This window comes from Palleronia abyssalis, assembly GCF_900302445.1.
GTDB classification, from domain to species: domain Bacteria; phylum Pseudomonadota; class Alphaproteobacteria; order Rhodobacterales; family Rhodobacteraceae; genus Palleronia; species Palleronia abyssalis.
In genome coordinates this window covers 554,765-608,022 of record NZ_ONZF01000002.1, presented here as the reverse complement: position 1 = coordinate 608,022, position 53,258 = coordinate 554,765, and the positions used below count along the sequence as shown (strand labels likewise).

Here is a 53,258-nt window from a genome sequence, read left to right as displayed (position 1 = left end):
GTCCACTCATCGTTATAGTCTGACGCCGACGACAGAAAGCAGTTTACCGGGGCCCCTCGACCATGCGCGGCTTTTTTCTCGCAACACTGGTCTATGCCGTCGCCGCGATCCTGTTTGCCGTCGCGTCCGGCCAAAGCGCGGTCGAGACAGTGTCGAACCTGGCATTCCGCCTGACCGTCTTCCTGCCGCCCCTTGCGGGCATCGCCGCCCTTGCCGTCGCGGTTTGCGCATTGACCACGCGGGGCCGTGCGTTTCTGTCCCAAGGCGGTCGCGTGGGGCAAATCTGCCTTGCCGTTGTCGCAGCCGCATTGTTTCAGGCGGCCTTCGTCGCGGTCAAGACCGCAATGCCGGGGATTGTGCCTTTCTATGCCGACCCCGGGCTGGCGCAGCTGGATCTGCTCTTTCACGCGGGACACGCCCCCTGGATCGCCGTGCACGCGGCGATTCCGGCAGTTCCCGTGTTGGCGATCGACGTCATATACGTTCTTGTCTGGGGCATCGTCGCGACGGGCTTCCCCGTCTTGCTGGCCTTCGATCCCGATGCCACGCGACAGCGGCGTTTCGTGGTCCTGTTCTTCGTCGTGTGGGTCGGGTGCGGCAATGTTCTGGCGCTGGCGGTGATGTCGGCCGGCCCGGTCTATTTCGACGCCCTGACCGGAACACAACGCTTCGCGGGCCTGATCGACGCGTTGCAGACTTCAGGCATGGCGCAAAGCCAGATCGGCGCCCTGCAGGACATGCTTTGGGAGGCCTACGCCTCGGGGCGGAACCAGGTGGCCAGCGGGATATCCGCGTTTCCGTCGGTTCACGTGGCCGCAGCGACGCTGTTGGCATTGTATACCCGGGATCGCCGGCCGGGACTGACTGTGATGGCGATTGCCTTCCTGGGCGCGATCCTGATCCTGTCGGTCTATACCGGGTACCATTACGCCATCGACGGCTATGCCTCGATCGCCCTCGTACTGTTGGCCGCCCGCGCCTGGAAACGGGTGGATTACGGCGTCGAACGACAGGTGGCGCGGATGGCGTAACGCCGTGTCGCAATTGACCCCGGGCCAATCGGACAGATATTGACACCGAAATCCGCGATCTTGCCCAAGGGGAACGAAATGTCCGAAACGACCCGCGAAGCGATGGAATACGACGTGGTCATCGTCGGAGCCGGTCCGGCCGGCTTGTCGGCGGCCATTCGGCTCAAGCAACTCTCCCCCGAGCGGGAGGTCGTCGTGCTCGAAAAAGGCTCCGAGGTCGGCGCGCATATCCTGTCGGGTGCCGTTCTGGACCCCATCGGACTGAATGCTTTGATCCCGGACTGGAAGGAAAAGGGCGCGCCCCTGAACGTCCCCGTGAAGGAAGACAAGTTCTTCTACCTGGGCGAATCCGGCAAGGTGGGCATCCCGACCAAGCTGATGCCGCCCCTGATGAACAACCACGGCAACTATATCGTCTCGATGGGGAATGTCTGCCGCTGGCTGGCCGAACAGGCCGAGGAGCTGGGCGTCGAGATCTTCCCCGGCATGGCCTGCTCCGAACTGATCTATGACGAGCATGGCGCTGTGAAGGGCGTCGTCGCCGGCGAATTCGGCCGCAATCCCGATGGCACCGAGGGCCCCGGATACGAGCCGGGGATGGAGCTTCACGGCAAATACGTCTTCCTGGGCGAGGGCGTGCGCGGATCGCTGTCCAAGCAGGTCACCGCGAAATACGAGCTCGACGCGAAATCCGACGTCCAGAAATACGGCCTCGGCATGAAAGAGATCTGGGAGGTCTCGCCCGAGAAGCATCAGGAAGGCCGCGTCGTCCACACGATGGGCTGGCCGCTGGGCAACAACGCGGGCGGCGGATCGTTCGTCTATCACCTTGAGAACAATCAGGTCTATGTCGGCTTCGTCGTGCACCTGGGCTACGAGAACCCGCATGTGAACCCCTATCTGTCGTTCCAGCAGTTCAAGCATCACCCCTACATGAAGGACCTGCTGGAAGGCGGGAAGCGCGTGGCCTATGGCGCGCGCGCAATCACCGAAGGCGGCTGGCAGTCGCTGCCCAAGACCGCCTTCCCGGGCGGCGCGCTTCTGGGCTGTGCCGCGGGGATGGTCAACGTCCCCCGGATCAAGGGCAACCACAACGCCATGCTGTCGGGCAAGGCCGCGGCCGAGGCGGCCCATTCCGCGATCGAGGCCGGGCGCCGGTCCGACGTGCTGGAGGAATACGACCGCGACGTGCGCAACGGCCCCATCGGCAAGGACCTCAAGCCCGTTCGCAACGTCAAGCCGATCTGGTCCAAGTACGGCCTTCAGGCCTCGCTCGCCATGGGCGGGTTCGACATGTGGACCAACACCCTGGGTTTCTCGCTTCTGGGCACTCTTAAGCATGGCAAGACCGATGCCGAGGCCACGCAAGAGGCGTCGAAGCACAAGAAGATCGACTATCCCAAGCCGGACGGGAAGCTGTCCTTCGACCGGCTGACCAATGTCAGCTTCTCGAACACCAACCACGCGGAAAACCAGCCGGCGCACCTGAAGCTCAAGGACCCTGAACTACCGGTGAAGGTGAACCTGCCGAAATACGCGGGCCTGTCGCAACGCTACTGCCCGGCGGGCGTCTACGAGTTCGTCAAGGACGAGGATTCGGGCGAGGATCGGTTCGTCATCAACTTTCAGAACTGCGTCCACTGCAAGACCTGCGACATCAAGGATCCGATGCAGAACATCGTCTGGACCACGCCGCAGGGTGGTGACGGGCCAAATTACCCGAACATGTGAGGTCTGGCGTCACCTTCGCACGGGGTGGCGCGATTGCCCTTCGGGTGCATCACGACTAGCTTCGGTGCGACTGCCGGTCTGACCCCATGCAAAGGACCCAATGATGTTCCGCCCGCTGATCCTTGCCGCAGGTCTGGCCTGCGCTGCCATGCCGGTCACAGCCCAGCCCATCGCCGGGTCGTACCTGGCCGGGCGTGCGGCGCAGATGAACGACGATTTCGGCGCCATGGCCCGTTATCTGTCCGAGGCACTGACAACCGACCCGCAGAACCTTGCCATCATGGAGGCGCTGACCGGTGCCTACATGTCCCTTCTGGAGTTCGACCGCGCCGATACGGTGGCCAGCGAACTGGTCGAAGCGGGCGGGAACAGTCAGATCGCCGCGCTCGCGTTGCTCAGCGCGGATGCCGGGGCCGGGGCGTGGTCCGATCTTCTGAACGACCTCGACAGCGGTGTGACCGTTGGCCCTCTCTATGACGGGTTGATGCGGGGGTGGGCGCTTCTGGGCCTCGACCGTCCCGAAGACGCGCTGGCCGCGTTCGACGGCGTGGCCGAGGATCAGGGCGTCGAAGCGTTCGGCGTGTACCACAAGGCCCTCGCCCAAGCCGCGCTTGGCCGGTTCGAGGATGCCGCGGCGACGCTGGACGCCCATGACGAGCTGCGCCTGACGCGCCGCGGCATGAAGGCCCAGGCCGAGATCCTGTCGCAAGTCGGCCGTTTCGACGAGGCACGGACCCTGCTGCAAGAAGAAACCGGCTCGAACCTCGACGCCACGCTCGAAGCGACCTTTGATGCGCTGGCCGACGGAACGCCGCTACCGTTCAGCGTGGCCCCCGACGCCCGCGCCGGCGCGGCCGAGGTTGCCTTCGACATCGCCAACACCGTGGTGGGCGAAACCGCGGCCAGCTATGCGCTGCTCTATTCGCGTATCGCAGAATACCTACGCCCCGCCCATGTCGAGGCGCGGCTACTGTCGGCGATCCTGCTCGAGGATATCGGGCAATACGACCTGGCCATCGATGCCTACGATTCGATCCCGACCGACGCCCCGGCTTATATCAGCGCCGAGCTTGGCCGGGCCGAAGTCATGCGCGAAGCTGGCCGGACCGACGCGGGCATCGAGGCGGTCGAATCCTTGGCCAAGGCGTTCCCCGAAGAGCAGATCGTCCACATCGCGCTGGGCGATGCCTTGCGCGAGGAAGCCCGCTTCGCCGAGGCGCGCGCCGCCTACGACACCGCCATCGAACTGACCCAGACCGGGGGCGCCGTGCCGTGGGTCGTCTATTTCGCCCGTGCCATCACGGCCGAGCGGCTGGGCGACTGGGACGCGGCGGAATCGGATTTCCGCCAGGCGCTGGAGCTGAGCCCCGACCAGCCGCAGGTTCTGAACTACCTTGGATATTCCCTGGTCGAGCGTCAGGAACGACTCGACGAAGCCCTGAGCATGATCGAACGCGCGGTGGACGCTGCGCCCAACTCCGGCGCGATCACCGACAGTCTGGGATGGGCCCTGTACCGCCTGGGTCGTTATTCAGAAGCTGTGGCCCCGATGGAACGGGCTGTCGAACTGATGCCGGTCGACCCGGTCGTGAACGACCATCTGGGCGACGTGCTCTGGGCCGTCGGGCGCGAGCTCGAGGCCCGGTTCCAGTGGCAGCGCGCCCTCAGCTTCGTCGACAACGACACGGCAGACGAGGTCGACCCCGACCGCATCCGTCGCAAGCTCGAGGTTGGGCTGGATGCGGTTCTGGAAGAGGAAGGCGCCCCCCCGTTGAGGATGGCCGATGGCGGCTGAGGCATTCGCCCCCGCGAAGATCAACCTGGCCCTGCACGTCACTGGCAAGCGATCCGATGGATACCATCTGATCGATTCGCTGGTGGTGTTCGCGGCCGTTGGCGACAAGGTGACGGCCGAACCGTCCCGCGACGGCAACTGGCACCTGGCGATCAACGGGCCTTTCGCCTTGGGACTGAACCCCGACCCCAGTAATCTGGTCATCAAGGCCGGAAAGCTCAGTGGTGATCCACCCGCCCTGTTCACCCTGACCAAGCGCCTGCCCATCGCCGCCGGGATCGGCGGTGGCTCGTCCGACGCCGCGGCGGCCTTGCGTGCCCTGTCGGACATGGACGGCCGCCCAATTCCACAAGATGTGGTCTCCCTCGGGGCGGATGTACCGGTTTGCCTGCGCGCCGAACCCGCCAGAATGCGTGGGATCGGCGAGGATCTGTCGCCCGTCCCGCCCATGCCGAAGGTCTATCTGGTCCTGGTCAACGCAACGCGGCACATGTCGACCAGGGCCGTGTTCCAGACACTGGAAACCGCTGACAACGACCCGATGCCCGACCCTGTCCCGTGGGACGACGCGGCGGCGCTGGCCGACTGGCTGAAGACCACCCGCAACGATCTGGAACCGCCAGCGCGGCGCCTGGACGGGACAGTCGCCAGAACGATTGACCGGATCGAAGACACCGAGGGGTGCCTTTTCGCGCGCATGTCGGGATCGGGCGCGACCTGCTTCGGCCTCTATGCGTCCGAGGACAACGCGCGGCGGGCCGCAAAAGCGATCCGCGGCTTTGAACCCGAATGGTGGGTCACCACCACGACCCCGCTCTAGCGCAGACGCTCCACCACGAAATCGGCCAGATCGGACAGCATCCCGCGCAACGGGTGATCGGGAAGCTGCTGCAATGCATCCTTTGCCTTGTCGGACCAGCCCAGCGCGGTGGCCCGGGTGGATTCGAGGGCGCCTGTTTGGGTCAGCAAGGCCTGCGCGCGCTCCAAATCGCCGTCTTCCTGCCGCCCCTTGCCGATGGTGCGGGCCCAGAAGGTCCAATCCTCGCCCTGCGCATTCGCGATGGCGCGGATCAGGGGCAGGGTCATCTTGCGCTCGCGGAAATCGTCGCCCACGCCCTTGCCGGTCTCGTCCAGCCAGTCGATCACGTCATCGGCCATCTGGAAAGCAATTCCAAGCGCGTCGCCATAGGTGTGCAGCGCGCGCACCTGATCCTCGGTTCCGCCCGCGATCACGCCGCCCACCTCGGTCGCGGCCGAAAACAGCGCGGCCGTTTTGCCCCGCACGATCCGCAGATACGTCTCCTCGCCGGTCGACAGATCGCTCATCGCGGTCAGCTGCAGGACCTCGCCCTCGGCGATCGTCGCGGCGGCGTTGGCCAGGATATCGAGGACGCGCAGCGATCCGGTCTCGACCATCAACTGAAAGGACCGGGCGAACAGGTAGTCCCCGACCAGCACACTCGACTTGTTATCCCACAGCAGGTTTGCCGTGGGTCGCCCGCGCCGCTTGGACGATTCGTCGACGACGTCGTCATGCAGAAGGGTGGCCGTGTGAATGAACTCGACCGTGGCCGCAAGATGCACGTCGTAGGGGCCGGGATACCCCAGCAGGCGTGCGCTGGCCAAGGTCAGCATGGGCCGGATCCGCTTGCCTCCGGCGCCGACCAGATGCTGCGTCACCTCGGGGATTCGCGGCGCGTTTTCGGACGCCATGCGGTCGCGGATCAGCGCGTCCACCTCGCCCAGCGGAGCGGCCAGCGCGTCGGCCAGCCTTTCATGCGGTTTCACCTGCGCATCCATCGCGCCCCCTTTCCCCTGCCGGCCCCTCAAGCTACCTGTGGACCATGAAGGAACTCATGCGTTCGAACGAACCGACCAGCCTGGCCTTCGCCAAGGCGCTTCTGTCCGGCGAGGGGATAGAGGTGTTCGAGCTCGACGTCCATACGAGCGTGTTGGAAGGGTCCATAGGTATTCTGCCCCGCCGCCTCATGGTGGCAGATCGCGACCATTTCCGCGCTGTGGCAATCCTGCGCGATAACGATGTCGACCGCGGATACTGAGACCGCGGACGCCTTCCTCGGCGGCCGTCTGATCCTGCATCAACCCCGGACAGGCTATCGCGCGGGCGCGGACCCCGTGCTTCTGGCTGCGGCGGTCACGGCGCGACCTGGCCAAAGCGTGCTGGATCTGGGCTGTGGTGCGGGTGCGGCGATGTTCTGTCTTGCGGCACGGGTACCGGGGCTGGAAATGCATGGGCTGGAAGTCCAGCACCTCTATGCCGCCCTCGCCGAACGAAACGCGGCGCGGAACGGAATTGCCGCGACCATCCATCGCGGCGACCTTTCGGCAATGCCAGCGACGCTGCGCGCCATGCGCTTCGATCACGTCATCAGCAATCCGCCCTATCACGACCGCGGAACCGGTACGCCCTCGACCCATCCCCCGCGAGAGACCGCGTTCGGAGAAAGCCTGCCCCTGGCCGACTGGGTCGCCCTCGGCGCCCGCCGGTTACAGCCGCGCGGCACGATGAGCGTGATCCAGAAGGCGGACCGCCTGCCCGACCTGATAACGGCGATGGCGACCGCCTTGGGCAGCATCCGCATCCGCCCCATCCAACCGCGCGAGGGTCGCCCCGCCTCTCTCGTCATCGTTCAGGCGATCAAGGGCGGGCGCAGCCCGGCACGCCTCGACCCGCCCCTTGTGCTGCACACAGCGCCCCTGCACCAGACAGACAACGGCGACCTAAGCGGCGCGGCGCGGTCCATTCTGCGCGATGGCGCGCCGCTTTTGTAACTTCCGGCAAATTTTTGCCATGCCCAAGGACATTTTAGGTAACGGGAAGATGACAACCCGAGGTCGAGTTCCTATCTTCATAAGTGCATAACAACGGAGGTGATGCATGTCTGTCCATTCGCACGTTCAGGAACTGCGGAAGAAGCACCAGACTCTCTCGGCACAGGTTGAGGCAGCGCAAAGAAGTCCGGCCGCCAATGACCTTGAGATCACCAATATGAAACGACAAAAACTGCGACTGAAGGAACAGATCGAACGTCTGTCCCACTGATCGTACCCGCACTATTGTGAAAGGCCGGTCCCGCGGGACCGGCCTTTCTTGTATTTGCCGGGCGTTGGCCGCGGCTCAGGACAGGTATTGCCCCCCATTGGCGCTGAGCGTTGCGCCGGTGATGAACCCCGCATCGTCCGACACCAGAAACGCCACGCAGCGCGCAATCTCGTCCGGCTCGCCCAAGCGGCCCACGGGGATCTGGGCGACGATCTGTTCGCGCACCTTCTCAGGCACCGCCATCACCATATCGGTTGCGATATAGCCCGGGCTGACCACGTTGACCGTTATACCCTTCTTCGCCCCTTCCTGGGCCAGGGCCTTGGTGAACCCTATGTCGCCGGCCTTGGCAGCCGAGTAGTTGGCCTGCCCGAACTGCCCCTTCTGCCCGTTGATCGAGCTGATGGTGACGATCCGCCCGAAGGACCGATCTCGCATCCCGGTCCAGACGTTGTGGGTCATGTTGAAGACGCCGGTCAGGTTGGTGTCGATCACCGCCTTCCACTGGTCCGGCGTCATCTTGTGGAAGGGCGCATCGCGGGTGATGCCCGCATTGTTGATCAAGATTTCTACCGGGCCCATGGCCTCCTCGACCTCGGCAATACCGGATTTGCAGGCGTCGTAATCGCCTACGTCGAACTTGAACGTGCGGATGCCCGTCTCGTCCGTGAAGGCCTTTGCGGCCTCGTCGTTGCCGCCGTAGGTCGCCGCGACCTCGTGCCCCGCAGCCTTCAGCGCCTTCGAGATCGAAGCGCCGATGCCCCGGCTCCCCCCCGTCACGATCGCTACGCGTCCCATGATGTCTCCTCCTCCTCGGTTTCTGATTCTATCGTGTTGTGATCTCGTGGATGTTCTTAAGGAACTCCCGCCCGTCCGCCTCGCCCAGATCCCAAGTGTCACGCAGCTTCTGGGGATCGGTGAAGTCGATCTTGTCGGCGGGCACCGGCTCGGACGGCTGGACGTAGACGCGGCCCGGCGCCTGAGGCAGGTCGCGAAAGCGCTTGGTCAGAAGGATCAGGGTCGATCCTTCGTCCGGGACCGGCAACGGCGCCTGGTCCACCATGCCTGCATCGATGGCGGGTGCCCCATCCCACAGCGGCGGATCGAAGGCCGGCGGAATTGTCGCCGCAGCGCAGACCAAGTTCACGATCCGGCCGTTCAGGGCTGCCTCGCGGCCGTCGATCAGCTCGCCCACCAGACCCGCAGCCTCGGCCCAGCGCAGGTGCGGGTTCGACCGGACGATGGTGTCTGCCTCGTAGACCAGCGTCATCGCGGCGCCGGTCAGCTTGGCCCAGTCATGGTCCGGTGGCCGCGCGATCAGGATCTGAAGCTGCGGGCCCGTGGACAACAGGCGCTCGGCCTCGGGGTCACCGAAGCACCGATCGATCACCTCGCGATAGATCAACTGGTGAGGGCTGTTGCCGCGCTTGCCATCGAAGGGCTCGTGCAAGGGAATGTTGCGGTCGTGCCGTTCGAAGGCCTCGATGAAGATGTCGCGCACGCGAGTCCCGCGATGGGTGACGAACCCGCAGGCCGAGCATGCCCCACCCGAGACGCCGGTGATCCGCGCCGGGTCGAGGGGGATCTCCTGGCGCAGGACCTCCATGAAGCCGCCCTGCCACATGCACCGCGTGCCGCCGCCCGAAAAGACGATCTGATCGAAGAATGTGTCACTCATCGGTGCGCAGGCCGCGCCTCGGGCACGGCCCGTTCCCAGTCACGGACGCTCGACGCACAGCGCGACGCCCATGCCGCCGCCGATGCACAGGGTTGCCAGACCTTTCTTCGCGTCGCGCCGCTTCATCTCGAACAGAAGGGTGTTCAGGATCCGGGCCCCCGACGCGCCGATCGGGTGGCCGATGGCGATGGCGCCGCCGTTCACGTTCACGATCTCCGGATCCCAACCCATCTCCTTGTTCACCGCGCAGGCCTGCGCGGCGAAGGCTTCGTTTGCCTCGACCAGGTCCAGATCGCCCGGCGTCCATCCGGCCTTTTCCAGCGCCTTGCGGCTGGCGCCGATGGGACCGGTGCCCATGATCGACGGGTCGAGGCCCACGGTCGCGTAGCTGACGATCCGGGCCAACGGCTCGATCCCCTTGGCCTCAGCCGCGTCGGCAGACATCAGAAGGACCGCGGCGGCCCCGTCGTTGATCCCGCTGGCGTTGCCCGCGGTGACCGATCCGTCCTTGGTGAAGGCCGCGCGCAGCTTTCCCATGCCTTCGACGCTGGCGCCTTCGCGGATGTGCTCGTCGCGGTCGACCACGGTGTCGCCCTTGCGACCCTGGATCGTGAAGGGCACGATCTCGTCCTGGAACTTGCCGTCGGCGCGCGCCTTTTCGGCCTTGTTCTGCGATTTCGCGGCGAATGCGTCCTGGTCCTCACGGCTGATCTGCCATTGCTCGGCCACGTTCTCGGCCGTCTGGCCCATGTGATAGCCGTTGAAGGCGTCCCAAAGTCCATCGCGGATCATCGAGTCGATGAACTTCACGTCGCCCATCTTGTGACCCTGTCGCAGGTTCGCCACGTGCGGCGCCATTGACATGTTTTCCTGCCCGCCGGCGGCGACGATCTCGGCATCACCCAGTTGGATGTGCTGCGCGGCGAGCGCGACCGCCCGCAGCCCCGAGCCGCAGACCTGGTTGATGCTCCACGCGGCGGATTCGATGGGAAGGCCCGCGTTGATATGGGCCTGCCGGGCGGGGTTCTGCCCTTGGCCGGCGGTCAGGACCTGGCCCAGGATCGTCTCGCTGACTTCTGAAGGGTCGATCCCGGCCCGCTCAACCACGGCCTTCAGGACATGTGTCCCGAGGTCGTGCGCTGGCGTGTTGGCGAACGAGCCGTTGAAAGTGCCCACGGCTGTGCGTGCGGCGGATGCGATGACGACGTTGGTCATGAAGGTCCCCGGTTGATCCTGTAACGTGACGGCAAGGCTGCGGCTTGCCGCTTCGCCGTCACGTTACAGGTTTTCCGGGGTATTTCCACCGTGGCGGCGCTGTCTCGCGCTAAACGACGATATCACGGGCGCAGCTTTGCCATGCTGGACGGACGGTCGGCGCACCCAGATAGTATCCCTGAAGGCAATCCACCCCCATTTCCATCAGCGCACGGGCATCCTGCGCCGCCTCGACCCCTTCGGCCACCGTCACCATGTCGAAATGCTGCGCGATCGAGACGATGGCCCGCACCAGCGCCTGGTTGTCTGGTTTGTCGGCGACCCCGTGGCAGAACTCCCCGTCGATCTTGAGGATGTCGAAGCAGAAATCCTTGAGATACCGCATCGAGGTATAGCCCGACCCGAAATCGTCGATGGCAAAGCAGATGCCCATGGCTTGCAGGCGGTCAATGAAGCGGCTGACCAGCCGCGGTACCGTGATCGCCGAGCTTTCGGTAATCTCGAGGATCAACCTCTCGGCCAATGTCGGGTCGGAGGCCAAGCCTTGCTCCAGCGCGGCAAGCCACAGGGGATATTCGACCGATCGGGCCGACAGGTTGACCGCCAGACGCAGGGATGGGCGCTCGCGCAGCGCTTGCAGCCCCAGTTCCAGAGAGATCGCATCGATGCGGCGCCCAAGCTCGGTCTCTTCCACGTCCAGAATGAATTCGCGCGCGGGAATGATCCGTCCCGTCGTGTCCATGATCCGCGCCAGTCCTTCATAGAAGACCGGCTCATCTCGTCCGGCCATGACGACGGGCTGAAACGCCAACATGACCCGCCCGGCATCGACTGCGGACTCGACCATGTCGAGCACCTTCGAATCGCGCTCGGCCACCGCGTATTCCAGCGGGTCTGCGGTTGCGCTTTCCGTTCGCCTGTCCATGAGCTTTCCCCTTTTGCCCCGCATTCGTTCTAGTGCTAAGGGACTAAGAAGCCGTAAAGGCGTTCCGCCCGGAGGATTTGCCCGTGTCAGACCGCTGCCCTTGGTGCGGAACCGATCCGATTTACGTCGCCTACCACGACACGGAATGGGGTATTCCCGAATACGACGCCCGCGCCCTGTGGGAGAAACTGATCCTCGACGGGTTCCAGGCCGGGCTGTCCTGGCTGACCATTCTGAAGAAACGACCCGCGTTCCGCGAGGCGTTCGAGGGGTTCGAGCCCGAGCGCATCGCCGGGTGGGCTCCCGGCGACGTGGACCGCCTGCTGGGCAATGCCGGAATTGTCCGCCACCGCGGCAAGATCGAGGCGACGATCATGAACGCCCGTGCCTTCCTGGAAATGAACGAAGCCTTCGACACGTTCGTCTGGTCCCATGTCGACGGCGCGCCGCAGGTGAACCGCTTTGCAACCATGGCTGACGTTCCGACCCAGACCACCACGTCCGACGCGCTGTCGAAGGCCCTCAAGGCCCGGGGGTTCCGGTTCTGCGGGCCGACGATCGTCTATGCCTGGATGGAGGCCTGCGGGATGGTCAACGACCATCTGACGACCTGCTTCCGGCATCCCGACCGCCCCTGAGACGGAACGAGGCCCCGCCGCGGACGTTGCACCCTATTGAACGAAGGGAATTTCGTATGGCCGGCAGCACGAACAACACCAAGTCGAATGGCAAGACCGGCGGCACCGGCAAGGAACAGTCCAGCACGACCCGCAAGGAAACGGTGACGAAGGCCGCGCCCGTGATCAAGTCCGAAGGCCGGGTCGGTTCGTTCCGCACGCTGGCCGAAAGAATCGCGTCCGGCGAACAGATCGTGCCGCCGCGGCAACTCAGCGGACTCGACCGGCGCAACCACGTCCGCTCGACCCTGCGCGAGGACCATCAGACCCGGATCGAGGAACGCTCGGCCGGCGCACGCGACAAGTTCAAGAAGCTTGCCGGGTCCCGCTTCAGTTTCTTTCGCGGCACCGCACTGCTGTTCTATCGCGACATGGTCGGTTCGGACGCGCATATGCCGACCGTTCTGGCCCTGGGTGATGTCCACCCCGAGAATTTCGGTGTCATGCCCAACAAGGAAGGTGTGCCGATCTTTTCGGTCAACGATTTCGACGAGGCCGTCTACGCCCCCTTCACGTGGGACATCAAGCGCGGCGCGGTCGGCTTCTGGGTCGGCGCGCAAGAGGAAGGCGACCTCAGCCGCAAGCAGCGGCGCAAGATCATCCGCCACTTCGTCAACGGCTATCTCGATGCGATGACCGATTTCGCCGAGAACGAGACCGAGAAGAAGGACGCGTTCCAGCGCAACAACTCGCCCAAGGTGATCAAGCGCCTGTTCGACGAAGCCTGGGAAGAGCGTAAGGACTGGCTGTGGTCGGACTACCTCGAACCCACGGGCCGCGGCTTCCGCGCGGATGACGAGCTGGAGCCTGTGTCGTCGCAGAAGGAAAAGTTCCAGAAGGCGATCGATAAGCTGGCCAAGGATAACGGGATCGACGTCACCCACAGGGTGGGCGAGCTGAAGGTCAAGGACGTGTGCATCCGCCACGGCCAAGGCACCGCGTCCCTGGGCCTGCCGCGCTATTACGTTCTGCTGGAAGGCCCGTCGAAGAACGCAACCGACGACATCATCATCGAGTTCAAGCGCGCCCGCACCTCGGCCCTGGAAGGGCTGACGCCGCCGACTGAATTCAACGCGGGCACCGAAGCCGACCGAATCGCGCATGGCCAGGCGGTGCAACTGGCCCATGGCGACGTGTTCTACGGCGCGATCGAGATCGAGGGCACCAGCTTCATGACCCGCGAGCGTGCGCCCTTCCGCGACGACATCGACCTCGATGAGCTGTCGAAGAAGACCTGGCGCAAATACGCGTATGTCTGCGGACAGGCGCTGGCACAGGCGCATGCACTGTCGGACGACCTTGGGCGCGTCGACTACGACGTCGAGCCGTCCATCGTCTCGGCCTGCCAACCGCGCGAGCTGTTCATCGAGGACATTCTGAGGTTCACGGTGGAAACCGCAGACCGGCTGAAGACCGACCACATCGACTTCATAGAGGATTTCAAGACAGGCGCCTTCGACAGCATCGACTTCGTCTACCGTTAGGGCAGCATGTCGGACGGGTGCCCTATTGCGAGGGCACCATGTCCGCGAGGTGCGCCCCCAGCGCCCGACGCGTCTTGAGGTACCCCTCGTTCGACGCGTCGGCGAGGGTGAGATACAGGACCGCGGCTTCTTTCGACGTCAGGTCGGCGGGGTCCACGTCGAAGCCATAGAATGCCACCTCCTGCGCCACGGTGACGTTCAGGGGCGTGGCTGGCGGAAGGCACCCCGCCAGCACGGCCATGGCCGACAGGCCGATCACCAGACGCATTCTCATATCTCCCGATCCGCGCGCAAATCCCTGCGGTAATACAGCAAGATCCCCCCGGCCGTTCCGGCGACAACCAGCGCCTTTAACGCGACCTCGCCCGACAGGCCGCCCATCAGCACCAGCGCGATGACACTGACCAACGTGAACAGTACCACCAGCGCCGCGAAGAACAGCGCGGCGTAGGCCAGGACCTTGCGCACCGGGCTGTCGCGATCCGCGCGCCAGTCGATCACGCCGAAGATCGGCGCGAAGACGACAATGGCCGCGACCTGCCATGCAAGTTGCCGCCCGCCCAGCGGATCGCCGGCGACCAGCGACTCGATCACCTCGAACATCAACGAGACGAAGTTCACCACCACGACGCACAGCGCGAAGAAGCCCAGCCCATAGACCGCCGCATCCCGCGCCGAGACGAAGGGCCGCGGACGGGGCACGGGCGGCACGAAGGGCACGTCCGCAAAGGCCGCCAGGGCCCGGTCCGCGTCACGCTCGCGCCAGCCCGCGACCAGCATGGTGCGCCGGATGTCGTCGCGCGCATGACCGGCGCCCAAGGCGTCCCGGACGAACTGCTCCAACTCGGCGCGGGCCGCCATTCAGTGGCCTTTCGACGCGGTGTCGAAGGTGGCCTTCTGCGCGTCGCTGGCCTCAGTCTGGTGCATGTCGCGCCATTCCGCATAAGGCATGCCGTAAAACGCCTCGCGCGCATCCTCCTTGCCCATCTCGATCCCGCGCTCGGCGGCGGCTTCCTGGTACCACCGGCTCAGGCAGTTGCGGCAGAATCCGGCCAAGTTCATCATGTCGATATTCTGCACGTCGGTCCGGGTTTGCAGGTGATCGCGCAGGCGGCGGAAGGCGGCGGCTTCAAGCTCGGTACGGGTCGCGTCGTCCATGATCGAAAATTCCCTCTCTGGTGTGCCTGTTAGCTGGGCAGATGCCGCCCGAAGATCAAGCGCGCTGCGCCGTTGTCAGTGGCCGAGCTTTGACGCATAAGCGTGACCGACGCTAACGGGAGTCCTTCATGCGACGCATGCGCAAGATCAAGATCGTGGCAACCCTCGGTCCGGCATCTTCCGACTACGACATGATCCGCAAACTGTTCGAAGCCGGGGCCGACGTGTTCCGCCTGAACATGAGCCACGGCAGCCATGACGAGATCGGCGAACGCCACCGGATCATCCGCCAGATCGAGGAGGATCTGGGTCGCCCCATCGCGATCCTCGCCGACCTTCAGGGCCCCAAGCTGCGCGTGGGCGTCTTCGCCAACGGCGAAGAGGAACTGGCGGCGGGGCAGGACTTCCGCCTCGACCTCGACACCGCCGAAGGCGACGCCACGCGGGTCCAGCTGCCCCACAAGGAGATCTTCGAAGCGCTCGAACCCGGTGCCTCGCTTCTGGTCAACGACGGTAAGATCCGCCTGAAGGTGAAGGACTGCGGCGCCGATTTCGCCGATTGCGAAGTCCTCGTCGGCGGCACGATCAGCAACCGCAAGGGCGTCAACGTGCCCGACGTGGAACTGCCGCTGGCCGCGCTTTCGGACAAGGACCGCAAGGACCTTGAATTCGTGTGCAGCCTCGGTGTGGACTGGCTGGCCCTGTCCTTTGTCCAACGCCCCCGCGACGTGGAAGAGGCGCGCGAGCTCTGCCAGGGCCGCGCCGCAATCCTGTCGAAGATCGAAAAGCCGCTGGCCGTCCGCAATTTCGAGGCGATCCTGCAGGCCAGCGACGGCATCATGGTCGCCCGCGGCGATCTGGGGGTCGAGCTTCCGGTCCAGAACGTGCCGCCGATCCAGAAGCGCCTGGTGCGCAAGTGCCGCGCCGCCGCCAAGCCGGTGATCGTCGCGACCCAGATGCTCGAATCGATGATCGAAAGCCCGATGCCGACCCGGGCCGAGGTGTCGGATGTCGCGACCGCGATCTACGAAGGTGCCGATGCGGTCATGCTCTCGGCCGAATCGGCCGCCGGGCAATATCCGCTCGAGGCCGTGGCGACGATGAACAACGTCGCCATGGAGGTCGAGGCCGACCCGACCTATCGCGATGTCATCAACGCCAGCCGCGGCGGCAAGAAGGAAACCGTGGCCGACGCCATCGTCTCGGCCGCGCGCGAGATTGCCGAAACGACGAACATCAAGGCGATCTGCTGCTACAGCCAAAGCGGCGTGACCGCCCTTCTGGTCGGACGCGAACGCCCACAGGTCCCGATCATCGCGATGACCTCGATGATGGGTACGGCGCGCCGCCTGTGCCTGTCATGGGGGATGCACTGCGTCCGCACCGGCGAGGTCACCCGCTTCAAGGAGGCGGTGCTGAACGCCGCCCGCGCCGCCCGGACCGAAGGCATGGCCGAAGCCACGGATCAGATCGTCGTCACCGCGGGCGTGCCCTTCGGCGTCTCGGGGTCCACCAACATCCTGCGCGTCGCCCCCTGCGAGGAACGGCTGATCTACGCCACGGACCCGGGCTGACCCGGTGGAGGGGGTCTGGCAGGCGATCACCGACCTCTGGGACGCTCTGGTCGCGCGCACCGCCCCCCTTCGCGCCGTGCTGGCCGACGAGGCGTCGCAACTGGGCGACCGCCTCGCCACCCTCGACATCGGGCTGTCGCGCGACGCGGCGGTGGTCGCGACGCTGCTTCTGTTCTGCCTCTCGCTGCCCGCCCTTGCCGCGGCCTTCGCGGAACGGCGGGCGCCCCGCGTCGGCGCCATGCTCCTGATTCTCGCCATGGCCCTCGGCTGGTGGACGGTCGAGACCTACCAAGGCCCCTGGACCGTCGACACGGTCATGCGCTCGGCCATCCAGGTGATCGCGGATCTGACGCGCTGACCCTTGCAAACGCCGCCGCGCTCGTCTACTGGGGCCGCTCATTCGCGCGCGGTCCGGCCGGTGTGGCATTGCCGAGTCCGCGTAACTTGTCCTCTCAAGCAGGAGACGGAAATGCCCAAGATGAAGACGAAGTCGAGCGCCAAGAAGCGCTTCAAGGTTACGGCGTCCGGAAAGGTCGTCGGTGGCCAGGCCGGCAAACGACACGGCATGATCAAGCGGTCCAACGATTTCATTCGTGACGCCCGCGGAACCCGAGTGCTCAGCAAGCCCGACCAAAAGCTTGCCAAGCAATTCATGCCCTACGACCGGTAAGGAGCACCACCAATGTCCCGAGTCAAAGGTGGAACGACCACCCACGCCCGTCACAAGAAGGTCACGAAGGCCGCGAAAGGCTATTATGGCCGCCGCAAGAACGCCTTCCGCACAGCGACGCAGGCCGTCGACAAGGCGAACCAGTACGCCACGCGCGACCGCAAGAACCGCAAGCGTAACTTCCGCGCCCTGTGGATCCAGCGGATCAATGCCGCCGTCCGCGCCCATGACGAGACGCTGACCTACTCGCGCTTCATCAACGGCCTGGCGCTCGCAGGGATCGAAGTTGACCGCAAGGTCCTCGCCGATCTGGCCGTACACGAGCCCGATGCGTTCAACGCCATCGTGGAACAGGCGAAAGGCGCGCTGGCCGCCTGAACCGGCGTCACGCAGACCCATTCGAAGGCCGTCCCACCGGGGCGGCCTTTTTCGTGTCCGGACCGCTGAATCCGGGCCACCGAACGCAGCGATCACCCCGCCTTCACCTTTCGCCCCGATACCCGCGCCCCGAGAGCTCTTGCGCGTCGGCCTTACACCCCGGCGCGGACCGATCCAGGGGGCCGCCTTATCGGGCGGTCCATGTCCACGATCACGCGGCCGGTCTGGCACCCGGTCTGCGCGGGCAGTCCATTCACGCGATCGAACCGGGACCGGCGCCGTCCCCTTCTATCACACCCGCAGGACCCGGCCCGCCAGAACGGCGGTCGCCGGGCCGCGGCGCATGCCCCCGCGGGAACGCCCCGCCCCAGGCGGCGTTCACCCTGCATGTCCTATTCCTTCGCCCCCGACGACGACAGCCTGACGACCGCCCTGCGCCGCGTCGCGCTGGACCAGATCGACAGCGCCCAGGCCGAGGCCGCCGACGACGCCATCTCGGAAGCCGAGCGCATCCACCAGCTGCGCAAACGCTGTAAGAAGCTGCGTGGGTTGATCCGCATCGTGCGGCCCGGGTTCGACGCTTACGGGTCCGAAAACGCGGCCTTCCGCGACACCGCCCAGAAGCTGGCCGACGTGCGCGATGCCCGCGCTCTGGTCGAGACCTGCGACGCCCTGCGCGACCACTTCGGCGACCAGCTCTACAAGAACGCCTTTTCAAGCATCCGCGACCATTTCGAGGCTCGTGCAAGGGCCGTAGAATCCGCCCCCGATCTGGCCGACCGCTTAGCCGACGCCATGGAAGCGATGCGCGCGGCCCGTGATCGGGCCTGCCACTGGACCGTGGATCCCGACGGAGCCGAGGCCATCGCGGGCGGGGTCAAGAAGACCTATAAGCGCGCGGTGAAGGCCATGCGGACGGCGCGGGCCGATCCGACGGGTGAAACCCTGCACGAATGGCGCAAGCGGGCGAAATACCACTGGTATCATCTGCGGCTTTTGAAAAAGGCGTCGCCCGTCGTCAACGCACAGGTCGATCCCGCGGATCGGTTGTCGGACCTGTTGGGCGATCATCACGACATCCACGTCATGGGCGAAGCCTTGTCCGAGGCCGAGGACGAATTCGACACCGACGCGCTCGCCGCGTTCCGGGGCCTGATGCGCGCCCGTCAGGACCTGCTCGAGGTCGAGGCATTCAAGCTGGGCCCGGCCGTCTTCGCCGAATCCCCCAAATCGGCGGCGCGCAGGCTGGCAACCTACTGGTCCACCTCGCGCGACGACGCCTGATCCCCGCCCAACGCCATCGCGGCGTTGTAGTATGACGGATCGTCCGTCACCTCACGCCCCAGCCAGTCGGGTCGGTCGAAGGGGGTGTCCTCGAACGGCAGCTCGATCTCGGCCAGAGTCAGACCATCCTCGAAGGCGTCGACCTCCCAGGTCAGATCGCCCGCCCGGACCAGGTGCCGGGTCTTGACCAGAACGCGCCCCGCTGCCAGCGCCTCCATCTCGCGCGCCTCGTCCACGGGGATGTCCCACTCGTATTCCGGGCGGGACATGCCGGCGCGGCGCCCCTTCACGGTCAGCCGCGCGGACGTTCCGTCGCTGATCCGTACCCGGACGGTCGCGCTGTCACTCTGGGCCAAATAGAACTGACGGATCGCGCGCCGCTGCGACACGCGATCCCTCCATCCCTCGCCGGTGACGAGAAACTTGCGCTCGATCTCCTCAGCCAAGACGCTCGGCCAGGAAATCGGTGAAGGCTTCCCAGCTTTCCTGCTCCGCCCGCTCCTGATAGCGGTCCGAGCCTTCGACCGAGAAGGCATGCGGCGCGCCCGAGTAGATCTCGACCGTGAAGGTGTTGCCCGCCTCTTCCAGCGCGCCGGTCAGGTCGAACAGGTCCTCCAGCGTCTGCGACTCGTCGGCGGCGCCGTGCAGGATCTGGATCGGCGGCTCGTCGCCGTCATAGCTTTGGCCTTCGGGCGTGGTCAGCGTGCCGTGGAAGGCGGTGTAGCCCGATGCCTGGTCCGAGTATTCGGACCGCGCCATCTCCAGCGCGACGCCACCGCCGAAGCAGTAGCCCATGACGACGAAATTGGGCGCGTCGCTCTGCTCGTTCGCAGCCTCGATCCCGGCAAGGATCAGCTGGCTCATCTTGCCGCGATCTTCGGACAGTTCGGACGTGGCCGCGCGGTTCTCCTCGACCGAGCCGGACGGGGTATCTTCGCCATACATGTCGATGACGAAGGCGTCATAGCCCATCGCGGCCAGCTCGTCGGCGCGGCCGGTCTCGTACGCGTCGATCCCGTCCCAGTCGTGGACGATCAGGACCATGCCGCCCGTCTCGCCCTCGGCGGCGGCGTAATAGCCGGTGTGCTGGACCCCGTCCACATCGTAGGTGACCTCCTGCGCGAGGAGGGGCGTGGATAGCAGGGTCGTGGCAAGGATTGTGCGAAGCATCGGATCTCTCCCAAGATTGAACTTGCCCTTAAGGTGGCGCGGGGGCGGGCGGCGGCAAGCGCGGCGGCTTGTCATGCGGCAGGCCACGGGGTAGCACGGCGCGCGTCAGCGAGAGGAGCGGCCCCATGCAAGACCTGCGCGAGAAATACCTGACCCGCGTGAACGAAGCCGGGGACGAAGCCACGCTGGAAGAGGTGCGGCTGGCCGCCATCGGCAAGAAGGGCGAGGTCGCGCTGGAGATGCGCAAGCTGGGTCAGATGACGCCCGAGGAACGGCAGGTCGAAGGCCCCCGCCTGAACGCCCTGAAGGACGAGATCACCAGCGCCATCGCCGCCAAGAAGGCGGCGCTGGAAGATGCCGCGCTGGAGGAACGGCTGAGCCAGGAATGGCTGGACGTCACCCTGCCCGCCCGCCGCGGCCCGCGCGGCGTGGCCGATGGCAGCATCCATCCGGTCAGCCAGGTCTGGGAGGAATGCACCGCGATCTTCGCCGACATGGGATTCGCCGTCGCCGAAGGCCCCCAGGTCGAGACCGACTGGTACAACTTCGACGCGCTGAACATCCCCGACCATCACCCCGCGCGGGGCGAAATGGACACGTTCTACATGCACCGCGCGGACGATGATGACCGTCCGCCCCACGTGCTGCGCACGCACACCTCGCCCGTGCAGATCCGATCCATGCAGGCGCAGGGCGCACCGTTGCGCATCATCTGCCCCGGCCGCGTCTATCGCGCGGATTACGACCAGACCCATACCCCGATGTTCCACCAGATCGAAGGCCTGGCCATCGACAAGGACATCAGCATGGCGAACCTGAAATGGGTGCTGGAGGAGTTCTTCTCGGCCTATTTCGGACGCAGCGTGAAGACCCGCTTCCGCGCCTCGCATTTCCCGTTCACCGAACCCTCGGCCGAGGTCGACATCCAGTGCAGCTTCGAGGGCGGCACCGTGAAGGTCGGCGAAGGCGACGGCTGGCTAGAGGTTCTGGGATCGGGCATGGTTCATCCCAAGGTGCTGAAGGCCGGCGGCATCGACCCCGACCAGTGGCAGGGCTTTGCCTTCGGCATGGGGATCGACCGGATCGCGATGCTTAAATACGGCATTCCCGACCTGCGCGCCTTCTTCGAGTCGGACCTGCGCTGGCTGCGGCATTATGGCTTCTCGGCTCTGAAGGTGCCGACCCTGCGCGCCGGGGTGTGAACGATCGACGGCCTTCGTCGTTTGCGTCATGTCATGCTGCAACGACGGGGGACCGCGATGAAACTCTTTCGACACGAGAACCGGCAGAATTCGGAACGGTCGAAGCGACTCTATGCCGCAACCGAACTGGCCTACACGATCGTCGATTTCACGGCGGCGTTCTCGTTCCTGATCGGTTCGATCCTGTTCTTCTGGCAGGAGACTGAAACGGCGGCGATCTGGCTTTTCGTCATCGGCTCGGCCTGTTTTGCGCTGAAGCCCACGATCCGGTTCGGGCGCGAGCTGAAGCTGGCGGCCATGGGCGACGAGTCGGACCTGGCCAAGCGCGAGTGACCGGCCGGGACGAGGGGCGCTGCCCCTCGCGCTCCCCGGGGTATTTGATCAAGGATGAAGGGGCGCGACGTTCGGCGCAGGTCATTAACGCGGGTTTTGGGTATATCCACTGTGCATGCGTATCGCCAAGATCCTGTTCATCCTGTTCACCGCCTGCCTCGTGATCGCGGGGCATGTCGGGCTGTGGCGCTCGGACGCGCCGGACGAGCTGAAAATGAAACTGACCGTTCTGAACGCTCTGGGCTGGGCCATCGTCATCCTGCCGGCCTTCGCGGTCGCCCGTTGGGCCGCCATGAAGCGACCGTCTGCCGATCAGAGCAGCCAGAGCCCGAAGTAGAGCGTTCCGGCCCCCGCCAGGATCGCGGCCAGAAGGTTGCGCGTGACCACCGCGACGCCGATCGTTGCCGCGGCGGCCAGGACGCGCGGCGGATCGAACGTGCCCCCCGTCGCCGCGGGCCAGACCACCAGCGGGGCGACGAGGCCCGGAAAAACCGCCACAGGCGTGTAGCGCAGCAGCTTCTGCGCCCAGCCCGGCAAGGGACGGTCGCCCAGAAGCCCCAGGAACGAGAACCGCAGTGCGAAGGTGCCGATCCCCAAAAGCACGATGATCAGCCAGATCTCGGTCGGGCCGGCGGTCATCCGCGCGCCTCCATCCATGTTTCGACAGCCGCACCGGTGACGCAGGCCGCGGCTGCCGCGATCAGCAGGCCGACGCCCGCGGGCATCCACGCAAAGGCCAGCGCAAGCGACGCCGACACGATGGCCGCGGCCACATGGGGCAAGGTGCGCAGAAGCGGGCCGACCATGGCGAGGAAGGTGATCGGCAGTGCGAAGTCCAGCGCGAACGCGGGCGGCACCGTGGCCCCCAGCGTCGCGCCCCCGAAGGTGCTGCCATACCACAGGGGCAAGATGGGTGTGGCCACGCCGAAGAAGAAGGCGAGCTTGTCGCGCAAGGGCTCGTCCGGGGTCTGCTCGTACCGGGCCGAGGACGCGGCGAACAGCTGGTCGACATTCATGTAGGCGACCAGCGCCCGCTGCCACAGCGTCGCGCGGCCCAGATGCGGGACCAGCGAGGCCGAATACATCGCCATGCGCAGGTTCACGGTCAGGCTGGCGGCGAGGATCAGAACGATGGGGGCGTTGTCGGTCATCAGCTGCACGGCGGTGAATTGCGCCGCCCCCGCAATGACGAGGACCGAGAATCCCATGACCTCGGCCAGGTTCAGCCCCGCCTCGGTCCCGACGACCCCGAACAGCAGGCCGAAGGGCACGATGACCAGTACGAAGGGTAACCCTTGCGCGATGCCCTGCCCGTAAGCCGATTTCGTGGTGGAGACCGCCATGCGCCCGCCCTATCGTGTTGCGGTGCCTACCTGCCCCAGCGATCCGAAAGCCGCAAATGCAATCTGGTGATACGACCTATCTGATCGCGCCCGACCCCGCGCGGCCCCGCCTGACGCGCCGCGTCACCGGCACCGACCAGACCGGCGCCGCGCAGGAGATCTCCGTCGTCGAGGAGCGGCCGCTGACGATCTACCTCAACGGACAGGAGATCGTCACCGCCATGACCATCGGGGATTACCCCGAATACCTTGCACTTGGATTCCTGAAGAACCAAGGCATGCTCCGGGACGGCGAGACTGTGACCGGCGTGGACTACGACGAGGAGCTGGAGGTCGTCGTCGTGCGCACCGACAGCCCCACGACCCACGAGGCCAAGCTGGCCAAGAAGACCCGCACCAGCGGCTGCGCGGTCGGCACCGTGTTCGGCGACATGATGGAGGGGCTGGAAGATCTGCGCCTGCCCGGCTCGGAGGTTCGGGTCAGCTGGCTTTATGGGCTGGCGAAAGCGATCAACACCACGCCGTCGCTGTACCTGGAAGCCGGCGCGATCCATGGCACGGTGCTGTGCCAGGAGGACCGCCCGCTGGTCTATATGGAGGATGTCGGGCGGCACAATGCGGTGGACAAGATCGCGGGCTGGATGCTGTCCGAAGGGGCCGATCCCGCGGACAAAATCCTCTATACAACGGGGCGGCTGACGTCCGAAATGGTGATCAAATGCGCCCATATGGGGATCCCCGCGTTGGTCTCACGCTCCGGCTTCACCGCCTGGGGGGTCGAGATCGCCGAGCAGGTGGACCTGACCCTGATCGGTCGGATGCGGGGCGAACGGTTCACCTGCCTTGCGGGCGAGCATCGCCTGATCCGCGATGCGTCGCCCGAGGCCGCAGGCACAGACCGGCGGCGGAGGTCGGCGGATGTCTGAGTCGAAGGGGCCGGGTCGATGATCGCGCCGGTGGGCGTCATTCTGGCGGGTGGGCGCGCCACGCGCATGGGCGGGGGCGACAAGGGTCGTTTGGAGCTTCTGGGCGAATCCATCCTGCAACGCGCCATCGACCGGCTGTCACCGCAAGTGGCCGATCTGGCGCTTAGCGCGAATGGCGATCCCACGCGCTTCTCGGACCTGTGCCTGACCGTGCTGCCCGACAGTATTGAAGGGCATCCGGGGCCACTTGCGGGGGTGCTCGCCGGGCTCGACTGGGCGGCGCATCTGCGGGCCACGCATGTCGTCACCGCCGCCGCCGACACGCCCTTCTTCCCCGGCGACCTGGTCCCGCAGCTTCTGCTGGCGGCCGAGGCGCAGGGCAAGCCCATCGCGCTTGCCGCGACCCCCGACCCCGAACGCGGCATTGCGCGGCACCCGACCTTCGGCCTATGGCCCGTGGCGCTGCGCGAGGATCTGCGCGCGGCGCTGAAGGACGGGGTGCGCAAGGTCGTGCAATGGACCGACCGGCACGGCACCGCGCTGGCCAGCTTCCCCATCGACCGGGGCGATCCGTTCTTCAACGTGAACACGCCCGAGGATCTGGACGTGGCGCGGGGCATGCTGTGAAATTGTATGGCGTGACCGGCTGGAAGAACGCCGGGAAGACGGGCCTGATGGTGCGCCTGGTGTCCGAGTTTCGCGGGCGGGGGGTGCGTGTGTCGACCTTGAAGCACGCGCATCACAGCTTCGACGTGGACCACGAGGGCAAGGATTCGCGACGGCACCGCGACGCGGGCGCGCATCAGGTGCTGCTGTCCTCGGGCAAGCGTTGGGCGCTGATGACCGAACTCGACGGGCCCGAGCCACCGCTTGAGGCGTTGCTGGACCAGATGGCCCCCGTGGACCTGATCCTGGTTGAAGGCTGGAAGCGCGACCGCCATCCAAAGGTCGAGGCGTGGCGGGCCGAAACCGGCCGCCCCCTGATCGCCCCCGACGACCCCACAATCCGCGCGGTCGCGGCGAAGGGCCAGCCGGGGATCGACGACCGCCCCGTGCTGGACCTGGACGACACCGCCGCCATCGCCGACTTCATCGCGGGCGAGGTCGGGTTGTGAGGGGGTTCGACACGATCCTCGTGGTGGATTGGTCCGCGGCTGAAGGCGTGGCCCGGGCCGCCAAGAACTCGATCTGGATCGGGATCGCCCGCGACGGCGTGCCCGAGAATCCGCGCCACATGCCCACCCGGGCCGAGGCCGAGGCGTGGCTGGCCGAGACCCTGCGGGCCGAGATCGCGGCCGGCCGCCGGGTGATGGCGGCGTTCGACTTTCCGTTCGGCTATCCGGCGGGCTTCGCGAAGGTGGTGACGGGCAAGCCCGACCCACTTGCCGTCTGGGACTGGCTGGCCGCGCGGATCGAGGACGATGCAAAAGGGCGCAACAACCGGCTCAAAGTGGCCGAGGCGCTGAATGCCCTGTTCCCCGGAACCGGGCCGTTCTGGGGTAAACCGCGCGAGGACGCATTCCCCGGCATCCCCTATCGCGGCAGCACGCGCGACGGCCACGGAATGACCGAAAAGCGCGCCTGCGACGTAGCCGCAAGGGCCGCGTCCAGCGTCTGGCAACTGGCCTTCCCGCCCACCGTCGGCAGCCAGGCCTTGATGGGTCTGCCCATGCTGTCGCGTCTGCGCCGGATCGAGGGCGTCGCCGCGTGGCCGTTCGAGGCGTGGCAGGACGCCCCCGCCGTCCTGACCGAGATTTGGCCGGGGCTGATCGAACCCGCGGTGAAGGACGTCGAGGGGGGCATCCGTGACCGGCATCAGGTACGCCTGCTGGCCCATGCTTTGGCGGCCCTGCCCCCGGAGGAGCTGGCGTCGATGATGCGCGACCTGCCGCCCGAAGCGGCCGAGGAGGGCTGGATCCTGGGCGCCGAGGCGCGTAATCGCTTGACCTCGTTGGCATTCTCGGCCCCATCGGAGAACGCGGAACCTTCCGCCCCCCTCTCTCCCCCGCCCCTGTCGAACGATTGTTTCGCCCTGCCGCCGGGGGTGGAGTGGACGCCGGTCGATACGGCGCTCGACCTTCTGCGGGCACGGTTGCGCCCCGTGATGGGGGCCGAGGACGTCCAAGTCGGGCACGCCGACGGGCGGATCCTGTCGCAGGCCGTGATGGCCCGGCGCGCGAACCCGCCCGGCGCGAACGCCGCGGTCGACGGCTTCGGCTTCGCGGGATCGGCCGTGGGCGACGGGCCGCAGGTCCTGCCCTTGCTCGCCGGACGTGCCGCAGCCGGTGCGCCATACCCCCACGCTGTTCCCCTTGGGCACGCCATCCGCATCCTGACGGGCGCACTTCTGCCCGAAGGCGTGGACACCGTGGTGTTGGAGGAGGACACGCGCAGCGACGGCGCGTCGGTCGCGTTCAACGGGCCGGTGAAGGCCCGCGCCAACACGCGCCGCGCGGGCGAGGATATCGACGCGGGCGCCGAGGTTCTGCCCGGGGGCCACGTCATGCGCCCGCCCGACCTTGCGCTGCTGGCGGCCACGGGGTCCGACCGCCTGCCCGTCTTCCGCCGCCTGCGTGTGGGCGTCCTGTCAACGGGCGACGAGATTGCGGCCCCCGGTTCGACCGACGACCCGGCCACGACCTATGATGCCAACCGCCCCATGCTTCTGGCGCTGGCCCGCCGCTGGGGGCATGCGGCCGTCGATCTTGGCCACGTACCGGACGACCGGGATCAACTGCGCGCGACATTGAACGCGGCCGAAGCGGACGTGATCCTGACCTCTGGCGGTGCGTCGGCAGGGGACGAGGACCACGTCTCGGCCCTGCTGCGCGAGGAAGGGACGCTGGTCTCTTGGCGGATCGCGCTGAAGCCGGGGCGGCCGCTGGCGCTGGGGATCCGGGACGGCGTTCCGGTCTTCGGACTGCCGGGCAACCCGGTGGCAAGCTTCGTCTGCGCGCTGATCTTCGCGCGCCCCGCCCTGTCGCTGATGGCGGGGGGGCCGTGGCAGGCGCCGCTGGCAGTGACGCTTCCGGCCGCGTTCTCGAAACGCAAGAAGGCAGGGCGGCGGGAATACCTGCGCGCGCGGATGGGCCCCGAGGGGGTCGAGGTCTTCGCCTCCGAAGGATCGGGGCGGATCACGGGGCTCAGCTGGGCCGACGGGCTGGTCGAGCTGCCCGACCACGCCCATGACATCGCGCCCGGCGATCCGGTACGGTTCCTGCCCTATGCAGGCTTCGGCCTGTAGGTGATCAGCACCGGCGCCGATCCTGCGCCGCAGGGCAAGCCCCCTACGCGCCGGTAAGCCCCTGCACCCAAAGGGCCGCCGATTGCAGCGTTTCCTCGACGCCCGCACGGAAGGCGTTCACGGCGCCCACGTAGCTGGCCAGCTCCGGCTCGATCGCGGGAAGGGCCTGCGACAGGTTCGGGGCCAGGACGTAGAGCAGAATCAGCACCGCCCCGACCAGCAGCATTGACAGGAACCCCCGCCGGAAAGAGCTCGCACCGCCCTGCCCCGCTGTGGTGTCCTTGGGGGCCGCGTTTGCAGGCGTTTGCCCCGGGCCCAGGGTCGAATTGATCTCTTCGATGTCGGGAAAGCTGTCCCCGCGCGACGCGGCAGCATGGTCGGCTGGCTTGCGCGCCTCTTGCGACGGCACGGACCCAAGGGCCGCGGCCGCGTCCTCTCCGTCGGGCACTGCGCTCTGCGGCGTCGACGCCGAGGTCCGGTCGGGGGTCTGGGCGTGGGTGCTGTCCAGGCCCATTTCGGTCTGAGTCTCGATCTTGGCTTCGCGACGTTCGCGGCGCCGGGCAGCCTCGCGCGCGGCCTCCTCGCGCAGGATACGGCGCGTCTCCTCGTCCAGCTCGCGGCGGCGCGGGCGATCGGCATAGTCGAACCCGCTGGTATCGGCTGCCGGGGCCGGGTCGACCTCCGGGTCCTGCTCAGGCTCCTTCGCGGGGGCGGGGGTCGAAACAGGGGCGGGGGTCGATGCGGGCTCGGGGGGCGATGCGGGCTCGGGGCTTGGGTCGCTGTGGGCCGCTCCGACCTCCTGAGTCCGGCCGTCGCGGAACTGCATCCAGGTATGTCCGCAGGCCGAGCATTGCACATCGCGCCCGTCCTCGGGGACAAGCGTGGCATCGACCTCGTATTCGGCCGCGCAGTTGGGGCAAGTGATCCGCATGAACGTCTGACCGAAAACCTGTGTTCTATCGCTTTGCTCTTTGGTAGCAATCCCGAGGAGTTAAGCAAACCATTTGCGGTCGGCGGCGATTGAATCGCCCGATCTTGTGCGGCAAAACGGCCGCGAGGGACGAGGCATCGCGTGATCGAACTGAGCGATATCACCTACGGATACGACGGAAGCCCCTTGCTGAACGGGATCTCGCTGGACCTGTCGCCCGGCAGCTTCCACTTCCTGACCGGACCGTCGGGAGCCGGGAAAACCACGCTTCTGAAGTTGTGCTATCTTGATCTGAAGCCCGCGAAGGGCACGATCACGGTCTTCGGCGCCCCGTCCGAGAAGCTGGGCCGGGACGCAATCGCCAAGCTGCGCCGTCGGGTCGGCGTGGTGCACCAGGATTGCGGCTTCCTGGAACATTTGAGCTTGCGCGAGAACGTGGCCATGCCGCTGGCCGCCGCTGGCCAGGACCCCACGCAGCACGATGCCGAGATCGACGAGCTTCTGGCCTGGGTCGGGCTGGCGCGCCGCGCCGATGCGCTGCCGGCCGAGCTTTCGGGCGGAGAGAAGCAGCGCGCCGCATTGGCCCGCGCCCTGATCCTGTCGCCGGACGTCGTGTTGGCGGACGAGCCCACGGGCAACGTCGATTGGGAGATGTCGCTGCGGCTTCTGACCCTGTTGGTCGAGCTGAACCGCATGGGCAAGGCGATCCTGATCGCGACGCATGACCTGAACCTGATCCGGGCGGCCAAGGCGCAGGTCACCGCGCGGGTTTTGCGGCTGCGGCGCGGGCAGCTGGACGTGGCGGGGGTCGACCTGTGAACCTGTCGCAGTCGGTCCTGGAATTTCTGTCGGGCGACGTGAATGCCAAGCGGATCGTTCCGCCCTCGGGGTTCACGGCGCGGCTGACGGCCTTCACTGCGGCCGCAATGGCGTTCCTGGCCGTCTTCGCGCTGGCCCTGTCGCTGGCGACGCACCGTTTGGCCGAGCGCTGGTCGGGCGAGCTTGCGCAAAGCTCGACCATCCGCATCTCGGCCCCGCTGGAGCAGCGCGAGGCGCAGACCCGCGCGGTGCTGCGCATCCTGGAAACCACGCCCGGCGTCGCCACGGCGCGCGCGCTGCCCCCCGACGAGCAGCGCGCACTGCTGGCGCCGTGGTTCGGGGCGGACCTGCCGGTCGAGACGTTGCCGATCCCGCAACTGGTCGAGGTGGTCGAGACGGCGCAGGGGCTGGATTCCGAAGGCCTGCGCCTGCGCCTGTCGGCCGAGGCGCCGGGCGCGGTGCTGGACGATCACACCCGTTGGCGCCGTCCGCTGGTGCGCGCGGCCGAGCGGCTGAACCTGCTGGGGCTGGGCGCGCTGGGGCTGATCACGCTGACCATGGCGGCGATGATCACGCTGGCCGCAGGCTCGGCGCTGGCCGCCAATCGCGAGGTCATGCGCGTGCTGCGCCTGATCGGGGCCCGTGACACCTTCATCGCCCGCGCCTTCGTTCGGCGGTTCACCCTGCGCGCGCTGGCCGGGTCGGCCGCCGGGACCGTCATCGCCATGGCCTGCATCTGGGCGCTGCCCTCGGTCGAACAGGCGGGTGGATTCCTGACCGGGCTGGGCTTTGCGGGCGCGGGATGGCTGGCCCCGCTTCTGGTGCCCCCGGTGGCCGCCTTCGTCGCATTCTGGGCCACCCGCTTTGCCGCCCTCCGAGCCCTGAAGGACATCCCGTGATCCAGTATCTGCGTTCCCTGATCTTCACCGTCCAGATGTATGCCGCCATGGCGCTGATGGGTCTTTGGTGGCTGCCCATCGCGATGCGCCAGGACGACGGGGCGCATCGGGCGGTCCGCAGCTATTGCCGGTACGTGCGCTGGTCGGCCGCGTGGATGATCGGCCTGAAGTCCGAAGTGCGCGGCACCGTGGCCGAAGGCGAAGTGATGATCGCCGCCAAGCACCAGTCCTTCTTCGACATCATCATGCTGTGCTCGGTCCTGCCGGCGCCGAAATTCATCATGAAGAAGGAGCTGACGCGCGCCCCGGTTCTCGGGTGGTTCGCGCTGAAGATGGGCTGCGTGCCCGTGGATCGCGGCAAGAAGGGGCAGGCGATCGCCAAGATGATGGCCGATGTGCAGAAGGGACGCACCCGGGCGGGGCAGCTGATCATCTATCCCCAGGGTACGCGCGTGGCGCCGGGGGTGAAGCTGCCCTACAAGACGGGAACGGCGGTTTTGTATGGCCAGCTGGACCAGACCTGCGTGCCCGTTGCCGTGAATGTCGGCGTGTTCTGGCCCAGGATGGGGATCGCGAAAAAGCCCGGCCTGGCGGTGATTGAATTCCTGAAACCGATTCCGCCGGGGCTGACGAAACATGAGTTTGTCGAGCAGCTTTCGACCGCCGTCGAGGGGCGGTCCAACGAGCTGATGACAGAGGCGGGATGGACGAGGATCGAGGTATGAGGCCTGTCGACAGTATCGAGGCGCTGCGCGCCCATTACGGCACGCCCGTGGGGGCGGCCTTGACCAAGGTCGCGCCGAAACTGACGCTCGCCTATTCGAACTGGATCGCGCGGTCGCGCTTTTGCCTGGTCGCGACGGTGGGGCCGGGCGGGACCGATGTCAGCCCCCGCGGCGACGATGGCCCGGTGGTACGGATCGCCGCGCCCGACCGTTTGGAGATGCCCGATTGGCACGGCAACAATCGCATCGACTCGCTGGAGAACATCGTGGCCGACGGGCGGGTGTCGCTTCTGTTCATGGTTCCGGGATCGGACAACGTCGTGCGGGTGAACGGGCGGGCCTTCGTGACCGTGGACGACGACGCGCGGGACAGCTTCGCGCGGGATGGCAAGGCGCCGCGCAGCGTCGTCGTGGTCGAGATTGCCGAGGTCTATGTCCAGTGCGCCCGCGCGTTGATGCGCGCGGGGCTGTGGTCGCGCGACGATGCGGACGGATTGCCGAGCGTGGGGCAGATGGCCCGCTCCGCCGCGGACGCGGAGTTCGACGCCGAGACCTACGACGCCGAATGGACTGCCCGCGCCCGCACGACCATGTGGTAAAAGGTCAGCCGCGCAGGGCGCCGCCAGTGGCGCTTTGCACCTTCTGGACGACCTTCTGCGCGATATCCTCGATCTGCTTGTCGGTCAGCGTCTCGCCCTTGGGCTGAATGCGCACGGTGATCGCCAGCGACTTCTTCCCCTCGCCCAGGCTGCCGCCCTCGAACTGGTCGAAGACGCGGACCTCTTGCACCAGCGCCTTGTCGGCACCCTGCGCCGCGGCGACGACCTGCTGTGCCTCGATCCGGGCGTCGAGGACGAAGGCGAAGTCCCGCTCGACCGCCTGAAGGTCGCTGATCTCAAGCGCGGGGCGCGCGGCGTCGGTGTTGCGCGGCGCGGGCACCTGATCGGGCCACAGGGTGAAGGCCATCGCGGGGCCCTTCACGCCCATCAGGCGCAGTATTTTGGGATGGATTTCGCCGAAGACACCCAGCGTCTTCTTCGGGCCAAGGCAGATGCGCCCGTGCCGGCCGGGGTGCCACCAGCTGGCCCCTTCGCGGAAGATCTGGACCTTGGCGGGGGCACCAAGGGCGGCCAGCACGGCCTCGGCATCGGCCTTGACGTCGAACACGTCGACGGCGCGGGTGCTGCCATGCACGTCCTTCGGGCCGGTGCGTCCCGTCAGAAGGCCCGCGACCTGGACCTGCGACTCCTCCGGCTCGCCGCCCGAGAAGACGGTGCCGACCTCGAACAGGGCCAGGTCGCCCTGCCCGCGCTTCTGGTTGCGGCCCGCGGCTTGCAGAAGCCCCGGCAGAAGGTCGGGGCGCAGTTGGCTGAGCTCGGTCGAGATGGGGTTTTCCAGCATCGTCGCGTCCGATCCACCCTCGAACAGCGCGGCGGAGGTGCTGTCGATGAAGGAATAGGTGACGGCCTCGTTATACCCCAACGCTGCGCAGGTGCGCCGCGCGATCTGCTCGCGGCGCTGGCCCTCGGTCAGGATGGGCTTCGGGACGCCGGGCTGGGGGCGGGCCATGGGCTGCGGGGCCAGCTTCGTCAGCGAGGCGACGCGGGCGACTTCCTCGACCAGGTCGGCCTGCCCCAGAACGTCGGGCCGCCAGCTTGGCACGTGGGCCAGATCGCCCTCCAGCCTGAAGCCCAGCGATTCCAGCGTCTCGCGCTGCTGGGTGGCGGGGATATCCATACCCACCAACGACGAACACCGCGCGGTGTCCAGCGTGTAGCTGCGGGCGTGGTCGGGGGCGGCGCCGGCCTCGACCACCTCGGACGGCTCGCCACCGCAGAGGTCGAGGATCATCTGCGTCGCCGCCTCGAGCCCCGGGCGAGTCCAGGCGGGATCCACGCCGCGTTCGAACCGGTAGCGGGCGTCGGAATTGATCTTCAGCGCACGGCCCGTGCGGGCGATGGTCACCGGGTTCCAGAAGGCGGATTCGAGGAACACGTCCACCGTGTCGTCCTCGACCCCCGTGGGGGCGCCGCCCATGATGCCCGCGATGCTTTCGGGCCCTTGGTCGTCGCTGATGACGACCATGCCGAGCTGGAACGTGTAGCTACGCTCGTCCAGCGCCTCCAGCGTCTCGCCACCCGTCGCCAGATGAACGCGCAGGTCGCCTTTCACCCGCGCGGCGTCGAAGACGTGCAGCGGGCGGTTCATGTCGAAGGTGAAGAAGTTGGTGATGTCCACCAGGGCCGAGATCGGGCGCAACCCGATGGCGGTCAGGCGGGCCTGAAGCCAGGCCGGGCTGGGGCCGTTCTTCACGCCGCGGATCAGGCGGCCGGTGAAATGGGGGGCGTGCGGCAGTCCATCCTCGGCGATGGTCACGCCGATGGGGCACGGGAAGGTGCCGGGGACCGTCACCGGGTCCTGCGGCTTCAGCGTGCCAAGACCGCGGGCGGCCAGGTCGCGGGCGATGCCGCGCACGGCCAGCGCGTCGGGGCGGTTGGGGGTGATCGCGATCTCGATCATCGGATCGACGGCATCGGGGCGGTTCGCCGCCAGCCAGTCGGCGAAGCTTTCACCGACCTCGCCCGAGGGCAGTTCGATGATGCCGTCGTGTTCGTCCGAGAGTTCCAGCTCGCGTTCCGAGGCCATCATGCCGTGGCTTTCGACGCCGCGGATCTTGCCGACCTGAATCGTGGTGTCGAGGCCGGGGACATAGGTGCCGGGGCTGGCGATGACGACGGTGATCCCGGCGCGCGCGTTGGGGGCACCGCAGATGATCTGCTGAAGGCCTGCGGCGGTTTCGACCTTGCACACGCGCAGACGGTCGGCGTCGGGGTGCTGGTCGGCCTCGCGGACCTTGCCGATCAGGAACGGGCGCAGCTTCTCGGTGGGATCGACGACCTCCTCGACCTCGAGGCCCAGGTCGGTCAGCGCCTCGGCGATCTCTGCCGCCGAGGCCGTCGTGTCGAGGTGATCCTTCAACCAGGACAACGTGAATTTCATGGGTCCGCGCCTTCTTTTCCTGTGCCGCGCCGGGGTTAGCGCAGCGGGCGCGGAATGGGAAGCGTCAGGCCCAGCGTCCGATGGCCAGAAGGCGCCCGTTCACCGTCACCCCCCCGCTGACCCCGGACCAGAGGCGCAGATCGGCCTGAGTGGACGTAGCATCGACGCCCTGAACGAGCGCCTGCGTGCCCGCCGACAAAGTGGCCGAAACCGACGGCGCCCCGACGAAGGGGGCCGGAAAAGCGATGGCGGGCACCGTGCCCGCGAACCCGCCCGCCAGCGCGGTCGTCAACGACACCCCCGCGACGGAAAAGCTGCCGGTGCAGATTTGCGTGCCGTCGGCAAAGCGGGTGAATCGGCCGTCGGCATTGGCCCCGGTCTGGATCACCGCACCGGTGGGGGTGCCGCCAGACAGTGACACGTCGCCCAGAAGGTTGCCGGGGCCATAGCCGTAATCGGCACGCATCAGGCGGCCTTCGGTGGTGTCGTCGGGCGCCGACTGGATGGCCGCGCCGGAAAGTGTGCCGGTCGCGGGATCGACGCGCAGGGCGGTGATCCAGGTCGATCCGTCGGCCGAGACCTTGATCGACCACGCATCCTCGCCCGCCAACCCCATCTCGGCACGCCCGGACCAGTCGGATTGGAACACCAGCGACCCGGTGGCTGCAGTGGCCGCCTTGTTGATGGTCAGGCGATGGTCGCCCCCCTCATGCGTGAACAGCGTGCTTTCGCCCGAGACCACAAGCCGGTTCTGCGAATCCGCCCCGGCGCCGACACTCAACGTGGGGGTTGCCGGGCCGGTCCAGCCCGCATCGGTGAAGACGCGCAGCTCGCCGGTCGTGCTGACCGCGATCCATCCGGGGCGCGGGGCCAGGAACACCCAGCCCCCGCCGATGCAGGCGGCGATCTCGCCCTCGTGGCCGGCGAAGGCGCCGGTCGCACCGCCTGCCACGACATGGGCTTCGCTCTCGGATGGGGTCTGGGGCGGGGTGACGGTTGCGAAGGAGCGCACCGTAAGCTGGACGAGCACGTCGAGGCGGGCCAGCGCCTCGTTATGGGTGACGTGCTTCTGGGCCTGCGACGGCATGATAAACGGAAGGGACAGGGCGGCGGAGTTCTGGGACATGGGGCACCTTTGGCGGGAAAGACGGTGCGCGCGACATTCCGTGCCCGTCCTTTCCCGTTTCCCAACGGTGCGCGCGCATCGCGCGGGTTTCGCGCAACGAATGGGCGGAATGACGGGGCATTTGGCTTATATCGGCCCCCACCGCCGCGCTTGAGATTGACCTGAGCGGACCCGCGGGATTTACGGGTCGCAACTCGGGCACTAGGGGAGCTCCACGAATGAAGATCGCCATGATCGGCACCGGCTATGTCGGCCTCGTCTCGGGCGTTTGCTTTTCGGATTTCGGGCACGACGTCGTTTGCGTCGATCGCGACGCCGACAAGATCGCCCGGCTGGAGAAAGGCGAGGTTCCGATCTTCGAACCCGGCCTTGACGTGCTGATGGAAAAGAACGTGAAGGCCGGACGACTGAACTTCACCACCGACCTCAAGGCCGGACTGAAGGGCGCGCAGGCCGTGTTCATCGCCGTGGGTACGCCGACGCGGCGCGGCGACGGCCACGCTGACCTCAGCTACGTGATGGCCGCCGCCGAGGACGTGGCGAAGGCGGCCGATGACGGCGTGGTGATCGTGACGAAATCCACGGTGCCAGTCGGCACGAACCGCAAAGTGGCCGAGACGGTGGCCGCCGCGAATCCTTCCTTGGATTTCGACGTCGCCTCGAACCCCGAATTCCTGCGCGAGGGCGCGGCGATCGACGATTTCATGCGCCCCGACCGGGTCGTCGTGGGCGTCGAAAGCGAGCGCGCGACCTCGGTCATGTCCGAGATCTATCGCCCGCTGTTCCTGCGCGAGTTCCCGATCATCACCACCGACCTCGAATCGGCCGAGATGATCAAGTACGCCGCCAACGCCTTCCTCGCCACGAAGATCACCTTCATCAACGAGATCGCGGCCCTATGCGAAAAGGTCGGCGCGGATGTGAAGCAGGTCAGCCGGGGCATGGGTCTGGACGGGCGGATCGGCAACAAGTTCCTGCATGCCGGCCCGGGCTATGGCGGGTCGTGCTTTCCCAAGGACACCAAGGCACTGGCCCGGATCGGCCAGGAATACGCAGCCCCCATGCGGATCACCGAAGCGGTGATCGAGGTGAACGAAGCCACCAAGCGGCGCATGATCGGCAAGCTGCACGAACTGTGCGGTGACGATTTCAACGGCAAGCGCGTGGCCGTGCTGGGTGTGACGTTCAAGCCCAACACAGACGACATGCGCGACGCGCCAGCGCTGACCATCGTGCCCGCATTGGTGGGCGGCGGCGCCGAGGTGCGCGTCTGCGATCCCCAGGGCAAGCGAGAGGGCGAGCGGCTGCTGCCCGGCGTCAGCTGGCACGACGACCCCTACGAGGCCGCGAAGGAGGCCGATCTGCTGGTCCTTCTGACCGAGTGGAACGAGTTCCGGGCGCTGGATCTTTCGCAGATCGCCGAAGGTATGCGCAGCCCCCGCATGGCCGACCTGCGCAACGTCTACGCGTTGGAGGATGTCGAGAAAGCGGGATTCACCGCCTATGTCGGGATCGGTCGCAAGACCCTGGGCGTCGACTGACGCCTAGGCCCCGCGCGGCAGGGGCACGCCGCCCTTGCCGAAGATGACGTTGTGATTGGTGTTCACGTTGCTGGTGTCGATCCGTTGCGTCGTCACCCCGGGCAGCTGCCCGAAATCGTCCATCAGAGCGTTCGGAAACCATGTGCGGCCGACTTCGATCCCGGCTGCGCGCATTATGCCGCTGGTCGTCAGGGCGCAGGTCGCCTGCCCGGCATTCCCCTGCCCCTTCATCGCCGTGATCAGGCGTTCGGCCGTCTCGGCGCTGACCGGCAAGCTCTGGCGGACGATGTAAAAGTCGGGCCGAACGTGATAATCGGTATAGACCCGGTCGATCAGGGGCGTGATGCCGTAGAGGACGTCGCCGACCTCGGGCACGTTGGGGTGACGGAACGAGCCTGCGGGATCCCACAAAACCCTTTGCGACCCGTTGACCAGAAGGGCGGTGTGGGCGCCGCCGTCATTCTCGGCCTTCAGGACGGTGATCAGGGTGATCTCGGGCGGGCTGCCGTCGGTCCAGGCCGCGCGGGCGACTTCGGCGGATGTGGCGGGGGGCGGGTTGCCCGCGGCACACCCCAGAAGCGCCAGACACGCGGCGAAAACCAGATAAAGACGGATCACGCGTGGGTCAGCCGTTCACAAGGCCGAGGAGGATCAGGGCGACGATGATGACGATCGTCGTGCGCGTGACCCATTTGATGAACGCATCGAACGTCTTCTCCTGAGTCTCGATATTCATCGACCCGTGGGAATGCTTGGCCATGTTCCGCTCCGCGAGATTTGCTGCGCCGGTCTGATAGACCATTCGGATATCCCTGTCACCGCCCTTTCGGCGCGGCTATCGCCCATTAAGCCGCGACGAAGCGCCAGGCGCCGTCCTCGCTGATCCGTCGCTCGGCGCGGCCAGTATGGACCAAGTGCATGCAGTGGGCCATCGCCTCGACCAGCGCAAAGCCGTACTGGCTGCCGCCGATCTCGCGTCCGAAGACGGGGATATAACATTCGACCGCCGTGCGCGGTCGGTCGAGATGCACAACCAGCCGATCCAAGGCATGGCGGTGGTTGTCCATCATCTGCCGCATGCGCACAGGCAGGCCAGTAAAGGGCAGCTTGTGGCCGGGCAGGACAAGCTTGTCTTCGGTTGCGAATCCCTGGAACCGCTCGCACGAGGCCAGCCAATCGCCCACTGGGTCGGCCTCGGGCTCGGTCGCGTAGATTCCGAGGTTGGGGGAGATCGACGGCAGAAGCTGATCGCCCCCCAGGACGAGGGGGCCGCCCTCTTCCCACAGGGTAGCATGTTCGGGGGCGTGGCCGTCGCCCATGTGGATATGCCACCACCGCCCGGCAAGCTGAATCATGTCCTGATCCGCCAGACGAGTATACCCAAGGGGCATCGGTGCCACGCCGTCGGCGAAGTTGAAGGGGCGTTCGGACATGCGTTGGGCCAGGATATCCTCGGCCATGCCCGCGGCCTTCCAGTAGGCGACCGTTTCCGGAACGGGGCGTTCCTGCACGTCCAGCGTCAGCATCCGCGCCATCAGCCAGCCCGTTCGGGGCATCAGAAGCTCGGCCCCGAACTCGGCCTGGAACCAGCCCGCGAGGCCGACGTGATCGGGATGGTGATGGGTCACCAGCACCCGCTTCACCCGGCGCGCCCCCAGCGCGGCCCGCCACATGTCCCGCGTTTTCGAGGTGTTGAGCCCCGTATCGACGATAGTGACGCCGTCATCCTCGGACAGGATCCAGCAATTCACGTGGTCCAAGGCCATCGGCAGCGGAATGCGCAGCCATTCAATGCCGTCGGCGACGGTCTGCGGCACCCCGAACGCGGGAGGCTCTGCCCACGGATAGCGCAAGGCGCCTTGCTCTTTCGTCATGCCGAAGACCGTGCTCTCATGGGGGCGGACCTATCCCGGGGTCCACCAACCCGCAAGACCGTCACGCGGCGGCCAAGTCGTCCAGCGTCAGAAGATACAGCCCCTCGTCCCCGCCGCGGGCATGGGCGAAATGCGCCTCGTGCTCGGGCAGCAACCGGTCGATATAGAACGTGGCCAAGGCCTTCCGGCCACTTTCGCCTTCGACGGCCGCCTTCAGATGCGTCACGCCGCCCAGCACCCGGGCGAACCCGCGCAGGTACGGCACCGCACCGGCAAACCGGCTCTGCATGTCCTGATCGACCAGCCATTCGGTCGTCTCGCGCAGCGCCTGGATCGCGTCCCAGACCTTCTGGGCCAGATCCTCGTGCGTGCTGCGCGCGGCTTCCGCGGTCTTCTCCAGCTCGTCGATCAGGGCAAAGGCGGCCTCGCCCCCATCCATCATCTTGCGCGCGACCAGGTCCATCGCCTGAATGCCGTTCGTCCCCTCGTAGATCGGGGTGATCCGCGCATCGCGGCTGAACTGGGCGGCACCGGTTTCCTCGACGAAGCCCATGCCGCCATGGACCTGTACGCCTTCATGCGCAACGGCGTTGCCCACATCGGTGCCGAAGGCTTTGGTGATCGGCGTCAGAAGTGCGGCGCGGGCCTTCCACGAGGCCTCACCCGTGGCGGTGGCCATGTCGATGGCGACCGCGTTCATCAGAGAGATCGACCGCGCGGCGAACAGGTCGGCTTTCATGTGGGTCAGCATCCGGCGCACATCGGCATGTTCGACGATGGTGCCCGACCCGCCGGCCTTGCCCTGCGTGCGGTCCAACGCATAGGCCAGCGCGTGCTGGTAAGCGCGTTCGCCCACGCCAATCCCCTGCACGCCGACGCCCAGACGCGCGTTGTTCATCATGGTGAACATCGCGGCCATGCCCTTGTGCTCGGTCCCGACCAGCCAGCCCTTGGCGTTGTCGTATTCCATCACCGCGGTGGGCGAGCCGTGGATGCCCATCTTTTCCTCAAGGCTGACGACGCGGAGGCCGTTGCGCTCACCCGGTTGGCCGTCTTCGGTCGGCAGGAATTTCGGGACGAGGAACAGGCTGATCCCCTTGGTGCCCGGCGCGGCATCTGGCAGGCGCGCCAAGACGAGGTGCACGACGTTCGGCAGGAAATCCGCGTCGCCCCACGTGATGTAAATCTTCTGGCCGCTGATCTTGTAGGTGCCGTCGCCGTTTGGTTCGGCCTTGGTGCGCAGCGCGCCAACGTCAGATCCGGCCTGCGGCTCGGTCAGGTTCATGGTTCCCGACCATTCGCCGCTGGTCAGCTTGGGCAGATACAGCGCCTTCAGCTCGTCGCTGGCGTGATGTTCCAGCGCCTCGATCTGGCCTTGGCTCAGCATCGGGCACAGTTGCAGCGACAGGCAAGCCGCCGACATCATCTCGTTCACGGCCGTAGCCACTGTCATCGGCAGGCCCATGCCGCCGTATTCGGGGTCCGAGGCCATACCGACCCAGCCGCCTTCGGAAATCGCCTTGTAGCCTTCGTCAAACCCCGGAGAGGTGCGCACGACGCCGTTTTCCAGCCGCGCGGGATTGCGGTCGCCGGGCCAGTTCAGCGGTGCGAGCACTTCCTCGCACATGCGGCCGGCCTCGGTCAGGATCTGGTCCACCACGTCGGGCGTGGCTTCGGCATAGCGGTCCGTCGCGGCCACCTTGTCGAGGCCCACGATCTTGTCGAACAGGAACCGAAAGTCCTTGAGCGGGGCGCGATAGGGCATGACAGAATCCTTCGTGGCGGCTTGGATTAAAGAATGTGCTCGGATCCCCCTCAGGGCAAGCGAAACGCGGCGTTACGGCGCGCTGGTCAAAGGGGGGCACCCTGTCGTATCTCGCGCAATATGACGCAGCGCCTCACCCCCGATCCGGACGGCATACGCCGTGCGGCTGCCCTTCTTCGGGACGGCGCGCTGGTCGCGTTCCCGACCGAGACGGTTTATGGCCTGGGCGCCGATGCCACGGATGCCGAATCCGTCGCGCGTATTTTCGAGGCCAAGGGCCGGCCGCGGTTCAACCCGCTTATCGTGCACGTGGAAGAGATCGCGGCGGCAGAGCGGATCGTGAGGTTCGACGCCACGGCGCGGGCACTGGCCGAGGCATTCTGGCCCGGCCCCCTGACCTTGGTGCTGCCCTTGCGCGAGGGGTCGGGGATTGCCGGGCTGACCGCCGCGGGCCTGCCGACGCTGGCCGTCCGCGTTCCCGCCGCCCCTACTGCCCGGGCGTTGCTGGCAGAGGCCGGGCGCCCCGTCGCGGCGCCGTCGGCCAACCCGTCCGGCCGGGTCAGTCCGACGACGGCAGACCACGTGATCGCGGGGCTGGGGGGCCGTATCGCGGCGGTGCTGGATGGCGGGCCCTGCACGGTGGGGCTTGAGTCGACGATCCTGAAACCCCAGGACGGCCAGATTTTCGTATTGCGGCAGGGCGGCCTGCCGGAGGAAGCGGTCGCCGACCTGCTGGGCCGCCGCCCGGATGTGCCGCCCGCGACCGGACTGCCGGATGCGCCGGGGCAACTGGCCTCGCACTACGCGCCTTCGGGGCAGGTTCGGCTGAACGTCACCGCGCCCGAACCGGGCGAGACCCTGCTGGGCTTCGGCCCGGTGGATGCGACGCTTAACCTCTCACCCTCCGGCGACCTTACTGAAGCGGCGGCGCGGCTGTTCGACTGCCTTCAGGCACTGGACCGCAGCGGCACGGCGCGGATCGCCGTCAGCCCGATCCCCGAGGAAGGGCTGGGCCGCGCGATCAACGACCGCCTGCGCCGGGCCGCGGCCCCGCGCTAGCGTCCCGCCACGACCGGGCCGCCGCTGATCCCCGAGATTTCCAGCACCAGCTTGCGCCGGACCGCCGCCGCGAAGCTGTCGCGCGTTTCGGCCGTGACGACGAAGGCGCCGAGACCGCCGATGATGCGCTCTTCATACAGTGCCTCGAGCCCGCCCTGCGCGCGGCCCGGATCGCCGGGGCGCAGGATCGGCAAGCCGTTGATGGTCACGCCGGCGGCCAGAACCTGGGCCCGCGCGACCTCGATGGCGGGGCCGGAATAGTTGTTGATCGAATCGCCCGAGAAATCGATCACCCGGCGCCAGCCATCAATGTCGTTCTCGTCCATCAGGCGCAGGCCCTCCAGTAGCGCCGCGCCGATGGCGTTGCGCCCGTAGGCCCGTCGCGGCTGGCCCTGCAACGCGGCGGCGAAGGCGGCGGCATCCTCGGCATTCGCGATCCGCATCCAGTCCACGACAACGGCCTGGTTCGTCGCCCATTCGACGTAAGTCACCGCGATCTCGCCGTAGGCAGTGTTGGCGATGGCCTCCAGCACCTGCGGATCGGTCATCGCGCGCGCATACCCCTCGCGCTGCAACGCGATTTCGCTGGAGTCGATAGACCCCGAGGCATCGGCCAGCAGGACCAGTTCCAGATCCGTGTCCTGGGCGTGGACCGGCGCGGCAAGGCAAAGAAGCAGGAAGAGAAGGCGCATGGGGATCAGCCTAAGGGGCGTGCCCCGCGCCCGGGGATCACGATTGCGGGAACACCCCCCCATTGACCTGCGTTCCGGCGTCATGTGCAGCACATGTTTCTCACGCCGGGGCTTCCTGGCTTCGGCCTTCGCCGCCCCGCTGGCCGTCTCGGGGTGCGACGAAGCGCCCATACTGGTCTCGGACGAACAGGCCGCCCAGATGGGACAGGAGGCGTGGGACCAGATCATCGCCAATACGCCGGTCAGCCGGGATTCGACCTATAACAGCGCGCTGAAGCGTATCTCGGGCGGGCTTCTTCAGGCGGCGGGCGTGAACTCCGAAGGGTGGGAGGTTGCCGTGTTCGAATCCGACCAGATCAATGCCTTCGCCCTGCCCGGCGGCAAGATCGGCGTCTATGAAGGGATGTTCGGGGTCACGCAGAACGATGCGCAACTGGCCGCCATCGTCGGGCATGAAATCGGACATCTGCAAGCCGAACACGCACAGAAGCGAATTTCGGCGCAGATCGCCAAGGATGCCGGCATCAGGATCGTCGCATTCTTCCTGAACATGGGCGGCGTGGAATACGGGCGCGAGATCGCGGCCGCGCTGGGTGTGGGCGTCGATGTGGGCCTTCTGCTGCCCTATTCACGCAATCAGGAGCTCGAGGCCGACGCTCTGGGCCTTCGGACCATGGCCTCGGCCGGGTACGACCCGCAGGCGGCGGTGGCCTTGTGGGAAGCGATGCAGGCCGCGTCCGAAGGGCGCCCGCCCGAGTTCCTGGCGACCCATCCGACCCCGCGATCGCGCATCCGCGAGATCGAAGAGATCCTGACCACGCTGTAGATACGCGCGAATCGATGCAAATGCATTGAAGCAGGCCTGTCCGCGTTGAGGCCGGTTTAACGGGTTCCGCCCGATGTTCGAAACATGGGGGATCAGGGGTGATCGCCTGGGACGGCGGGATCGGGTTCGGGGAAGACCCTGGTCCCGCCGACCCAGGTTCCAAGAACGCGGCCTTCCATGCGCGCGCCATCGAATGGGGTGTTCTTGGACTTCGAGGCCAGCGTGGACCGATCCAGGACGAACGGGGCGTCGGGATCGAACAGCACCAGATCGGCAGGGGCGTCGGGGGACAGCCGCCCACCCGAAAGGCCCAACCGTCGCGCCGGGTTCAGCGACAGCGCCCGCCAGAGGGTCGGCAGGTCCAGGGGCCCGGCATGGACCAGACGCATGGCGGCGGGCAGCAGCGTCTCCAGACCTACGGCGCCGCTTGCCGCTTCCTCGAAGGGCAGACGCTTTGATTCCTCGTCCTGCGGTGTGTGCATGGAACAGATGACGTCGATCAGGCCCGACGCGACGGCTTCGACGGCGGCCAGCCGGTCATCCTCGGACCGCAGGGGGGGCTTCAGCTTGAAGAAGGTCTTGAAATCGCCCAGGTCGAATTCGTTCAGCGTCAGGTGATGGATGCCCACGCCCGCCGTGATGTCCAGACCATTGCGCTTGGCCCGCTCCAACGCGGGAAGCGCCCGGGCCGAGGTGATCTGGTCCACGTGATAGCGCGCGCCCGTCATCTCGATCAGCGAGATGTCCCGGTCCAGCCCCATGCGCTCGGCCATGGCCGAGACCGCGGGCAGCCCCTTGAGCGAGGCGAACTTGCCCCCCGTCGCCGCCGCGCCGCGCGACAGGCCCGGTTCCTGAACATGCCCCACGACCAGCGCGCCCAGCCCCTTCGCGTAAGTCAAGGCCCGCGACAGGATGCGGGTGTCGTCGACCACCGCGTCGCAATCGGTGAACGCGACCGCGCCCGCGTCCATCAGGAACCCGATCTCGACCATTTCGCGCCCTTCGCGCCCCTTGGTCAGAGCCGCCATATGCGCGACGCGGACCCCTGCATCAGCCTGCGCCCGGCGCGAGACGAATTCCAGCACCTCGGGCGTGTCGATGGCCGGGGTGGTGTCGGGCCGCGTGACCATCGTCGTCACACCGCCCCGCGCCGCGGCCCGTCCGGCGGACCGGAAACTTTCCTTGTGACGCTCCCCCGGCTCAGAGACCTTGACCCCCAGATCGACGATCCCGGGGGCTAGGCACTTGCCGCGGCAGTCGATCTCAATCGCGCCATCCGCAGCGGCATCGGAGATCACCCCCTTCGCAATGAAAAGGTCGCCCGCACGCTCCTCCCCCGCTTCGGGGTCGATAAGGCGGGCGTTTCGGAAGGTGATATCCATGGGCCGGTCTCCGCGCGTGTGGCGGGGTGGGCATACGCCGACGGCGGGCCCCGTGGCAACGGCCCCTAGCTGGCGATCAGCCACATGACGAACACGACACCCAGAGCGACCAGAAGCGCAACCGTGGCCACGATCCCGCTTTGCCGGCGCTCGTTGTTGCGCGGCAGCGGCGCGGCGGGCGGCACGCCCGTGGCCGCCGCCTCGGCCGAGGCGGCACGGATGGGCGGGCCTTCGGGCATCGGTCGGTCCCGGCGATAGGACCCCAGATGGCGCAACGGGCTTTGCGGGACAGGTGGGTCGGTGACCGCACGCGGGTGAAGGATCAGGACCGGGCCCTGCGCCGCATCCAGCTTGCCCGCATCGGCGCGGACGTCGGCGGCAACGGCCCCCTCACCTTCGACGAGGTAGCTGGACAACCCAAGATCGGCCAGCGCCCGCGTATCGAGGGCGATGACCTTGTCCGGCTCGACCTCGATCCCGCCCAGCGCCTCGGACAACGCGGCCCCGTCATCGGCCAGCGCCGCGGCTTCGGGCATCGGCAGGTCCACGGCAAAGACGTGAATGGTTTCGGCATCGGTTCGGATCATCGGCCCCTCCTGTCTGATGGGGAAAGACGGCGCGTGCCGGGCGGGTTCCGACGCGGGGGGTATCAGGCCGCCATCTCGCGTCGGTGCCGGGCCAGCAGATCCATCGCCGCCATGCGCACGGCGACGCCCATCTCGACCTGTTCCTGGATGACCGAGCGGTTGATGTCGTCGGCGATGGTCCCGTCGATCTCGACCCCGCGATTCATCGGACCCGGGTGCATGACGATGGCGTCCGGCGCCGCGTGCCCCAGCTTGGCCGCATCCAGGCCGTAGCGGTGGTAATACTCGCGCTCGGACGGGATGAAGCCGCCATCCATCCGCTCGCGCTGAAGGCGCAGCATCATCACCACGTCGGCCCCCGCGAGGCCCTGCGCCATGTCGTGATGCACCTCGACGCCCCAGTCCGCCGCGCCCGAGGGGATCAGCGTGGGCGGCCCGACCAGCCGGATGCGGCTTTCCATCTTACCCAGCAGCCAGATGTTCGACCGCGCCACGCGACTATGGGCGATGTCGCCGCAGATCGCGACCGTCAGCCGGTGTAGCCGCCCTTTCGCCCTCCGGATCGTCAACGCGTCCAGAAGAGCTTGCGTGGGATGTTCGTGCCGCCCGTCGCCCGCATTCAGAACGGCGGCGTTCACCTTCTCGGCCAGCAGGTTCACCGCGCCCGAGTGCGGGTGACGGACCACCAGAAGATCCGGGTGCATCGCGTTCAGGGTCAGAGCCGTGTCGATCAGCGTCTCGCCCTTTTTGATGCTGCTGGCCTGCATCGCCATGTTCATCACGTCAGCGCCCAGCCGCAGACCGGCGATCTCGAAACTGGCCTGGGTCCGCGTCGAATTCTCGAAGAACATGTTGATCTGCGTAAGGCCCTTCAGCGCCTGCGCATGCTTCTCGGGGCCGCGGTTGAGGTCCACGTAGGTCTCGGCCAGGTCGAGGATCGTCGTGATCTCGTCGGGGGCCAGCGGTTCGATACCCAGAAGATGGTTTTGCCGGAACGCCATATCGCCCTCCCTTGCGGCTGAGGGCGGTATAGGCGGCGTGGTCCTGCCGAACAAGTTTCGGCCGGTCGGCAACGGAATGTGAACCTTTTACCCCCACGGTCGCGCGGCAAGGAGGTCCCATTGCCGATCCTGAGAATCCTGCTGATCGTCCTTATGACCGCCGGGTCCGCCGGGGCCGAGGCCGTGTCGATCCTGAACGGGGCCCTTTCCGGCGCGCGCGGGGCGCTGATCGCCGTGCGCCAGGACGAGACGATCACCGGCCCCAGCCTGTTCGCCGGCCGGGCCGAGACGGGGATGTTCGCGCATCGCGCCGTGCCCACCCTTGGCCCGCCCGGGGTGCCGCCGCCGCGTGGCTCGCTCGACCGGCTGCGCCACCTGATCGGGCAGGCGGAATCGCGGCGCGGCGGATATGACGCCGTTCAGCATGGCGCGCGCGTGCGCCCCGGGCGGGCCCCCACGCAGATGACGTTGCGCGAGATCTTCGCCTGGATCGACGCGACGCCGGGCCAGCCCCACGCGATCGGGCGGTACCAGTTCATCCCCTCGACTCTGCGCCGACTGGTGAACATCGTCGGCCTGCGCGACAGCGCGCGATTCACGCCTCAGGTGCAGGACCAGATGGCCGACGTGCTGCTGGCCGAGGCTGGCCTGGGCGAGGTCACCGCCGGTCGGATGGGTCGGCATACCTTCATGAACAACCTCGCGAAGATCTGGGCCGGCCTGCCCAATTCCAGCGGCCGATCGCATTACCACGGCTATGCGGGGAACCGCGCATCGATCACCTGGGCGGATTTCGACGCCGAGATGGCGGCGATCTTTCCCGGATAAAAGGTTGCGGGTTGCGAAGGCCTGCGCATCATTCTATCGGGTCATGGACTTCTCACGATACAAAATTGCGAGGCCGTTCATGTCGTTCAAGGTCCAGCCGACCCCACCCGCGCGTCCAAACCGCTGCCAGTTGTTCGGCCCGGGGTCTCGCCCCGCGATATTCGAGAAGATGGCGGGATCGGACGCGGATGTCATCAACCTCGACCTCGAGGATTCGGTTGGGCCGGACGACAAGGCGGAGGCGCGCAAGAACATCGTGCAGGCCATCGGCGACGTGGATTGGGGCGACAAACACCTGAGCGTGCGGATCAACGGCCTGGACACGCCCTACTGGTATCGCGACGTGGTCGATCTTCTGGAAAACGCAGGCGACCGGATCGACCAGATCATGATCCCGAAGGTCGGCAACGCGTCCGACCTTTATGCCGTCGACGCGCTGGTCACCTCGATCGAGGCGGCGAAGGGGCGCACGAAGCCCATCGCCTTCGAGGTCATCATCGAGACGGCCGCCGGGCTGGCCCACGTGAACGAGATCGCCGCCGCCAGCCCCCGCCTGCAAGCCATGAGCCTGGGCGCCGCGGATTACGCGGCCTCGATGGGGATGGCGACCACCGGAATCGGCGGCACGCAGGAAAACTACTACATGATCCACGAGGGCCAGAAGTTCTGGGGCGACCCGTGGCACTGGGTTCAGACCGCCATCGTCGCCGCCTGCCGCACCCGCGGGATCCTGCCCGTCGACGGACCGTTCGGCGATTTCAGCGACGATGACGGATATCGCGCGCAGGCGTTGCGGTCGGCCACGCTGGGCATGGTCGGCAAATGGGCGATTCACCCCAAGCAGGTCGCGCTGGCGAACGAGGTCTTCACCCCCTCGGACGCGGCGGTCACCGAAGCGCGCGAGATCCTCGACGCGATGGAGGAAGCCAAGCGCACCGGACAGGGCGCTGCCGTCTACAAAGGGCGGCTGGTGGATCTGGCCTCGATCCGGCAGGCGGAAGTCATCGTGAAACAGTCGGAGATGATCGCGAACCGGGGATGAAACTGGCGCTGGTGGCGCTTCTGGTGCCCGACTACGACCCCGCCATCGCGTTCTTCACCGCCATCGGCTTTCATCTGGTCGCGGACGAGGATCAAGGGCGCAAACGCTGGGTCGTGGTCGAGGCGCCGTCTGGCGGCCGGCTTCTTCTGGCGCGCGCGGTGGGCGATCAGCGCGCCAGCATCGGGCGGCAATCGGGGGGGCGGGTCGGGTTCTTCCTGGAAACCGACGATTTCGCCCGCGATGCGGCCCGGATCGAGGTCGCGGGCGGCACGTTCCAAGAAACCCCGCGCGATGAGCCGTACGGTCGCGTGGCGGTCTGGCACGACCCCTGGGGCAACGCGTGGGACCTGATCGCACCCGCATCGCAGACCATTGCACTTGATCGGCCGCCGCCCTAGGGCCATTTCGCGCACCAAGGAGGGCTGTCCATGACGCAATACCTGGATTTCGAGAAACCGCTCGCGGATCTGGAAGGCAAGGCCGAGGAGCTGCGCAACATGGCCGAATCGGATTCGGACGTGGCCGAGCAGGCCCGCGCGCTGGACGCGAAGGCCAAAGCCCGGCTGGAGCAGTTGTATCGCGGCCTGACGCCATGGCAGAAATGCCAGGTCGCACGGCATCCCGAACGCCCCCACTGCCGCGACTATATCCGCGAGTTGTTCACCGAATACACGCCCCTGGCCGGCGACAGGAATTTTGCCGACGACCACGCGGTCCTTGGCGGGCTGGCCCGGTTGGACGGGCGCGCCATCGTCGTGATCGGTCACGAAAAGGGATACGATACGCGGTCCCGGCTGGAGCATAATTTCGGCATGGCCCGGCCCGAAGGCTATCGAAAGGCAATCCGTCTGATGGATCTGGCGGACCGGTTCGGCCTGCCCGTCGTGACCCTGATCGACACACCCGGCGCCTATCCCGGCAAGGGCGCCGAGGAACGCGGCCAGTCCGAAGCCATCGCCCGTTCGACCCAGCGCTGCCTGCAGCTTGGCGTGCCGCTGGTGTCGGTCGTCATAGGCGAGGGCGGATCGGGTGGCGCGGTGGCGTTCGCGACGGCGAACAAGGTCGCGATGCTGGAACATTCCATCTATTCCGTCATCAGCCCCGAGGGCTGCGCGTCGATCCTGTGGAAGGATGCCGAGAAGATGCGCGAAGCCGCCGAAGCCCTGCGCCTGACCGCCCAGGATTTGAAGCGATTGAACGTGATCGACACGGTCATTCCCGAGCCGTTGGGCGGTGCGCAACGCGATCCCAAGGCGGCGATCGCCTCGGTCGGGGCCACGCTGAACGAGCTTCTGGCCGATCTGTCCGACCTGCCGCCCGAGGACGTTCGGACTGCCCGGCGCGAGAAATACATCGCGATCGGCAGCAAGGGTCTCGCCGCCTGACGAGGCGCTTGACGCGCCGCGCTGGGACGCGATGCTGCATGCGGACCTTTCAGGAGCATTCGCATGCAGATCAGCCGCGCCGCCGACCGCAGCCACCAATCCGCCAACAGTGACTGGTTCACCGGCGAGGTTACGATGGCCCCGCTGGCACGCCCCGACGGCCCGTCCCTCGTCGCCGCGCTTGAGGTGACGTTCGCCCCCGGGGCGCGGACCAACTGGCACACGCACCCCGTCGGACAGACCCTGATCGTGACGCAGGGCAAGGGTTGGGCCGCGCGTGAGGGCGAGGCCCGGATCGATATCGGCCCCGGCGATGTGGTGCGCTTCGCCCCGGGCGAACGCCATTGGCACGGCGCCACCACCGACAGCCAGATGACCCACATCGCCATCCAGGAGGCGCAGAACGGGTCCACCACCGCTTGGGCCGAGCCGGTCAGCGACACGGATTATGCCGGATGACGACCGCGACGCTGGAGCGGAGCCGGGGCGACGGACGTATCTCAGCCAAGAGGATCGGCGCGCAATCCCGGCTGGCCACACTGCGGCAGGACGGGTCGGCCAGGATCGGTCTGCCCCGCGCGCACGGCGGGGTGCAGGGTGTTTTGATCAACACCTCCGGCGGCATGACCTCGGGCGACCGTATGCGCTGGCAGGCCGACGCCACCTCCGGCGCACAGCTGACCCTGACCACCCAGGCCTGCGAGCGGATCTATCGCTGCAACGACGGTCCGGCCGAGACGACGGTCCGCCTGAGCGCTGCATCGGGGGCGCATCTGGCCTGGTTGCCACAGGAGACTCTGCTCTATGACCGTGCCCAGTATCGCCGCCGGATCGAGGTCGATCTGGCCCCCGACGCGCAGTTTCTGCTGGTCGAGCCACTGCTGTTCGGACGCTTGGCCATGGGCGAGGCGGTCAGGCGCGCGTCGATGCGCGACGACTGGCGCATCCGCCGTGACGGTGTGCTGATCCACGCCGAAGCCTTGCGGTTCCACTCGGACGATGTGCCCAACCTTCTGGGCGGAAACATGGCCTATGCCACGGTGATTTTCATTTCCGCACAAACGGAAGGCATGTTGCCGATTGCGCGCCGCATAATCGCGCATTCCGGTGGGGCGTCCGCGATCGGGGACAAGCTCATCTGTCGGCTGGTCGCCCCCGACGGCTACGAGTTGCGCAAACGCCTGGTGCCGTTGATCGCGGCGCTTCACTTCGACCGCGACGTGCCGCGGCTCTGGATGCTCTGAGGGAACGCGATGAACCTGACGCCGCGCGAGAAGGACAAGCTTCTGATCTCGATGGCCGCCGTCGTGGCCCGCCGCAGGCTGGAGCGGGGCGTGAAGCTGAACCACCCCGAAGCCATTGCGTTAATTACGGATTTCGTGGTCGAGGGTGCCCGCGACGGGCGTTCGGTCGCCGACCTGATGGAAGCGGGCGCGACCGTCCTGACCCGCGATCAGGTGATGGATGGCGTGCCAGAGATGATCCACGATGTGCAGGTCGAGGCGACGTTTCCCGACGGCACCAAGCTTGTCACCGTTCATGACCCCATAAGGTAGGAGATTTCCCCATGCGCGCCGCTTTCATCCTGTTCCTGTCCGCTCTTCCAGCCGCAGCGCACGACGGTGTGCATCTTCACCCCCATGGCGGTGAATCCTGGATTGCCGTGGCCATGGGCCTTGCCGTCATCGGCGCGGCCGGGGCGCTGGGTCGCCGCGCGGCGGTGCGCCGAAAGCCGCGCAAGTGATCCCGGGCGAGGTCATGCCGGCCGATGGCCTGATTGCCCTTAACGAAGGGCGAGAGACGGTGACGCTGAAAGTCGCCAACACGGGCGACAGGCCCGTGCAGGTCGGCAGCCACTATCACTTCGCCGAGGCGAACCCGGCACTCGACTTCGACAGGGCCGCGGCGCGGGGCATGCGCCTCGACATCGCTGCCGGGACGGCCGTGCGGTTCGAGCCCGGCCAGGCGCGGGATGTAACGCTGGTGCCTTACGGAGGCGACCGCAAGGTTTTCGGGTTCCGCAAGGACGTGATGGGAGAGCTCTGATGGCCCAGATCAGCCGCGCCGACTATGCCGCGATGTACGGCCCCACCACGGGCGACCGGGTGCGCCTGGCCGACACCGACCTCGTCATCGAGGTCGAGCGTGACCTGACCACCTATGGCGAAGAGGTGAAGTTCGGCGGCGGCAAGGTGATCCGCGACGGGATGGGCCAGTCGCAGGCCAGCCGCGCCGAGGGTGCGGTGGATACCGTGATTACCAACGCGCTGATCGTGGACCATACCGGCATCTACAAAGCCGATGTCGGCCTGAAGGACGGCCGCATCGTCGCCATCGGCAAGGCCGGCAACCCCGACACCCAGCCGAACGTCGACATCATCATCGGCCCCGGCACCGAGGCCATCGCCGCCGAGGGGCGCATTCTGACGGCGGGCGGCTTCGACAGCCACATCCACTTCATCTGCCCCCAGCAGATCGAAGAGGCGCTGATGTCGGGCGTGACGACTATGCTGGGCGGCGGCACCGGCCCCGCCCATGGCACTCTGGCCACGACCTGCACGCCGGGGCCGTGGCACCTCGGCCGGATGATCCAGAGCTTCGACGCTTTCCCGATGAATATCGGCCTGTCGGGCAAGGGCAACGCCAGCCGTCCCGACGCCCTGCGCGAGATGGTCGAGGGCGGCGCCTGTGCGCTGAAGCTGCACGAGGATTGGGGCACGACCCCCGCCGCGATCGACTGCTGCCTCTCGGTCGCGGACGAGATGGACGTGCAGGTGATGATCCACACCGACACGCTGAACGAATCCGGCTTCGTCGAGTCGACCATCGATGCCGTCGCAGGCCGCACCATCCACGCCTTCCACACCGAGGGCGCGGGCGGGGGCCATGCGCCCGACATCATCAAGGTCGCGGGCCTGCCGAACTTCCTGCCGTCCTCGACCAACCCGACGCGGCCCTACACCGGCAACACCATTGCCGAGCACCTCGACATGCTGATGGTGTGCCACCACCTCGACCCGTCGATCCCCGAGGATATCGCCTTCGCCGAGAGCCGCATCCGCAAGGAAACCATCGCGGCCGAGGATATCCTGCACGACATGGGCGCGTTCTCGATAATCGCGAGCGACAGCCAGGCCATGGGTCGGGTGGGCGAGGTCCTGATCCGCACCTGGCAGACCGCCGACAAGATGAAGCGCCAGCGTGGGCGGCTGGCGGACGAGCAGGGTGACAACGACAACCTGCGCGTCCGCCGCTATATCTCGAAATACACGATAAATCCGGCCATCGTACACGGGATGTCGTCGCAGATCGGCTCGGTCGAGGTCGGCAAGCGCGCCGATCTGGTCCTGTGGCACCCTGCCTTCTTCGCCGTGAAGCCCGAACTGGTGATGATCGGCGGCATGATCGCCGCAGCACCGATGGGCGACCCGAACGCCTCGATCCCGACGCCGCAGCCCGTGCACCTTCGCCCCATGTTCGGGGCCTATGGTGGCGCGCGGACGGCGTCCTCGGTCACGTTCGTCAGCGCGGCGGCGATTGGGAACGGCCTGCGCGACCGGCTTGGCGTGGCAAAAGACCTGGTCGCGGTCGAGAACACGCGAAAGATCAACAAGACAGACATGATCCTGAACGACGCGCTTCCCGAGATCGACGTGGACCCCGAAAGCTATGAGGTTCGCGCGAACGGCGAGCTTCTGACCTGCGAGCCGGCGGAGGTTCTGCCCATGGCACAAAGGTATTTCCTGTTTTGATCCGCGCGACCGAGGTCCTGTCCCACACCCACGGCCCCGCCGATACGATCACGCTGGACGAAACCGCCCGTCATCGGCGCAGGATGGTCCTGCAGTCTGACGGGGGGATCGAGTTTCTTCTGGATTTGCCTGCCGCGCGGCTTCTGCGTCATGGGGAGGGGCTGCGTCTCGACGATGGCCGCGTGGTCGAGGTACGCGCCGTGCCCGAACGACTGATCGAAGTGCGCGGGCGCGATGGAAGGCACTTGCTGGCCCTGACCTGGCAGATCGGCAACCGCCACCTGGCCGCGCAGATCGAGGGGGAGCGCGTGTTGATCCGGCACGATCCGGTGATCGCAGACATGCTGCGCGGTCTCGACGCCACGGTCCGGGACGTCGAGGAACCCTTCGACCCGGAGGGCGGCGCCTATGATGGTCACGGCCATGGGGCGCACGCCCACCACCATGATTGAGCTGACACTTCTAAGCTGGCTCTCGCCGGTCTTTCCCACGGGCGGATACGCCTATTCCGGCGGACTGGAAACCGCGGTGGCCGAGGGTCGGGTCACCGACCCCGAAACATTGGCCAGCCGGATCGCCACGGTGATCGAACGCGGCGCCTTGTGGAACGACGCCGTACTGGCGACCGCAGCCTGGCGCGGTGAGGATGTGGTCGAACCGGCGCTGGCGCTCGCTGGCTCGGCCGAGCGCCTGCGGGAGACGGTGGACCAGGGCCGGGCGTTCCGGGACGCGGCGGGATATTGGACCACGCCCCCGTCCCTGCCGGCGGACACGCCGTTCCCCGTGGCGCTGGGGGTCTATGCCCGGCAGGCCGCCATCGACGTATTGCCAATGTGCGTGACGTTCCTGCACGGGTGGGCGTCCGCCCAGACCCAGGCTGCGATCCGACTGTCGGTCATGGGCCAGGACGGCGCGGCGCGGGTCCTGGCGGGTCTGCAACCGCTGATCGCCGACACCGGACAGAAGGCGGCGAACAGTACCTTGGACGGTCTGGGCGGATTTTCCCCTATGCCCGAAATCGAGACCCTGCGCCACGAAACGCTGGATGGAAGGTTGTTCCTGTCATGAAAGACGCCCCGCTTCCCGCCCCCCGGACATCGACGAACGGCCCCCTGCGCATCGGCATCGGCGGCCCCGTCGGC

General features: G+C 67.0%; 64 protein-coding genes (1 of these 64 cut by a window edge). 41 read left to right on the top strand and 23 right to left on the bottom strand.

The features are described from left to right. Positions 1–62: 62 nt before the first annotated feature. The 4 genes from PAA8504_RS06750 to PAA8504_RS06735 all read left to right on the top strand — a co-directional run bounded on the left by PAA8504_RS06750 (position 63) and on the right by PAA8504_RS06735 (position 5,377). Positions 63–1,031 carry a phosphatase PAP2 family protein gene (locus PAA8504_RS06750; RefSeq protein ID WP_108893382.1) on the top strand — a complete coding sequence of 323 codons (969 nt, stop codon included), beginning with the start codon at positions 63–65 and terminating at the stop codon, positions 1,029–1,031. Between the two features lie 78 nt (positions 1,032–1,109). After that, positions 1,110–2,762, top strand: coding sequence for an electron transfer flavoprotein-ubiquinone oxidoreductase (locus tag PAA8504_RS06745; RefSeq protein ID WP_108893381.1), 1,653 nt, complete (start codon positions 1,110–1,112; stop codon positions 2,760–2,762). 103 nt (positions 2,763–2,865) lie between these two features. Further along, positions 2,866–4,557 carry a tetratricopeptide repeat protein gene (locus tag PAA8504_RS06740; protein ID WP_108893380.1) on the top strand — a complete coding sequence of 564 codons (1,692 nt, stop codon included), beginning with the start codon at positions 2,866–2,868 and terminating at the stop codon, positions 4,555–4,557. Continuing rightward, entirely contained in the window at positions 4,547–5,377 is an 831-nt protein-coding gene (locus tag PAA8504_RS06735) for a 4-(cytidine 5'-diphospho)-2-C-methyl-D-erythritol kinase (RefSeq protein WP_108893379.1), read from the top strand. The genes PAA8504_RS06740 and PAA8504_RS06735 overlap by 11 nt, the downstream gene beginning before the upstream one ends. On the opposite strand, the gene PAA8504_RS06730 is transcribed toward PAA8504_RS06735, so the two are convergent. Further along, positions 5,374–6,357 (bottom strand): polyprenyl synthetase family protein, encoded by a 984-nt coding sequence (locus tag PAA8504_RS06730; RefSeq protein WP_108893378.1) that lies wholly within the window; start codon positions 6,355–6,357, stop codon positions 5,374–5,376. The two genes, PAA8504_RS06735 and PAA8504_RS06730, sit on opposite strands and share 4 nt — an antisense overlap. A 44-nt stretch (positions 6,358–6,401) precedes the next feature. Between PAA8504_RS06730 and PAA8504_RS06725 the strand changes: the two genes are divergently transcribed. The 3 genes from PAA8504_RS06725 to PAA8504_RS06715 all read left to right on the top strand — a co-directional run bounded on the left by PAA8504_RS06725 (position 6,402) and on the right by PAA8504_RS06715 (position 7,621). Further along, positions 6,402–6,617, top strand: coding sequence for a putative signal transducing protein (locus PAA8504_RS06725; protein ID WP_108893377.1), 216 nt, complete (start codon positions 6,402–6,404; stop codon positions 6,615–6,617). Then, positions 6,598–7,350 (top strand): tRNA1(Val) (adenine(37)-N6)-methyltransferase, encoded by a 753-nt coding sequence (locus PAA8504_RS06720; RefSeq protein WP_108893376.1) that lies wholly within the window; start codon positions 6,598–6,600, stop codon positions 7,348–7,350. The genes PAA8504_RS06725 and PAA8504_RS06720 overlap by 20 nt, the downstream gene beginning before the upstream one ends. A 106-nt stretch (positions 7,351–7,456) precedes the next feature. Continuing rightward, on the top strand, positions 7,457–7,621 hold the full coding sequence (locus PAA8504_RS06715) for a YdcH family protein (RefSeq protein ID WP_108893375.1): 165 nt from the start codon (positions 7,457–7,459) through the stop codon (positions 7,619–7,621). A gap of 75 nt (positions 7,622–7,696) precedes the next feature. Here PAA8504_RS06715 and PAA8504_RS06710 read toward each other — a convergent pair whose 3' ends face one another. The 4 genes from PAA8504_RS06710 to PAA8504_RS06695 all read right to left on the bottom strand — a co-directional run bounded on the left by PAA8504_RS06710 (position 7,697) and on the right by PAA8504_RS06695 (position 11,439). After that, the gene (locus PAA8504_RS06710; protein WP_108893374.1) at positions 7,697–8,419 is read right to left on the bottom strand and encodes a beta-ketoacyl-ACP reductase; all 723 of its coding nucleotides are present in this window, start codon (positions 8,417–8,419) and stop codon (positions 7,697–7,699) included. A 28-nt stretch (positions 8,420–8,447) separates the two neighbouring features. Continuing rightward, complete coding sequence (locus PAA8504_RS06705) at positions 8,448–9,299, bottom strand: patatin-like phospholipase family protein (protein WP_108893373.1); 852 nt, start codon at positions 9,297–9,299, stop codon at positions 8,448–8,450. Positions 9,300–9,338: 39 nt separating this feature from the next. After that, positions 9,339–10,514 carry an acetyl-CoA C-acetyltransferase gene (locus PAA8504_RS06700; RefSeq protein ID WP_108893372.1) on the bottom strand — a complete coding sequence of 392 codons (1,176 nt, stop codon included), beginning with the start codon at positions 10,512–10,514 and terminating at the stop codon, positions 9,339–9,341. Between the two features lie 109 nt (positions 10,515–10,623). Beyond that, the gene (locus PAA8504_RS06695) at positions 10,624–11,439 is read right to left on the bottom strand and encodes an EAL domain-containing protein (RefSeq protein WP_108893371.1); all 816 of its coding nucleotides are present in this window, start codon (positions 11,437–11,439) and stop codon (positions 10,624–10,626) included. A gap of 83 nt (positions 11,440–11,522) precedes the next feature. On the opposite strand from PAA8504_RS06695, the gene PAA8504_RS06690 reads away from it, so the two are divergent. After that, on the top strand, positions 11,523–12,077 hold the full coding sequence (locus PAA8504_RS06690) for a DNA-3-methyladenine glycosylase I (protein WP_108893370.1): 555 nt from the start codon (positions 11,523–11,525) through the stop codon (positions 12,075–12,077). A 56-nt stretch (positions 12,078–12,133) separates the two neighbouring features. After that, a complete protein-coding gene (locus PAA8504_RS06685; protein WP_108893369.1) occupies positions 12,134–13,600 on the top strand; it encodes a DUF2252 domain-containing protein in 1,467 nt (488 codons plus the stop codon). Between the two features lie 22 nt (positions 13,601–13,622). Here PAA8504_RS06685 and PAA8504_RS06680 read toward each other — a convergent pair whose 3' ends face one another. From PAA8504_RS06680 to PAA8504_RS06670, 3 genes are read right to left on the bottom strand one after another with little or no spacing between them, the layout of a single operon-like run. After that, positions 13,623–13,868, bottom strand: coding sequence for a hypothetical protein (locus PAA8504_RS06680; protein ID WP_108893368.1), 246 nt, complete (start codon positions 13,866–13,868; stop codon positions 13,623–13,625). Positions 13,869–13,870: 2 nt separating this feature from the next. Further along, positions 13,871–14,461: a DUF5671 domain-containing protein gene (locus PAA8504_RS06675; RefSeq protein WP_108893367.1), complete on the bottom strand. Its 591-nt coding sequence runs from the start codon at positions 14,459–14,461 to the stop codon at positions 13,871–13,873. Next, complete coding sequence (locus PAA8504_RS06670) at positions 14,462–14,758, bottom strand: DUF1244 domain-containing protein (RefSeq protein ID WP_108893366.1); 297 nt, start codon at positions 14,756–14,758, stop codon at positions 14,462–14,464. Positions 14,759–14,886: 128 nt separating this feature from the next. On the opposite strand from PAA8504_RS06670, the gene pyk reads away from it, so the two are divergent. The 5 genes from pyk to PAA8504_RS06645 all read left to right on the top strand — a co-directional run bounded on the left by pyk (position 14,887) and on the right by PAA8504_RS06645 (position 18,664). Further along, the gene (gene pyk, locus PAA8504_RS06665; protein ID WP_108893365.1) at positions 14,887–16,332 is read left to right on the top strand and encodes a pyruvate kinase; all 1,446 of its coding nucleotides are present in this window, start codon (positions 14,887–14,889) and stop codon (positions 16,330–16,332) included. A gap of 4 nt (positions 16,333–16,336) precedes the next feature. Then, positions 16,337–16,690 (top strand): hypothetical protein, encoded by a 354-nt coding sequence (locus PAA8504_RS06660; protein WP_108893364.1) that lies wholly within the window; start codon positions 16,337–16,339, stop codon positions 16,688–16,690. A gap of 111 nt (positions 16,691–16,801) precedes the next feature. Beyond that, complete coding sequence (rpmI, locus tag PAA8504_RS06655) at positions 16,802–17,002, top strand: 50S ribosomal protein L35 (protein ID WP_108893363.1); 201 nt, start codon at positions 16,802–16,804, stop codon at positions 17,000–17,002. 12 nt (positions 17,003–17,014) lie between these two features. Beyond that, positions 17,015–17,380: a 50S ribosomal protein L20 gene (rplT, locus tag PAA8504_RS06650; RefSeq protein WP_108893362.1), complete on the top strand. Its 366-nt coding sequence runs from the start codon at positions 17,015–17,017 to the stop codon at positions 17,378–17,380. A 387-nt stretch (positions 17,381–17,767) separates the two neighbouring features. Then, on the top strand, positions 17,768–18,664 hold the full coding sequence (locus tag PAA8504_RS06645) for a CHAD domain-containing protein (protein WP_181375718.1): 897 nt from the start codon (positions 17,768–17,770) through the stop codon (positions 18,662–18,664). Here the strand turns inward: PAA8504_RS06645 and PAA8504_RS06640 are convergent. Together PAA8504_RS06640 and PAA8504_RS06635 are read right to left on the bottom strand one after the other, a co-directional pair. Continuing rightward, positions 18,634–19,110, bottom strand: coding sequence for a CYTH domain-containing protein (locus PAA8504_RS06640; protein WP_108893360.1), 477 nt, complete (start codon positions 19,108–19,110; stop codon positions 18,634–18,636). The two genes, PAA8504_RS06645 and PAA8504_RS06640, sit on opposite strands and share 31 nt — an antisense overlap. Then, positions 19,103–19,834, bottom strand: a complete 732-nt coding sequence (locus PAA8504_RS06635) for a dienelactone hydrolase family protein (protein WP_108893359.1) — start codon at positions 19,832–19,834, stop codon at positions 19,103–19,105. The genes PAA8504_RS06640 and PAA8504_RS06635 overlap by 8 nt, the downstream gene beginning before the upstream one ends. Before the next feature lie 125 nt (positions 19,835–19,959). On the opposite strand from PAA8504_RS06635, the gene pheS reads away from it, so the two are divergent. From pheS to PAA8504_RS06620, 3 genes are all read left to right on the top strand, one after another. After that, a complete protein-coding gene (gene pheS, locus PAA8504_RS06630) occupies positions 19,960–21,036 on the top strand; it encodes a phenylalanine--tRNA ligase subunit alpha (RefSeq protein ID WP_108893358.1) in 1,077 nt (358 codons plus the stop codon). Between the two features lie 57 nt (positions 21,037–21,093). Beyond that, positions 21,094–21,369: a YrhK family protein gene (locus PAA8504_RS06625; RefSeq protein WP_108893532.1), complete on the top strand. Its 276-nt coding sequence runs from the start codon at positions 21,094–21,096 to the stop codon at positions 21,367–21,369. Between the two features lie 115 nt (positions 21,370–21,484). After that, the gene (locus tag PAA8504_RS06620; protein ID WP_108893357.1) at positions 21,485–21,706 is read left to right on the top strand and encodes a phenylalanyl-tRNA synthetase subunit beta; all 222 of its coding nucleotides are present in this window, start codon (positions 21,485–21,487) and stop codon (positions 21,704–21,706) included. Here PAA8504_RS06620 and PAA8504_RS06615 read toward each other — a convergent pair. Beyond that, a complete protein-coding gene (locus PAA8504_RS06615) occupies positions 21,682–22,008 on the bottom strand; it encodes a branched-chain amino acid transport AzlD family protein (RefSeq protein ID WP_108893356.1) in 327 nt (108 codons plus the stop codon). The two genes, PAA8504_RS06620 and PAA8504_RS06615, sit on opposite strands and share 25 nt — an antisense overlap. Further along, on the bottom strand, positions 22,005–22,712 hold the full coding sequence (locus PAA8504_RS06610) for an AzlC family ABC transporter permease (protein ID WP_108893355.1): 708 nt from the start codon (positions 22,710–22,712) through the stop codon (positions 22,005–22,007). Before PAA8504_RS06610 ends, PAA8504_RS06615 begins: the two co-directional genes overlap by 4 nt. Positions 22,713–22,768: 56 nt before the next feature. Here PAA8504_RS06610 and PAA8504_RS06605 point away from each other — a divergent pair, with 56 nt between their 5' ends. Genes PAA8504_RS06605 through PAA8504_RS06590 form a run of 4 tightly spaced genes read left to right on the top strand, consistent with a single transcriptional unit; the run spans position 22,769 to position 26,882 of the window. After that, positions 22,769–23,638, top strand: coding sequence for a formate dehydrogenase accessory sulfurtransferase FdhD (locus tag PAA8504_RS06605; RefSeq protein WP_108893354.1), 870 nt, complete (start codon positions 22,769–22,771; stop codon positions 23,636–23,638). Positions 23,639–23,656: 18 nt separating this feature from the next. Further along, positions 23,657–24,265 (top strand): molybdenum cofactor guanylyltransferase MobA, encoded by a 609-nt coding sequence (gene mobA, locus PAA8504_RS06600; protein ID WP_108893353.1) that lies wholly within the window; start codon positions 23,657–23,659, stop codon positions 24,263–24,265. Continuing rightward, complete coding sequence (gene mobB, locus PAA8504_RS06595; RefSeq protein WP_108893352.1) at positions 24,262–24,753, top strand: molybdopterin-guanine dinucleotide biosynthesis protein B; 492 nt, start codon at positions 24,262–24,264, stop codon at positions 24,751–24,753. The genes mobA and mobB overlap by 4 nt, the downstream gene beginning before the upstream one ends. Then, the gene (locus PAA8504_RS06590) at positions 24,750–26,882 is read left to right on the top strand and encodes a molybdopterin-binding protein (protein ID WP_108893351.1); all 2,133 of its coding nucleotides are present in this window, start codon (positions 24,750–24,752) and stop codon (positions 26,880–26,882) included. The genes mobB and PAA8504_RS06590 overlap by 4 nt, the downstream gene beginning before the upstream one ends. 43 nt (positions 26,883–26,925) lie before the next feature. Here the strand turns inward: PAA8504_RS06590 and PAA8504_RS06585 are convergent, their stop codons facing one another. Beyond that, positions 26,926–27,813, bottom strand: coding sequence for a zinc-ribbon domain-containing protein (locus PAA8504_RS06585; protein ID WP_108893350.1), 888 nt, complete (start codon positions 27,811–27,813; stop codon positions 26,926–26,928). Between the two features lie 141 nt (positions 27,814–27,954). On the opposite strand from PAA8504_RS06585, the gene PAA8504_RS06580 reads away from it, so the two are divergent. Genes PAA8504_RS06580 through PAA8504_RS06565 form a run of 4 tightly spaced genes read left to right on the top strand, consistent with a single transcriptional unit; the run spans position 27,955 to position 30,855 of the window. Next, on the top strand, positions 27,955–28,632 hold the full coding sequence (locus PAA8504_RS06580; protein WP_108893349.1) for a cell division ATP-binding protein FtsE: 678 nt from the start codon (positions 27,955–27,957) through the stop codon (positions 28,630–28,632). Further along, positions 28,629–29,531 carry a cell division protein FtsX gene (locus PAA8504_RS06575; protein ID WP_108893348.1) on the top strand — a complete coding sequence of 301 codons (903 nt, stop codon included), beginning with the start codon at positions 28,629–28,631 and terminating at the stop codon, positions 29,529–29,531. Before PAA8504_RS06580 ends, PAA8504_RS06575 begins: the two co-directional genes overlap by 4 nt. Positions 29,532–29,566: 35 nt before the next feature. Beyond that, positions 29,567–30,256 (top strand): lysophospholipid acyltransferase family protein, encoded by a 690-nt coding sequence (locus tag PAA8504_RS06570; RefSeq protein WP_245897556.1) that lies wholly within the window; start codon positions 29,567–29,569, stop codon positions 30,254–30,256. Continuing rightward, positions 30,253–30,855, top strand: a complete 603-nt coding sequence (locus PAA8504_RS06565) for a pyridoxamine 5'-phosphate oxidase family protein (RefSeq protein WP_108893346.1) — start codon at positions 30,253–30,255, stop codon at positions 30,853–30,855. Before PAA8504_RS06570 ends, PAA8504_RS06565 begins: the two co-directional genes overlap by 4 nt. A 4-nt stretch (positions 30,856–30,859) precedes the next feature. Here PAA8504_RS06565 and pheT read toward each other — a convergent pair whose 3' ends face one another. Next, entirely contained in the window at positions 30,860–33,256 is a 2,397-nt protein-coding gene (pheT, locus tag PAA8504_RS06560; RefSeq protein WP_108893345.1) for a phenylalanine--tRNA ligase subunit beta, read from the bottom strand. A 64-nt stretch (positions 33,257–33,320) separates the two neighbouring features. Beyond that, positions 33,321–34,382, bottom strand: coding sequence for a DUF2793 domain-containing protein (locus tag PAA8504_RS06555; protein WP_108893344.1), 1,062 nt, complete (start codon positions 34,380–34,382; stop codon positions 33,321–33,323). A 218-nt stretch (positions 34,383–34,600) separates the two neighbouring features. Here PAA8504_RS06555 and PAA8504_RS06550 point away from each other — a divergent pair, with 218 nt between their 5' ends. Continuing rightward, positions 34,601–35,923, top strand: coding sequence for a UDP-glucose dehydrogenase family protein (locus tag PAA8504_RS06550; RefSeq protein WP_108893343.1), 1,323 nt, complete (start codon positions 34,601–34,603; stop codon positions 35,921–35,923). Between the two features lie 3 nt (positions 35,924–35,926). Here the strand turns inward: PAA8504_RS06550 and PAA8504_RS06545 are convergent, their stop codons facing one another. The 4 genes from PAA8504_RS06545 to PAA8504_RS06530 form a co-directional block, all read right to left on the bottom strand. Next, positions 35,927–36,541 carry a hypothetical protein gene (locus tag PAA8504_RS06545; RefSeq protein WP_108893342.1) on the bottom strand — a complete coding sequence of 205 codons (615 nt, stop codon included), beginning with the start codon at positions 36,539–36,541 and terminating at the stop codon, positions 35,927–35,929. A 7-nt stretch (positions 36,542–36,548) separates the two neighbouring features. Next, positions 36,549–36,725: an aa3-type cytochrome c oxidase subunit IV gene (locus PAA8504_RS06540; RefSeq protein ID WP_306419524.1), complete on the bottom strand. Its 177-nt coding sequence runs from the start codon at positions 36,723–36,725 to the stop codon at positions 36,549–36,551. Positions 36,726–36,768: 43 nt separating this feature from the next. Then, the gene (locus PAA8504_RS06535; RefSeq protein WP_108893341.1) at positions 36,769–37,797 is read right to left on the bottom strand and encodes an MBL fold metallo-hydrolase; all 1,029 of its coding nucleotides are present in this window, start codon (positions 37,795–37,797) and stop codon (positions 36,769–36,771) included. 61 nt (positions 37,798–37,858) lie between these two features. Then, on the bottom strand, positions 37,859–39,562 hold the full coding sequence (locus PAA8504_RS06530) for an acyl-CoA dehydrogenase (RefSeq protein WP_108893340.1): 1,704 nt from the start codon (positions 39,560–39,562) through the stop codon (positions 37,859–37,861). A gap of 120 nt (positions 39,563–39,682) precedes the next feature. Here PAA8504_RS06530 and PAA8504_RS06525 point away from each other — a divergent pair, with 120 nt between their 5' ends. Further along, positions 39,683–40,621 carry an L-threonylcarbamoyladenylate synthase gene (locus PAA8504_RS06525; RefSeq protein WP_108893339.1) on the top strand — a complete coding sequence of 313 codons (939 nt, stop codon included), beginning with the start codon at positions 39,683–39,685 and terminating at the stop codon, positions 40,619–40,621. Here the strand turns inward: PAA8504_RS06525 and PAA8504_RS06520 are convergent. Further along, a complete protein-coding gene (locus PAA8504_RS06520) occupies positions 40,618–41,313 on the bottom strand; it encodes a DUF1194 domain-containing protein (protein ID WP_108893338.1) in 696 nt (231 codons plus the stop codon). The two genes, PAA8504_RS06525 and PAA8504_RS06520, sit on opposite strands and share 4 nt — an antisense overlap. 82 nt (positions 41,314–41,395) lie before the next feature. Between PAA8504_RS06520 and PAA8504_RS06515 the strand changes: the two genes are divergently transcribed. Beyond that, positions 41,396–42,139, top strand: a complete 744-nt coding sequence (locus tag PAA8504_RS06515) for a M48 family metallopeptidase (protein WP_181375717.1) — start codon at positions 41,396–41,398, stop codon at positions 42,137–42,139. Between the two features lie 92 nt (positions 42,140–42,231). Here the strand turns inward: PAA8504_RS06515 and pyrC are convergent, their stop codons facing one another. The 3 genes from pyrC to PAA8504_RS06500 form a co-directional block, all read right to left on the bottom strand. Next, positions 42,232–43,521 carry a dihydroorotase gene (gene pyrC / locus PAA8504_RS06510; RefSeq protein ID WP_108893336.1) on the bottom strand — a complete coding sequence of 430 codons (1,290 nt, stop codon included), beginning with the start codon at positions 43,519–43,521 and terminating at the stop codon, positions 42,232–42,234. Positions 43,522–43,586: 65 nt separating this feature from the next. Then, positions 43,587–44,108 (bottom strand): hypothetical protein, encoded by a 522-nt coding sequence (locus PAA8504_RS06505; RefSeq protein WP_108893335.1) that lies wholly within the window; start codon positions 44,106–44,108, stop codon positions 43,587–43,589. A 62-nt stretch (positions 44,109–44,170) separates the two neighbouring features. Next, positions 44,171–45,109, bottom strand: a complete 939-nt coding sequence (locus PAA8504_RS06500; RefSeq protein ID WP_108893334.1) for an aspartate carbamoyltransferase catalytic subunit — start codon at positions 45,107–45,109, stop codon at positions 44,171–44,173. 120 nt (positions 45,110–45,229) lie between these two features. Between PAA8504_RS06500 and PAA8504_RS06495 the strand changes: the two genes are divergently transcribed. The 13 genes from PAA8504_RS06495 to ureG all read left to right on the top strand — a co-directional run. Continuing rightward, positions 45,230–45,937, top strand: a complete 708-nt coding sequence (locus PAA8504_RS06495; protein ID WP_245897540.1) for a lysozyme family protein — start codon at positions 45,230–45,232, stop codon at positions 45,935–45,937. A gap of 79 nt (positions 45,938–46,016) precedes the next feature. Then, a complete protein-coding gene (locus PAA8504_RS06490) occupies positions 46,017–46,979 on the top strand; it encodes an L-malyl-CoA/beta-methylmalyl-CoA lyase (protein ID WP_108893333.1) in 963 nt (320 codons plus the stop codon). Next, positions 46,976–47,377: a VOC family protein gene (locus tag PAA8504_RS06485; RefSeq protein ID WP_108893332.1), complete on the top strand. Its 402-nt coding sequence runs from the start codon at positions 46,976–46,978 to the stop codon at positions 47,375–47,377. Before PAA8504_RS06490 ends, PAA8504_RS06485 begins: the two co-directional genes overlap by 4 nt. Positions 47,378–47,407: 30 nt before the next feature. Then, complete coding sequence (locus tag PAA8504_RS06480) at positions 47,408–48,364, top strand: acetyl-CoA carboxylase carboxyltransferase subunit alpha (RefSeq protein WP_108893331.1); 957 nt, start codon at positions 47,408–47,410, stop codon at positions 48,362–48,364. Positions 48,365–48,427: 63 nt separating this feature from the next. Then, the gene (locus tag PAA8504_RS06475; protein ID WP_108893330.1) at positions 48,428–48,823 is read left to right on the top strand and encodes a (R)-mandelonitrile lyase; all 396 of its coding nucleotides are present in this window, start codon (positions 48,428–48,430) and stop codon (positions 48,821–48,823) included. Continuing rightward, positions 48,820–49,608: an urease accessory protein UreD gene (locus tag PAA8504_RS06470; protein ID WP_108893329.1), complete on the top strand. Its 789-nt coding sequence runs from the start codon at positions 48,820–48,822 to the stop codon at positions 49,606–49,608. The genes PAA8504_RS06475 and PAA8504_RS06470 overlap by 4 nt, the downstream gene beginning before the upstream one ends. Positions 49,609–49,617: 9 nt before the next feature. Then, complete coding sequence (locus PAA8504_RS06465) at positions 49,618–49,920, top strand: urease subunit gamma (protein WP_108893328.1); 303 nt, start codon at positions 49,618–49,620, stop codon at positions 49,918–49,920. A gap of 11 nt (positions 49,921–49,931) precedes the next feature. Next, complete coding sequence (locus PAA8504_RS22015) at positions 49,932–50,108, top strand: hypothetical protein (protein WP_181375716.1); 177 nt, start codon at positions 49,932–49,934, stop codon at positions 50,106–50,108. Further along, the gene (locus PAA8504_RS06460) at positions 50,105–50,410 is read left to right on the top strand and encodes an urease subunit beta (RefSeq protein WP_108893327.1); all 306 of its coding nucleotides are present in this window, start codon (positions 50,105–50,107) and stop codon (positions 50,408–50,410) included. The genes PAA8504_RS22015 and PAA8504_RS06460 overlap by 4 nt, the downstream gene beginning before the upstream one ends. Continuing rightward, positions 50,407–52,116, top strand: a complete 1,710-nt coding sequence (gene ureC, locus PAA8504_RS06455) for an urease subunit alpha (protein ID WP_219928904.1) — start codon at positions 50,407–50,409, stop codon at positions 52,114–52,116. The genes PAA8504_RS06460 and ureC overlap by 4 nt, the downstream gene beginning before the upstream one ends. Continuing rightward, a complete protein-coding gene (locus PAA8504_RS06450; protein WP_108893325.1) occupies positions 52,113–52,568 on the top strand; it encodes an urease accessory protein UreE in 456 nt (151 codons plus the stop codon). Before ureC ends, PAA8504_RS06450 begins: the two co-directional genes overlap by 4 nt. Continuing rightward, positions 52,525–53,184, top strand: a complete 660-nt coding sequence (locus tag PAA8504_RS06445) for an urease accessory protein UreF (protein WP_108893324.1) — start codon at positions 52,525–52,527, stop codon at positions 53,182–53,184. The genes PAA8504_RS06450 and PAA8504_RS06445 overlap by 44 nt, the downstream gene beginning before the upstream one ends. Beyond that, positions 53,181–53,258, top strand: the beginning of a protein-coding gene (gene ureG, locus PAA8504_RS06440) for an urease accessory protein UreG (RefSeq protein WP_108893323.1). Its footprint extends 561 nt past the window's final position; the window shows 78 of its 639 coding nt (coding positions 1–78); the start codon lies at positions 53,181–53,183; its stop codon lies beyond the right edge, outside the window. Before PAA8504_RS06445 ends, ureG begins: the two co-directional genes overlap by 4 nt.

Coding starts and splice junctions, on each gene's coding strand:
- PAA8504_RS06750 (WP_108893382.1), top strand. CDS start 63: ATGCGCGGCTTTTTTCTCGCAACACTGGTCTATGCCGTCGCCGCGATC.
- PAA8504_RS06745 (WP_108893381.1), top strand. CDS start 1,110: ATGTCCGAAACGACCCGCGAAGCGATGGAATACGACGTGGTCATCGTC.
- PAA8504_RS06740 (WP_108893380.1), top strand. CDS start 2,866: ATGTTCCGCCCGCTGATCCTTGCCGCAGGTCTGGCCTGCGCTGCCATG.
- PAA8504_RS06735 (WP_108893379.1), top strand. CDS start 4,547: ATGGCGGCTGAGGCATTCGCCCCCGCGAAGATCAACCTGGCCCTGCAC.
- PAA8504_RS06730 (WP_108893378.1), bottom strand. CDS start 6,357: ATGGATGCGCAGGTGAAACCGCATGAAAGGCTGGCCGACGCGCTGGCC.
- PAA8504_RS06725 (WP_108893377.1), top strand. CDS start 6,402: ATGAAGGAACTCATGCGTTCGAACGAACCGACCAGCCTGGCCTTCGCC.
- PAA8504_RS06720 (WP_108893376.1), top strand. CDS start 6,598: ATGTCGACCGCGGATACTGAGACCGCGGACGCCTTCCTCGGCGGCCGT.
- PAA8504_RS06715 (WP_108893375.1), top strand. CDS start 7,457: ATGTCTGTCCATTCGCACGTTCAGGAACTGCGGAAGAAGCACCAGACT.
- PAA8504_RS06710 (WP_108893374.1), bottom strand. CDS start 8,419: ATGGGACGCGTAGCGATCGTGACGGGGGGGAGCCGGGGCATCGGCGCT.
- PAA8504_RS06705 (WP_108893373.1), bottom strand. CDS start 9,299: ATGAGTGACACATTCTTCGATCAGATCGTCTTTTCGGGCGGCGGCACG.
- PAA8504_RS06700 (WP_108893372.1), bottom strand. CDS start 10,514: ATGACCAACGTCGTCATCGCATCCGCCGCACGCACAGCCGTGGGCACT.
- PAA8504_RS06695 (WP_108893371.1), bottom strand. CDS start 11,439: ATGGACAGGCGAACGGAAAGCGCAACCGCAGACCCGCTGGAATACGCG.
- PAA8504_RS06685 (WP_108893369.1), top strand. CDS start 12,134: ATGGCCGGCAGCACGAACAACACCAAGTCGAATGGCAAGACCGGCGGC.
- PAA8504_RS06680 (WP_108893368.1), bottom strand. CDS start 13,868: ATGCGTCTGGTGATCGGCCTGTCGGCCATGGCCGTGCTGGCGGGGTGC.
- PAA8504_RS06675 (WP_108893367.1), bottom strand. CDS start 14,461: ATGGCGGCCCGCGCCGAGTTGGAGCAGTTCGTCCGGGACGCCTTGGGC.
- PAA8504_RS06670 (WP_108893366.1), bottom strand. CDS start 14,758: ATGGACGACGCGACCCGTACCGAGCTTGAAGCCGCCGCCTTCCGCCGC.
- pyk (WP_108893365.1), top strand. CDS start 14,887: ATGCGACGCATGCGCAAGATCAAGATCGTGGCAACCCTCGGTCCGGCA.
- rpmI (WP_108893363.1), top strand. CDS start 16,802: ATGCCCAAGATGAAGACGAAGTCGAGCGCCAAGAAGCGCTTCAAGGTT.
- rplT (WP_108893362.1), top strand. CDS start 17,015: ATGTCCCGAGTCAAAGGTGGAACGACCACCCACGCCCGTCACAAGAAG.
- PAA8504_RS06645 (WP_181375718.1), top strand. CDS start 17,768: ATGTCCTATTCCTTCGCCCCCGACGACGACAGCCTGACGACCGCCCTG.
- PAA8504_RS06635 (WP_108893359.1), bottom strand. CDS start 19,834: ATGCTTCGCACAATCCTTGCCACGACCCTGCTATCCACGCCCCTCCTC.
- pheS (WP_108893358.1), top strand. CDS start 19,960: ATGCAAGACCTGCGCGAGAAATACCTGACCCGCGTGAACGAAGCCGGG.
- PAA8504_RS06625 (WP_108893532.1), top strand. CDS start 21,094: ATGAAACTCTTTCGACACGAGAACCGGCAGAATTCGGAACGGTCGAAG.
- PAA8504_RS06620 (WP_108893357.1), top strand. CDS start 21,485: ATGCGTATCGCCAAGATCCTGTTCATCCTGTTCACCGCCTGCCTCGTG.
- PAA8504_RS06615 (WP_108893356.1), bottom strand. CDS start 22,008: ATGACCGCCGGCCCGACCGAGATCTGGCTGATCATCGTGCTTTTGGGG.
- PAA8504_RS06610 (WP_108893355.1), bottom strand. CDS start 22,712: ATGGCGGTCTCCACCACGAAATCGGCTTACGGGCAGGGCATCGCGCAA.
- PAA8504_RS06605 (WP_108893354.1), top strand. CDS start 22,769: ATGCAATCTGGTGATACGACCTATCTGATCGCGCCCGACCCCGCGCGG.
- mobA (WP_108893353.1), top strand. CDS start 23,657: ATGATCGCGCCGGTGGGCGTCATTCTGGCGGGTGGGCGCGCCACGCGC.
- PAA8504_RS06585 (WP_108893350.1), bottom strand. CDS start 27,813: ATGCGGATCACTTGCCCCAACTGCGCGGCCGAATACGAGGTCGATGCC.
- PAA8504_RS06570 (WP_245897556.1), top strand. CDS start 29,567: ATGTATGCCGCCATGGCGCTGATGGGTCTTTGGTGGCTGCCCATCGCG.
- PAA8504_RS06565 (WP_108893346.1), top strand. CDS start 30,253: ATGAGGCCTGTCGACAGTATCGAGGCGCTGCGCGCCCATTACGGCACG.
- pheT (WP_108893345.1), bottom strand. CDS start 33,256: ATGAAATTCACGTTGTCCTGGTTGAAGGATCACCTCGACACGACGGCC.
- PAA8504_RS06555 (WP_108893344.1), bottom strand. CDS start 34,382: ATGTCCCAGAACTCCGCCGCCCTGTCCCTTCCGTTTATCATGCCGTCG.
- PAA8504_RS06550 (WP_108893343.1), top strand. CDS start 34,601: ATGAAGATCGCCATGATCGGCACCGGCTATGTCGGCCTCGTCTCGGGC.
- PAA8504_RS06540 (WP_306419524.1), bottom strand. CDS start 36,725: ATGGTCTATCAGACCGGCGCAGCAAATCTCGCGGAGCGGAACATGGCC.
- PAA8504_RS06535 (WP_108893341.1), bottom strand. CDS start 37,797: ATGACGAAAGAGCAAGGCGCCTTGCGCTATCCGTGGGCAGAGCCTCCC.
- PAA8504_RS06530 (WP_108893340.1), bottom strand. CDS start 39,562: ATGCCCTATCGCGCCCCGCTCAAGGACTTTCGGTTCCTGTTCGACAAG.
- PAA8504_RS06525 (WP_108893339.1), top strand. CDS start 39,683: ATGACGCAGCGCCTCACCCCCGATCCGGACGGCATACGCCGTGCGGCT.
- PAA8504_RS06520 (WP_108893338.1), bottom strand. CDS start 41,313: ATGCGCCTTCTCTTCCTGCTTCTTTGCCTTGCCGCGCCGGTCCACGCC.
- PAA8504_RS06515 (WP_181375717.1), top strand. CDS start 41,396: ATGTGCAGCACATGTTTCTCACGCCGGGGCTTCCTGGCTTCGGCCTTC.
- pyrC (WP_108893336.1), bottom strand. CDS start 43,521: ATGGATATCACCTTCCGAAACGCCCGCCTTATCGACCCCGAAGCGGGG.
- PAA8504_RS06505 (WP_108893335.1), bottom strand. CDS start 44,108: ATGATCCGAACCGATGCCGAAACCATTCACGTCTTTGCCGTGGACCTG.
- PAA8504_RS06500 (WP_108893334.1), bottom strand. CDS start 45,109: ATGGCGTTCCGGCAAAACCATCTTCTGGGTATCGAACCGCTGGCCCCC.
- PAA8504_RS06490 (WP_108893333.1), top strand. CDS start 46,017: ATGTCGTTCAAGGTCCAGCCGACCCCACCCGCGCGTCCAAACCGCTGC.
- PAA8504_RS06485 (WP_108893332.1), top strand. CDS start 46,976: ATGAAACTGGCGCTGGTGGCGCTTCTGGTGCCCGACTACGACCCCGCC.
- PAA8504_RS06480 (WP_108893331.1), top strand. CDS start 47,408: ATGACGCAATACCTGGATTTCGAGAAACCGCTCGCGGATCTGGAAGGC.
- PAA8504_RS06475 (WP_108893330.1), top strand. CDS start 48,428: ATGCAGATCAGCCGCGCCGCCGACCGCAGCCACCAATCCGCCAACAGT.
- PAA8504_RS06470 (WP_108893329.1), top strand. CDS start 48,820: ATGACGACCGCGACGCTGGAGCGGAGCCGGGGCGACGGACGTATCTCA.
- PAA8504_RS06465 (WP_108893328.1), top strand. CDS start 49,618: ATGAACCTGACGCCGCGCGAGAAGGACAAGCTTCTGATCTCGATGGCC.
- PAA8504_RS22015 (WP_181375716.1), top strand. CDS start 49,932: ATGCGCGCCGCTTTCATCCTGTTCCTGTCCGCTCTTCCAGCCGCAGCG.
- PAA8504_RS06445 (WP_108893324.1), top strand. CDS start 52,525: ATGATGGTCACGGCCATGGGGCGCACGCCCACCACCATGATTGAGCTG.